The organism is Lonsdalea britannica (assembly GCF_002111595.1).
Taxonomy (GTDB): Bacteria; Pseudomonadota; Gammaproteobacteria; order Enterobacterales; family Enterobacteriaceae; genus Lonsdalea; species Lonsdalea britannica.
In genome coordinates this window covers 1-57,671 of the sequence record NZ_LUTN01000007.1, presented here as the reverse complement: position 1 = coordinate 57,671, position 57,671 = coordinate 1, and the positions used below count along the sequence as shown (strand labels likewise).

Annotated in this window: 39 protein-coding genes, 1 tRNA gene and 8 pseudogenes (1 of these 48 running past the window's edge); 16 read left to right on the top strand and 32 right to left on the bottom strand. The window is 55.0% G+C overall.

Going from position 1 to position 57,671, the window contains the following annotated elements:
* The 4 genes and pseudogenes from fbaA to tkt all read right to left on the bottom strand — a co-directional run.
* A protein-coding gene (gene fbaA / locus AU509_RS07735) for a class II fructose-bisphosphate aldolase (RefSeq protein ID WP_085651274.1) crosses the window boundary here: on the bottom strand, positions 1-547 show its 5' portion. 533 nt of this gene lie to the left of the window's left edge; 547 of the gene's 1,080 nt are visible here — the first part of the coding sequence; it begins with the start codon at positions 545-547; its stop codon lies beyond the left edge, outside the window.
* Positions 548-656: 109 nt separating this feature from the next.
* Positions 657-1,820 (bottom strand): phosphoglycerate kinase, encoded by a 1,164-nt coding sequence (pgk, locus tag AU509_RS07730; RefSeq protein ID WP_085651273.1) that lies wholly within the window; start codon positions 1,818-1,820, stop codon positions 657-659.
* A gap of 68 nt (positions 1,821-1,888) precedes the next feature.
* Positions 1,889-2,904: pseudogene (epd, locus tag AU509_RS07725) on the bottom strand (erythrose-4-phosphate dehydrogenase).
* A gap of 331 nt (positions 2,905-3,235) precedes the next feature.
* Positions 3,236-5,229: pseudogene (gene tkt / locus AU509_RS07720) on the bottom strand (transketolase).
* A gap of 357 nt (positions 5,230-5,586) precedes the next feature.
* On the opposite strand from tkt, the gene loiP reads away from it, so the two are divergent.
* Entirely contained in the window at positions 5,587-6,339 is a 753-nt protein-coding gene (gene loiP / locus AU509_RS07715; protein ID WP_085651270.1) for a metalloprotease LoiP, read from the top strand.
* 257 nt (positions 6,340-6,596) lie between these two features.
* Here the strand turns inward: loiP and speA are convergent, their stop codons facing one another.
* A complete protein-coding gene (gene speA, locus AU509_RS07710) occupies positions 6,597-8,576 on the bottom strand; it encodes a biosynthetic arginine decarboxylase (protein WP_085651269.1) in 1,980 nt (659 codons plus the stop codon).
* 707 nt (positions 8,577-9,283) lie between these two features.
* On the opposite strand from speA, the gene metK reads away from it, so the two are divergent.
* From metK to ruvX, 8 genes and pseudogenes are all read left to right on the top strand, one after another.
* Entirely contained in the window at positions 9,284-10,435 is a 1,152-nt protein-coding gene (gene metK, locus AU509_RS07700) for a methionine adenosyltransferase (protein ID WP_085651268.1), read from the top strand.
* A gap of 368 nt (positions 10,436-10,803) precedes the next feature.
* Positions 10,804-12,194, top strand: a pseudogene (locus AU509_RS07695) (sugar porter family MFS transporter).
* 57 nt (positions 12,195-12,251) lie between these two features.
* Complete coding sequence (locus AU509_RS07690) at positions 12,252-12,764, top strand: SprT family zinc-dependent metalloprotease (protein ID WP_094118114.1); 513 nt, start codon at positions 12,252-12,254, stop codon at positions 12,762-12,764.
* Positions 12,765-12,859: 95 nt separating this feature from the next.
* Positions 12,860-13,558 (top strand): deoxyribonuclease I, encoded by a 699-nt coding sequence (gene endA / locus AU509_RS07685; RefSeq protein WP_085651297.1) that lies wholly within the window; start codon positions 12,860-12,862, stop codon positions 13,556-13,558.
* Positions 13,559-13,671: 113 nt separating this feature from the next.
* Entirely contained in the window at positions 13,672-14,406 is a 735-nt protein-coding gene (rsmE, locus tag AU509_RS07680; protein ID WP_085651266.1) for a 16S rRNA (uracil(1498)-N(3))-methyltransferase, read from the top strand.
* A gap of 12 nt (positions 14,407-14,418) precedes the next feature.
* A complete protein-coding gene (gene gshB, locus AU509_RS07675; protein WP_085651265.1) occupies positions 14,419-15,372 on the top strand; it encodes a glutathione synthase in 954 nt (317 codons plus the stop codon).
* A gap of 108 nt (positions 15,373-15,480) precedes the next feature.
* Positions 15,481-16,044 (top strand): YqgE/AlgH family protein, encoded by a 564-nt coding sequence (locus AU509_RS07670; RefSeq protein ID WP_085651264.1) that lies wholly within the window; start codon positions 15,481-15,483, stop codon positions 16,042-16,044.
* The gene (ruvX, locus tag AU509_RS07665; RefSeq protein ID WP_085651263.1) at positions 16,044-16,460 is read left to right on the top strand and encodes a Holliday junction resolvase RuvX; all 417 of its coding nucleotides are present in this window, start codon (positions 16,044-16,046) and stop codon (positions 16,458-16,460) included. Before AU509_RS07670 ends, ruvX begins: the two co-directional genes overlap by 1 nt.
* Before the next feature lie 120 nt (positions 16,461-16,580).
* Here ruvX and fbp read toward each other — a convergent pair whose 3' ends face one another.
* Positions 16,581-17,585: a class 1 fructose-bisphosphatase gene (gene fbp, locus AU509_RS07660; RefSeq protein WP_094118061.1), complete on the bottom strand. Its 1,005-nt coding sequence runs from the start codon at positions 17,583-17,585 to the stop codon at positions 16,581-16,583.
* Between the two features lie 168 nt (positions 17,586-17,753).
* On the opposite strand from fbp, the gene mpl reads away from it, so the two are divergent.
* On the top strand, positions 17,754-19,127 hold the full coding sequence (mpl, locus tag AU509_RS07655; protein WP_094118060.1) for a UDP-N-acetylmuramate:L-alanyl-gamma-D-glutamyl-meso-diaminopimelate ligase: 1,374 nt from the start codon (positions 17,754-17,756) through the stop codon (positions 19,125-19,127).
* 111 nt (positions 19,128-19,238) lie between these two features.
* Here the strand turns inward: mpl and AU509_RS07650 are convergent.
* From AU509_RS07650 to nnr, 12 genes and pseudogenes are all read right to left on the bottom strand, one after another.
* Positions 19,239-20,536: pseudogene (locus AU509_RS07650) on the bottom strand (adenylosuccinate synthase).
* A 100-nt stretch (positions 20,537-20,636) separates the two neighbouring features.
* On the bottom strand, positions 20,637-20,837 hold the full coding sequence (locus AU509_RS07645; RefSeq protein WP_085651260.1) for a DUF2065 domain-containing protein: 201 nt from the start codon (positions 20,835-20,837) through the stop codon (positions 20,637-20,639).
* Between the two features lie 112 nt (positions 20,838-20,949).
* Positions 20,950-21,945 (bottom strand): protease modulator HflC, encoded by a 996-nt coding sequence (gene hflC / locus AU509_RS07640; protein ID WP_085651259.1) that lies wholly within the window; start codon positions 21,943-21,945, stop codon positions 20,950-20,952.
* 3 nt (positions 21,946-21,948) lie between these two features.
* Entirely contained in the window at positions 21,949-23,196 is a 1,248-nt protein-coding gene (gene hflK / locus AU509_RS07635; protein ID WP_085651258.1) for an FtsH protease activity modulator HflK, read from the bottom strand.
* Positions 23,197-23,257: 61 nt separating this feature from the next.
* Positions 23,258-24,544, bottom strand: a complete 1,287-nt coding sequence (gene hflX, locus AU509_RS07630; protein WP_085651257.1) for a ribosome rescue GTPase HflX — start codon at positions 24,542-24,544, stop codon at positions 23,258-23,260.
* An 89-nt stretch (positions 24,545-24,633) separates the two neighbouring features.
* On the bottom strand, positions 24,634-24,933 hold the full coding sequence (gene hfq, locus AU509_RS07625; protein ID WP_085651256.1) for an RNA chaperone Hfq: 300 nt from the start codon (positions 24,931-24,933) through the stop codon (positions 24,634-24,636).
* A 110-nt stretch (positions 24,934-25,043) separates the two neighbouring features.
* A complete protein-coding gene (gene miaA / locus AU509_RS07620) occupies positions 25,044-25,985 on the bottom strand; it encodes a tRNA (adenosine(37)-N6)-dimethylallyltransferase MiaA (protein WP_094118059.1) in 942 nt (313 codons plus the stop codon).
* Positions 25,978-26,547, bottom strand: a pseudogene (locus AU509_RS19050) (DNA mismatch repair endonuclease MutL); the annotation flags it as partial. The gene miaA and the pseudogene AU509_RS19050, both read right to left, overlap by 8 nt.
* The gene (gene mutL, locus AU509_RS07615) at positions 26,541-27,866 is read right to left on the bottom strand and encodes a DNA mismatch repair endonuclease MutL (protein ID WP_409359753.1); all 1,326 of its coding nucleotides are present in this window, start codon (positions 27,864-27,866) and stop codon (positions 26,541-26,543) included. The gene mutL and the pseudogene AU509_RS19050, both read right to left, overlap by 7 nt.
* A 31-nt stretch (positions 27,867-27,897) precedes the next feature.
* Complete coding sequence (gene amiB / locus AU509_RS07610) at positions 27,898-29,595, bottom strand: N-acetylmuramoyl-L-alanine amidase AmiB (protein WP_085651253.1); 1,698 nt, start codon at positions 29,593-29,595, stop codon at positions 27,898-27,900.
* A gap of 5 nt (positions 29,596-29,600) precedes the next feature.
* Positions 29,601-30,071 carry a tRNA (adenosine(37)-N6)-threonylcarbamoyltransferase complex ATPase subunit type 1 TsaE gene (gene tsaE / locus AU509_RS07605; protein WP_094118058.1) on the bottom strand — a complete coding sequence of 157 codons (471 nt, stop codon included), beginning with the start codon at positions 30,069-30,071 and terminating at the stop codon, positions 29,601-29,603.
* Positions 30,068-31,595, bottom strand: a pseudogene (nnr, locus tag AU509_RS07600) (bifunctional ADP-dependent NAD(P)H-hydrate dehydratase/NAD(P)H-hydrate epimerase). Before nnr ends, tsaE begins: the two are co-directional and overlap by 4 nt.
* Positions 31,596-32,495: 900 nt before the next feature.
* Here nnr and AU509_RS07595 point away from each other — a divergent pair.
* The gene (locus tag AU509_RS07595) at positions 32,496-33,128 is read left to right on the top strand and encodes a LysE family translocator (RefSeq protein ID WP_094118057.1); all 633 of its coding nucleotides are present in this window, start codon (positions 32,496-32,498) and stop codon (positions 33,126-33,128) included.
* A gap of 190 nt (positions 33,129-33,318) precedes the next feature.
* Here the strand turns inward: AU509_RS07595 and AU509_RS07590 are convergent, their stop codons facing one another.
* Positions 33,319-34,317: a TolB-like translocation protein gene (locus tag AU509_RS07590; protein WP_094118056.1), complete on the bottom strand. Its 999-nt coding sequence runs from the start codon at positions 34,315-34,317 to the stop codon at positions 33,319-33,321.
* Positions 34,318-35,624: 1,307 nt separating this feature from the next.
* On the opposite strand from AU509_RS07590, the gene AU509_RS07585 reads away from it, so the two are divergent.
* The 4 genes and pseudogenes from AU509_RS07585 to AU509_RS18580 all read left to right on the top strand — a co-directional run bounded on the left by AU509_RS07585 (position 35,625) and on the right by AU509_RS18580 (position 40,376).
* Positions 35,625-37,862, top strand: coding sequence for a hypothetical protein (locus tag AU509_RS07585; RefSeq protein WP_208640024.1), 2,238 nt, complete (start codon positions 35,625-35,627; stop codon positions 37,860-37,862).
* Complete coding sequence (locus AU509_RS18590) at positions 37,859-38,170, top strand: hypothetical protein (protein ID WP_254901542.1); 312 nt, start codon at positions 37,859-37,861, stop codon at positions 38,168-38,170. Before AU509_RS07585 ends, AU509_RS18590 begins: the two co-directional genes overlap by 4 nt.
* 101 nt (positions 38,171-38,271) lie before the next feature.
* A pseudogene (locus tag AU509_RS18585) lies at positions 38,272-39,720 on the top strand (aminotransferase class III-fold pyridoxal phosphate-dependent enzyme); the annotation flags it as partial.
* Positions 39,711-40,376, top strand: coding sequence for an aminotransferase class III-fold pyridoxal phosphate-dependent enzyme (locus tag AU509_RS18580; protein WP_322788435.1), 666 nt, complete (start codon positions 39,711-39,713; stop codon positions 40,374-40,376). The pseudogene AU509_RS18585 and the gene AU509_RS18580, both read left to right, overlap by 10 nt.
* Positions 40,377-40,703: 327 nt before the next feature.
* On the opposite strand, the gene AU509_RS07575 is transcribed toward AU509_RS18580, so the two are convergent.
* Positions 40,704-40,779, bottom strand: a tRNA-Gly gene (locus tag AU509_RS07575).
* Positions 40,780-41,404: 625 nt separating this feature from the next.
* Here AU509_RS07575 and AU509_RS07570 point away from each other — a divergent pair.
* The gene (locus AU509_RS07570) at positions 41,405-42,715 is read left to right on the top strand and encodes an MFS transporter (RefSeq protein WP_094118054.1); all 1,311 of its coding nucleotides are present in this window, start codon (positions 41,405-41,407) and stop codon (positions 42,713-42,715) included.
* Between the two features lie 204 nt (positions 42,716-42,919).
* Here the strand turns inward: AU509_RS07570 and AU509_RS07565 are convergent, their stop codons facing one another.
* From AU509_RS07565 to AU509_RS07505, 12 genes and pseudogenes are all read right to left on the bottom strand, one after another.
* Positions 42,920-44,080 (bottom strand): NAD-dependent formate dehydrogenase, encoded by a 1,161-nt coding sequence (locus AU509_RS07565; protein ID WP_094118053.1) that lies wholly within the window; start codon positions 44,078-44,080, stop codon positions 42,920-42,922.
* A 134-nt stretch (positions 44,081-44,214) separates the two neighbouring features.
* Positions 44,215-45,135, bottom strand: a complete 921-nt coding sequence (locus AU509_RS07560) for a LysR family transcriptional regulator (RefSeq protein ID WP_094118052.1) — start codon at positions 45,133-45,135, stop codon at positions 44,215-44,217.
* 654 nt (positions 45,136-45,789) lie between these two features.
* On the bottom strand, positions 45,790-46,281 hold the full coding sequence (locus AU509_RS07550; protein WP_094118050.1) for a hypothetical protein: 492 nt from the start codon (positions 46,279-46,281) through the stop codon (positions 45,790-45,792).
* Between the two features lie 151 nt (positions 46,282-46,432).
* Positions 46,433-46,636 carry a hypothetical protein gene (locus tag AU509_RS07545; RefSeq protein ID WP_094102298.1) on the bottom strand — a complete coding sequence of 68 codons (204 nt, stop codon included), beginning with the start codon at positions 46,634-46,636 and terminating at the stop codon, positions 46,433-46,435.
* Between the two features lie 338 nt (positions 46,637-46,974).
* Positions 46,975-47,352: a hypothetical protein gene (locus AU509_RS07535; RefSeq protein WP_094102297.1), complete on the bottom strand. Its 378-nt coding sequence runs from the start codon at positions 47,350-47,352 to the stop codon at positions 46,975-46,977.
* Between the two features lie 5 nt (positions 47,353-47,357).
* Positions 47,358-52,382, bottom strand: coding sequence for an RHS repeat-associated core domain-containing protein (locus AU509_RS07530; protein ID WP_094118049.1), 5,025 nt, complete (start codon positions 52,380-52,382; stop codon positions 47,358-47,360).
* 34 nt (positions 52,383-52,416) lie between these two features.
* Complete coding sequence (locus AU509_RS18575) at positions 52,417-52,791, bottom strand: hypothetical protein (RefSeq protein WP_254901540.1); 375 nt, start codon at positions 52,789-52,791, stop codon at positions 52,417-52,419.
* Complete coding sequence (locus AU509_RS18570; RefSeq protein ID WP_254901539.1) at positions 52,785-53,327, bottom strand: DUF4123 domain-containing protein; 543 nt, start codon at positions 53,325-53,327, stop codon at positions 52,785-52,787. The genes AU509_RS18575 and AU509_RS18570 overlap by 7 nt, the downstream gene beginning before the upstream one ends.
* Positions 53,324-54,271: a DUF4123 domain-containing protein gene (locus AU509_RS07520; RefSeq protein ID WP_094118048.1), complete on the bottom strand. Its 948-nt coding sequence runs from the start codon at positions 54,269-54,271 to the stop codon at positions 53,324-53,326. Before AU509_RS07520 ends, AU509_RS18570 begins: the two co-directional genes overlap by 4 nt.
* 178 nt (positions 54,272-54,449) lie before the next feature.
* Positions 54,450-55,229, bottom strand: a complete 780-nt coding sequence (locus tag AU509_RS07515; RefSeq protein WP_094118047.1) for an ankyrin repeat domain-containing protein — start codon at positions 55,227-55,229, stop codon at positions 54,450-54,452.
* Positions 55,229-56,622: pseudogene (locus AU509_RS07510) on the bottom strand (PAAR domain-containing protein). Before AU509_RS07510 ends, AU509_RS07515 begins: the two are co-directional and overlap by 1 nt.
* A gap of 9 nt (positions 56,623-56,631) precedes the next feature.
* The coding region (locus AU509_RS07505; RefSeq protein WP_139824031.1) for a type VI secretion system Vgr family protein at positions 56,632-57,671 on the bottom strand (1,040 nt) is incomplete at its 5' end.

Below are 57,671 nucleotides of genomic sequence, written 5' to 3'. Positions count from 1 at the left end.
CTTCACCGCCGGTGCAACCCAGTTCGATTTCCAGAGTCATACCCAGTTTCGCCATGCGAGTCAGGTATTTGCTGCAGATTTCGATGTTTTCTTCCAGAGACTCTTCAGACAGGTCGATCATGTGAGAAGAGAACAGCGGTTTGCCGTGAGCAGCGAAGAATTTTTCGCCAGCGTCCAGCAGTCCGTCCAGCCACGGCAGCAGTTTCTTAGCGCAGTGGTCAGTGTGCAGAATAACCGGAACACCATAGTATTCAGCCATCTGATGAACGTGATGCGCGCCAGAGATAGCACCCTGGATAGCCGCCTGCTGCGGAACATCGGATTTCAGGCCTTTACCTGCGATAAAGCCAGCACCGCCGTTGGAGAACTGTACAATGACAGGTGCGCGAACTTTTGCAGCAGTTTCCAGCACGGCGTTAATTGAGTCGGTACCGACACAGTTAACGGCGGGCAGAGCAAATTTGTTTTCTTTTGCGACTGCAAAAACTTTCTGTACGTCATCACCAGTGATGACACCAGGTTTTACGAAATCGAAGATTTTAGACATGTTACGTGTCCTGTTTCGTTGGCCGTGGGGGGTTAGAGATAGCAACGGTTGCCTCCACCTCAGCATAGAGACAACCGCAAACGGGAGATACCTCTCCCGTCGTTCGTCATTACTGCTTAGCGCGTTCTTCCAGCATCACTACGGCCGGCAGTTTTTTACCTTCAACGAACTCAAGGAAGGCGCCGCCGCCAGTAGAGATGTAAGAGATTTTGTCTTCAATACCGAACAGGTCGATAGCTGCCAGAGTATCGCCGCCGCCCGCGATGGAGAAAGCGTCGCTATCGGCAATCGCCTGTGCGATCACTTCGGTGCCTTTACGGAAGTTCGGGAATTCGAACACACCTACCGGACCGTTCCACAGGATAGTCTTGGCATTTTTCAGGATTTCAGCCAGGCGTTCTGCAGAAACGTCGCCCAGATCCAGAACCTGTTCGTCATCTTTGATTTCAGAGACGGATTTCATCGTGCAGCTGGCGGTTTCAGAGAACTCAGTCGCTACGCGCACATCGGTCGGTACCGGAATGTCGCAAGTTTCCAGCAGTTTTTTCGCTTCCGGAATCAGGTCCGCTTCATACAGGGATTTACCCACGTTGTGGCCCTGAGCCGCGATGAAGGTGTTGGCGATACCGCCACCGACGATCAGCTGGTCAGCGATTTTAGACAGAGAGTCCAGCACGGTCAGTTTGGTGGAAACTTTAGAACCACCGACAATAGCGACCATCGGACGAGCCGGTTTGCCCAGGGCTTTACCCAGCGCTTCCAGTTCAGCAGACAGCAGCGGACCTGCACAGGCGATCGGTGCGAATTTACCAACACCGTGAGTTGAAGCCTGAGCGCGGTGAGCCGTACCGAAGGCGTCCATGACGAACACGTCGCACAGCGCGGCGTATTTTTTAGCCAGCACTTCGTCGTCTTTCTTCTCGCCTTTGTTGAAGCGGACGTTTTCCAGAACAACCAGTTCGCCTTCCGCTACATCAACGCCTTCCAGGTAGTCTTTCGCCAGACGTACTGGTGAAGACAGTTTGTCTTTCAGGTAGTTAACAACCGGCAGCAGAGAAAATTCTTCGTTGTATTCGCCTTCGGTAGGACGACCCAGGTGAGAAGTCACCATCACGCGGGCACCCTGCTTCAGCGCTTTTTCGATTGTCGGCAGAGATGCGCGGATACGCGCATCGGACGTCACTTTGCCAGCTTTAACCGGTACATTCAGATCCGCACGGATCAGCACACGTTTGCCAGCCAGATCCAGATCGGTCATCTTAATTACAGCCATGGTGAATCCTCTTGGTTGATTCTCTTAAAGTTGCTTGAGCGAGGCGTCGGCAGAACCGCCGCCGCGTACTAGAATCCGCAGGCCGCCATTGCCCGAGTTGTATCCAACATACGGTTGGCGAAGCCCCATTCATTATCGCACCAGACCAGTGTTTTTATCAGATGATGTCCACTGACCCGGGTTTGTGTTCCGTCTACGATCGCGCTGTGCGGATCGTGATTAAAATCGGCCGAAACTAACGGTAATTCTGTGTAGTCAACTATACCACGAAATGCCCCTCGCGCTGAGCTTTGCAGCAGGCTATTGATTTCGCAGACGTTTACTTTACTTCTCACGCTAACACTTAGATCGATCGCCGTGACGTTCGTGGTGGGAACCCGCACGGAAATCGCTTCGAAACGATCCTGAAACTTCGGGAAAAAACGCGTAATTCCCGCCGCCAGCTTGGTGTCCACCGGAATGATTGACTGGCTGGCGCCCGCGTGCGGCGCAAATCATGATGATACGCGTCAATCACCGGCTGATCGTTCATTGAGGCATGAATGGTGGTTACCGTACCGCTTTCAATGCCAAAAGCGTCATCGAGCAGTTTTATCACGGGAATAATACAGTTGGTGGTGCAGGAAGCGTTCGACACCAGACGGTGGTCAGACCGCAAATCATCCTGGTTAACGCCGTACACCACGGTGGCGTCCAGATCTGGCGTACCGGGATGCGAAAACAGCACCTTGCGAGCGCCAGCGGCCAAATGCGCTTCACCGTCAGCCCGGCTGCCGTAGACGCCGCTGCAGTCCAGCACGATGTCCACGCCCAGTTCTTTCCAAGGCAGGTTTTGCAACTGAGGCTCGTGCAGCAGGCGAATGATGTCATCCCCCACGTACAGCTGGTCGCATTCCTGACCGACATCCCACGAAAAACGGCCATGGCTGCTGTCGTACTTGAGCAGGTGGGCGATCCCTTCGGCGTTCGCCAGCTCATTGATCGCGACAACGGAGATCTCGGCGCGCCGCCCGGACTCATAGAGAGCCCGCAATACGCTGCGTCCTATCCGACCAAAACCGTTTATCGCAATACGGATCGTCATGAAATTCCCTGTGTAATGATAAAACCGCTGGTCCTATAGAATAATCAGTACATCTTCAGGAATAAACCGTTGGTTATACCTTGCGTTTTCTTCGTCATCGGCCCGTAAAACCCGGCTGATTTAGCGGAATAAGGTGACTGCTCCGATGACTGAAACGCTTCAGCTAGCATAAACGAATTCATTGTCAAAAGGAATCGTCCCCACAGGCATGTGCCAGAAGAGTGATGTACGTCAAAAAAATGAATACAACTACTTGTCGCCTCGTAAAAGCAGGGATCGCAGATCAAAAAAGGCCGGGAGTTTCCCCGGCCTTTTTAGTGAAACGCAGCGCTTATTTCAGCAGGGCTTTTGCCTTAGCCACGACGTTTTCGGTCGTGAAGCCAAACTCTTTGAACAGCAGCTCGGCTGGCGCAGACTCACCGAAAGTGGTCATGCCAACAATCGCTCCGTTCAGGCCCACATACTTGTACCAGTAGTCGGCGATACCAGCTTCCACCGCCACGCGCGCGCTCACGGCGGCAGGCAGTACGGATTCACGGTACGCGGCATCCTGCTTATCGAACGCGTCAGTCGAAGGCATGGAAACCACACGCGCCTTCACGCCGTCGTTCGTCAGCTGCTGCCAGGCCGCTACGGCCAGTTCTACTTCAGAACCGGTCGCGATCAGGATCAGGTCAGGCTGACCGTCGCTGTCTTTCAGTACATAAGCGCCCTTGGCGATATTCGCCAGTTGCTCAGCGGTGCGTTCCTGCTGCGCCAGATTCTGACGAGACAGAATCAGCGCGGTAGGACCGTCTTGACGTTCAATCGCATATTTCCATGCCACGGCGGTCTCGACCTGGTCGGCCGGTCGCCATGTGCTCAGGTTCGGCGTTACGCGCAGGCTGGCCAGCTGTTCAACAGGCTGGTGAGTCGGGCCATCTTCACCCAGACCGATGGAATCATGGGTATAAACGTAGATACTGCGCAGTTTCATCAGCGCCGCCATACGTACCGCGTTACGCGCGTATTCCACGAACATCAGGAAGGTGGCGGTGTAAGGAATGAATCCGCTGTGCAGGCCAATCCCGTTAGCGATAGCGGTCATACCGAACTCGCGCACGCCGTAGTGGATGTAGTTGCCCACCGGATCTTCATTCAACGGCTTCGATCCAGACCACATAGTCAGGTTGCTTGGCGCCAAATCGGCTGAGCCGCCCAGGAATTCAGGAAGCAGTTTGCCGTAGCTCTCCAACGCATTCTGCGAACCTTACGGCTGGCGATGCTGGCTGGGTTAGCCTGCAGCTCTTCAACGTATTTAGCGGACTCCGCCTGCCAGTTTGCCGGCAGTTCGCCGTCGACGCGGCGACGGAATTCAGCGGCCAGATCCGGATAGGCACTCGCGTAAGCGTCGAATGCCTTGTTCCACAGCGACTCTTTGCGCTGTCCCGCATCGCGAGCATCCCACTCAGCGTAAATTTCCGCTGGGATTTCGAACGGACCGTAGTTCCAGCCGATGTTTTTACGAGTCGCGGCCACTTCGGCATCGCCCAGCGCCGCGCCGTGCACTTCATGCGTGCCCTGCTTGTTCGGAGAACCGAAGCCGATGACCGTTTTGCACATCAGCAGAGACGGTTTGTCGGTCACCAACTGTGCTTCGCCGATAGCGCGTTTGATCGCATCCGCATCGTGACCGTCGATACCGCGGATCACATGCCAGCCGTAGGCTTCGAAGCGCGCGGCCGTGTCATCGGTAAACCATCCGGTGATGTGACCGTCGATGGAAATACCGTTGTCATCGTAGAACGCCGTCAGTTTGCCGAGTTTCAGCGTCCCCGCCAGTGAACAGACCTCGTGAGAGATCCCTTCCATCATGCAGCCATCGCCCAGGAACGTGTAGGTGTGGTGGTCGACGATGTTATGTCCCGGACGGTTGAACTGCGCCGCCAGCGTACGCTCGGCGATCGCCATACCGACCGCGTTCGCGATCCCCTGACCCAGCGGCCCCGTGGTGGTTTCCACGCCCGGCGTATAGCCGACTTCCGGGTGACCCGGCGTTTTGGAGTGCAGTTGACGGAAGTTTTTCAGTTCTTCCAGCGGCAGGTCATAGCCGGTCAGGTGCAGCAGGCTGTACATCAGCATGGAGGCATGACCGTTGGACAGCACGAAGCGGTCGCGGTTGGCCCAGTGCGGGTTAGCAGGGTTATGATTAAGGTAGTCACGCCACAGGACTTCGGCGATATCGGCCATACCCATCGGTGCGCCCGGATGGCCAGATTTGGCCTTCTGCACACCATCCATGCTCAACGCACGGATAGCATTGGCAAGTTCTTTACGAGAGGACATGCTTTACTCCAGATCGGATTGAACAAGTGTCTTGCCGAACACACGATATATAAATCAAAACGTTAGCCCGAAAAGACCAAGAAGAGATAGTTCTAAATGTACATGAAAACCCGGCTGAATGCACTGGGAACCGTATGGGCCGAGCGCCTTAGGACGGGGGATTCACGCCATCGCAGCACCGTCAAACGTCGCGATTGCCCGCCCATTCAGGGATGCGGCGTACTATTTCCCGACGAATAGAATGTTCTGCATTTATTCCTATTAATACCATGTACATTCCCTTACATTATCCCTGCTTTTATTACGTCTTTAGTCGAAGACGCGTTGTTTTTATTTACAATCCTAGGGAGAACAGGGATGAAATTACGAGTTTCACTATTAGCTATCGTCATGGCAACGTCATTGAGCGGCTGTAAGAGCATGGACGCAGCGCAGATGCTGCAGTCCGGCACCCAGGCTTTCAAAGCGGCCTCTCTGAGTGATTCAGATGTGAAAACGCTCAGCGCGCAGTCTTGCCAGGAAATGGATAAAGAGGCGAGCATCGCACCCGCCAACAGCAAATACACCAAGCGTCTGAACAAAATCGCCAACGCACTCGGTCACGACATCAACGGCACCCCGGCTAACTACAAAGTTTACCTGACTAAAGACGTCAACGCCTGGGCGATGGCTAACGGTTGCATCCGCGTATACAGCGGCCTGATGGACATGATGAACGATAACGAAGTCGAAGGCGTTCTGGGTCATGAAATGGGTCACGTCGCGCTGGGTCATAGCCGTAAAGCTATGCAGGTCGCTTACGCGGCAGAAGCTGCACGTTCCGCGGCTGCATCTGCGGGCGGCGTTGCTGCTACGCTGTCCAAGTCTCAGTTGGCCGATCTGGGCGAAGCGCTGGTCAATGCACAGTTCTCTCAGGCTCAGGAATCTCAGGCTGATGACTACTCCTTCGATCTGCTGAAAAAACGTGGCGTAAACCGCGAAGGTCTGGCGACCAGCTTCGAGAAACTGGCGAAGATGGATGCCGGCCGCGACAGCAGCATGTTTGACTCCCACCCGGCGTCTAAAGAACGTGCTGAACATATCCGCAAGCGCATCACCGAAAACAAATAATCGCTGACGCTTTCAGATAACGACAAAGGGCGCCCCGGCGCCCTTTTCATTTCGACTTCCGCCCTCTCCGCTCACTTGGCCAGCCTGACATCTTGATCGCATTGCGATTGATCCAGCCTGAACGTCGTTCGGTTGCCCGCGTGGCACCCTGTCTTATGGGACAACGCGTTAACGTCAACGCGCGGTGTGGCAATGCCAGAAACAATAAAGGCTGAGTTCACACTCAGCCTTCTCGTATTGTGACGCCTCCGGACGCGTTACTCGTCTTCGAGGTAGGTGTAACCGTAAAGCCCGGTTTCGAACTCATGCAGGAACTGGGCACGCAGCTCTGGCTGCAACTGAGCCGCTTTCACCTGATCGCGGAAGCGAGACATCAGCACATCCGGATTCAGCTGCACGTACTCCAGCATATCCGCGACGGTATCGCCTTCGTCTGACTCCACCACATCGACCTTGCCGTCTTCACCGACAAAAACATCCACGGTGGCGGTATCGCCGAACAGGTTATGCATGTTGCCCAGGATTTCCTGGTAAGCGCCCACCATGAAGAAGCCCAGCAGCGGCGGATCTTCCGGATTGTACGGCGGCATCGGCATTGTCGTAGCGATACCGTCCCCATCGATATAATGATCGATCGCGCCATCGGAGTCGCAGGTGATATCCAGCAAGACCGCGCGACGCTCCGGCAGCTTATCCAGCCCTTCCAACGGCAAGACCGGGAACAGTTGGTCGATCCCCCACGCATCCGGCATGGACTGGAACAGCGAGAAGTTGACGTACAGCTTGTCCGCCATCCGCTCCTGCAGTTCGTCGATGATCGGTCGGTGCGCGCGATTGCTGGGATCAAGCTGCTGCTGGATACGTTGGCAGATGCTGAGATACAGCTGTTCCGCCCTCGCCCGCTGCGTCAGATCCAGCATGCCATGCGCATACTGCGTGTGGACGTCGTGCAGGTCCATCTGACTGTCGTGCAGCCATTCGCGCAAGGAGCGACGATTACCCGTTTGGGTAATCTCCTTCCAGGTCGACCACATACTTTCGAGCGCACGCGGCGCGTCTTCACCCGGCGCTTCCGGCTCGCTGAATTCGTTGCGCTCCACGCCGATGATGTTGGACACCAACACGGTGTGGTGCGCGGTCAGTGCGCGACCGGACTCGGTGATGACCATCGGATGCGGCAGGCCATGTTCGTTACAAGCGTCGCCGATACCCCAAATTACGTTGTTGGCGTATTCGTTCAGGCCATAGTTAACGGAGCAGTCCGACTGTGAGCGCGTCCCTTCATAGTCCACGCCCAAGCCACCGCCCACGTCGAAGCACTGAATATTCACGCCCAGCTTGTGCAGTTCGACATAGAAACGGGCCGATTCGCGTACGCCGGTCGCGATATCCCGGATATTCGCCAGCTGAGAGCCGAGGTGGAAATGCAGCAATTGCAGGCTTTCCAAACGGTTGGCCTCGCGCAGCATTTCGACCAGCTGTAGCACCTGCACCGCCGCCAGTCCGAATTTGGATTTTTCGCCGCCGCTGGACTCCCATTTGCCCGATCCCTGAGAGGCCAGTCGCGCGCGCACGCCCAAACGCGGCACCACGTTCAGGCGCTCCGCTTCTTCCAGCACCAGTCGGATTTCCGACATTTTCTCAATCACCAGGTACACTTTGTGCCCCAGTTTTTCGCCAATCAGCGCCAGACGAATATATTCGCGGTCTTTGTAGCCATTGCAGACGATGACGGTGCGGGTCATGCCGGCATGGCCGAGCACGGCCATCAGTTCCGCTTTGGAACCGGCTTCCAGTCCCAGCGGCTCGCCGGAATTCACCAGCGATTCGATCACCCTGCGGTGCTGGTTCACCTTAATCGGGTAAACCAAAAAGTAGCCGCCCTCGTAGCCGAAGGACTCGCGCGCACGCTGGAACGCGCCGTTGATGGAGCGCAGACGGTGCTTCAGGATCTGCGGGAAGCAGAACAGCGCGGGCAGACGACGATCGGCTTTGCCCTGCCGCTCTTTCACCAACTGCGCCAGATCGACGCGAGCTTCAGGCACATCCGGGTCGGGACAGACGGTGATATGCCCCAGCTCGTTGACGTCATAATAGTTATTGCCCCACCAGGCAATGTTGTAGGTGCGCAGCATTTCGCTGGCATCGCGATCATTCATGGCCACCTCCTGCATGGAGCGTACATTGTCGTGCTTACCCGCCGCTGACGAGCGTGAATGGATCATGTCGTCAGACATGGCAGTCCCCTTCTGTTATAGCAATATCGGCAATCATGGATGCTCCAGCGTAGACAACCTGAAACATGCGTTCTGTCCGCACCAGTAACGATGCAGAACCCGACAGACAATAGTCTGGCGTCGTTTTGTGACTCTTTTCAGTGTAAAGCACGATGTCAGGCTCCGAGATATGTTTCGGTAAAAATCCAGGGAAACCATCATCAGAAGAACGCGCGGCGTCCATCTGCACAGGAATGAAAGACGGGTCAGCCAGCGCGGGAATCCTGCGTTGCACTGCGGGACAGGCTAAGCTGGGCTGAAAGCGGAAAGAGGTGATACGAAGACGCCATAGCGGCGACGGCGCGGCGCGGCGAGCGCGGCTCACTGAACAAACAACGGGTCATTAATCCTATCACCTCCCAGCAGGCCGCAGGCTATGCAGTCTGGCCATTAACGGAAACGGCAAAAAGTAAGCATATCACGGGTATCAAAACCGAGCGCCGGTTATACCGATCCCACCGTCGAAAATCAAAATGAAATTCGTAACAATCCACGGAGTTGCGACAAACCACGCGAGAGACCACCCCACGGGATCCGGATCGGCGGGCAAAAACTGCTGGCAATGGGACTAAAAACCGACCTAAAATAGCCATCCAGATGTTAATCCGTCTATACCGATTAACCGATTCACTGCTTAACGGCTTTGCTTTTACAAGGTAAAGAAACTCATGGCTAGACACCTATTTACATCCGAGTCTGTTTCCGAAGGACATCCTGACAAAATTGCCGACCAGATCTCTGACGCGGTTCTTGATGCGATTCTGGAACAGGATCCCAAAGCACGCGTCGCTTGCGAAACTTACGTCAAAACCGGAATGGTGTTAGTCGGTGGAGAAATTACGACCAGCGCCTGGGTAGATATTGAAGAGATTACGCGTCGCACGGTTCGCGACATTGGCTACGTGAATTCCGATATGGGATTCGACGCCAACTCCTGCGCAGTGCTGAGCGCCATCGGCAAACAGTCTCCGGACATCAACCAGGGCGTTGACCGCACCGATCCGCTGGAGCAAGGCGCGGGCGACCAGGGCCTAATGTTTGGTTACGCGACCAACGAAACCGACGTGCTGATGCCCGCGCCGATCACCTTCGCCCACCGTCTGGTACAACGCCAGTCCGAAGTCCGTAAAAACGGCGCGCTGCCGTGGCTGCGTCCGGACGCGAAAAGCCAGGTCACCTTCGCTTACGATAACGGCAAAATCGCTGGTATCGATGCCGTAGTTCTGTCCACTCAGCACTCTGAAGACATCAAACTGAAGGATCTTCAGGAAGCGGTGATGGAAGAGATCATCAAACCTGTGCTGCCGGCCGAGTGGCTGACCGCAGGAACCAAATACTTCATCAACCCGACCGGCCGTTTCGTTATCGGCGGCCCAATGGGCGACTGCGGTCTGACTGGTCGTAAGATCATCGTCGATACCTACGGCGGCGCAGCGCGTCACGGCGGCGGCGCGTTCTCCGGTAAAGATCCGTCTAAAGTTGACCGTTCTGCCGCTTATGCCGCGCGTTATGTGGCGAAGAACATCGTGGCCGCAGGCCTGGCCGATCGTTGTGAAATTCAGGTGTCCTACGCCATTGGCGTGGCTGAGCCGACGTCTATCGCCGTTGAAACCTTCGGCACCGAGAAGATCTCCTCCGATCGACTGGCTGAACTGGTGCGCGAATACTTCGATCTGCGTCCGTACGGCCTGATCCAGATGCTGGATCTGCTGCACCCGATCTATCAGGAAACCGCTGCGTACGGCCACTTTGGTCGCGAGCATTTCCCGTGGGAGAAAACCGACGTCGCGCCTAAACTGCGCGACGCCGCTGGCCTGTAATCTCCGCATTTCCACCAAAGCCAGCTCGTCTGCTTTGGTGTTCTTCATACTCCGCGCTTTTCAGACACTTCCGCACTGACCTCTCGCCTCATTCTGGCTACATTGGCCTTCACGTAACACCTTGATAAACCTCGCTGATGCAATTTACCTCGTTCTTCTCGTCTTTTTTGTAATCGATTACAACTTATCCCCTTACGCTTTTCGGATTGCCTGAATACCGTTTTGTCATATATAGATAGCCAGCCAATATAAAGGTTTGGCAACAAAATTGTAACCGTTTACACCTATCGGGGACGGATCACACAACACGATGCCGTGGCGGCCTATGCTACGACATACCAGGGGTCAGGATTAACAAGTGAGGTTCTATGGTTGGGGCTAAAAATAACAACAGAGCATCCAATAAAACCATGACGTTTTTGGTCTGCTTTCTTGCCGCGCTGGCAGGGCTGCTGTTCGGTCTGGATATCGGGGTGATCGCCGGCGCGCTGCCGTTTATCACGCAAACGTTTCAAATGACAAGTCATCAGCAGGAGTGGGTTGTCAGCTCAATGATGTTCGGCGCGGCTATCGGCGCTATCGGCAGCGGCTGGCTTTCGTCTCATCTGGGCAGAAAAACCAGCCTGATGATAGCGTCCGTTCTGTTCGTCATCGGATCGCTAAGCTCGGCATTAGCGCCTAACGTTGATGTATTGATCATCTCCCGCGTCATCCTCGGTCTCGCCGTCGGCGTGGCGTCTTATACAGCACCGCTGTATCTGTCCGAGATCGCGCCCGAGAAAATTCGCGGCAGCATGATCTCCATGTATCAGCTGATGATTACCATTGGTATTCTCGGCGCTTATCTGTCCGACACGGCGTTCAGCTATACCGGCTCCTGGCGCTGGATGTTGGGGGTGATCACCTCCCCGCGGTGCTGCTGTTTATCGGGGTGTTCTTCCTACCGGGCAGCCCGCGCTGGCTGGCGGCCAAAGGACGCTTTAACGACGCCAGACGTGTCCTGGACAGGCTGCGCGACTCGACCGAACAGGCGAAAAAGGAGCTGGATGAGATCCGAGAAAGCCTGCAAATCAAGCAGAGCGGCTGGGCGCTGTTCACCAGTAATCCCAATTTCCGCCGCGCGGTTTACCTCGGCATTCTGCTGCAGGTGATGCAACAGTTCACCGGCATGAACGTGATCATGTACTACGCGCCGAAGATCTTCGACATCGCTGGCTTCACCAGTACCGGACAGCAGATGTGGGGAACGGTGATCGTCGGGGCCGTCAACGTGTTGGCCACCTTCATCGCCATCGGTCTGGTCGACCGCTGGGGACGCAAGCCGACGCTGATTCTGGGCTTCGTGGTCATGGCCTGCGGTATGGGCGTACTCGGAACGATGCTGCACATCGGCATTGCCTCCAGCGCCATGCAGTATGCCGCCATCATCATGCTGCTGATGTTTATTGTCGGATTCGCCATGAGCGCCGGTCCGTTAATCTGGGTTCTGTGCTCCGAGATCCAGCCGCTACGCGGCCGTGATTTCGGCATCACGGTCTCAACAACCACGAACTGGATCGCCAACATGATCGTTGGAGCCACCTTCCTGACCTTGTTGAACACCTTGGGCAACGCAAACACCTTCTGGGTCTACGGCGGCCTCAACGTCCTGTTCATCGTGCTGACGCTGCTGCTGATTCCGGAAACCAAAAATGTTTCGCTAGAGCACATCGAACATAACCTGATGTCCGGTAAGCGCCTGCGTAATATCGGCGAATAACCCCCCTACGCCGGGGCACGTTTACAACCGTGCCCCGGTCACCGTATGCTTGACGCCATGAAGACTGAACGCGTCCCTATCGCACTCCAACAGGCGGTGATGCGCTGCCTGCGGGAAAAGCTGGCGCTGGCCAATACCGCTCTCGACAGCGACTATCCCGAACCCGCCGTCACCTACACTCAGCGCGGCGCCACCGCCGGCAGCGCCTGGCTGCAGGAGTGGGAAATTCGCATCAACCCCGTGCTATTGCAGGAAAATCAGCAGGCCTTTATTGATGAAGTCGTGCCCCATGAGTTGGCGCATCTGTTGGTTTACGCGCGCTTTGGTAAAGCAACCCCGCACGGTAAAGCCTGGCGATGGATGATGGAGCACATTCTGGCGGTGCCGGCTCGGCGTACGCACACCTTTGCCGTGGCATCAGTGCGAGGAAAAACCTTCCTTTATCAGTGCGCCTGTCAGCAACACGAACTGACGGTGAGGCGCCATAACCGCATTCTTCGCGGTGAAACCGAGTACCGCTGCCGCCGCTGCGGAACCCCCCTCAGACGCGATGAAAAAGAAGCGAGTTGATCGCAGATTCCAGTTTTTTCCGACCGGGCGCGGCGTTGCCTCACCGGAGCGCTTCCGGTACTCTGCTCGCTTTTCTGCCTAAGGCGCTTTGGAACATGCTTCGCAAAATTCTTGTTATTGCTACCGTGGGCTGCGGCCTGATGACTTTTTCTGCGCTCAGCCAGGAAATCCATAGTTTCACTCAGGCAAAAGCCGCTGCGGTGAAAATCAACCAAGACGCGCCGGGCAGCTTCTATTGCGGCTGCCGCATTACCTGGCAGGGTAAAAAAGGTATCCCCGACCTGCAGTCCTGTGGTTATGAAGTCCGCAAGAACGCCAATCGCGCCAGCCGTATCGAATGGGAACACGTCGTTCCGGCATGGCAGTTCGGTCACCAGCGCCAGTGCTGGCAGAACGGCGGACGCAAGAACTGCGAGCGGGATGAGGTCTACCGCGAAATGGAAACCGATCTGCATAACCTGGAACCGGCTATCGGCGAGGTCAACGGCGACCGCGGCAATCTGATGTATAACCAATGGAACGGCGGCGAGAAGCAGTACGGTCAGTGCGAGATGAAAATCGACTTCAAAAACAAGATGGCTGAGCCCCCCGAACGCGCACGCGGCCCGATTGCCCGGACCTATTTTTACATGCGCGACCGCTATCATCTGACGCTCTCCCGCCAGCAGACCCAGCTGTTTGAAACCTGGAACCGGCAATATCCCGTGACGCAGTGGGAATGCACCCGCGACAATCGCATCGCCCAGGTACAAGGCAATCACAACCCCTACGTGCAACAAGCTTGCCAGCAGTGATCCGGCTACCTACTATAGCTTAAGTCCTAAACACCACCGTCCGTGGACGGTGGTGGGCTCCACCCGGGCGACCCGCCCATTCCGACAGACATGACGTAAAGGCCAGAACATCAATGCGAATACCGCGCATTTTCCATCCCGAAACGCTATCTCCCAACGGCGGCGAAACCGACCTGAGCGCAGATGCCGCTAACCATATCGGCCGCGTACTGCGCATGAACCGCGGTCAGGCGCTACAGTTATTTGACGGCAGCAACTGCATTTTCGATGCGGAAATTCTTCTGGCCGACAAAAAACGAGTACAGGTACGCTACGCCGCCGCACAGCAGGAAGACCGCGAGTCTCCGCTGCACCTGCATCTTGGGCAGGTGATTTCCCGCGGAGAGAAAATGGAATTCACTATCCAGAAATCCATTGAGCTGGGCGTGAATGAAATTACCCCACTGTTTTCAGAACGTTGCGGCGTCAAGCTGGACGGAGACCGTCTGGAGAAGAAGCTGTCTCAATGGCAAAAAATCGCCATTGGCGCCTGCGAACAGTGCGGTAGAAACCGTATTCCGCTCATTCGTCCTCCCCTGTCGCTGGAAAGCTGGTGCGCAGAGCCGGACAATGGGTTAAAACTAAACCTGCATCCGCGGGCGACACACAGCATCAATACGCTGCCCACGCCGGTGCAGCGCGTCCGTCTACTGATTGGCCCGGAAGGCGGCCTTTCGTCCGATGAAATTGCGATGACGGCAGAACACGGCTTTACCGATATTCTGCTGGGGCCTCGCGTTCTGCGTACAGAAACCACAGCGCTCACCGCAATCACCGCATTGCAGGTTCGATTCGGCGATCTGGGGTAAAGGAGTAAGAGAATGATCAAACTCGGCATCGTGATGGACCCGATTGCAGCCATCAACATCAAAAAAGACACCAGTTTCGCCATGCTGTTGGAAGCGCAGCGTCGGGGCTGGGAGCTGCATTATATGGAGATGGACGATCTCTATCTGAACGCGGGCGAAGCGCGCGCCACCACGCGTCAACTGAGCGTCGAGCACAACTACGACGGCTGGTATCAGTTCGGCGATGCGCAGGATATCGCCCTGCATGAGCTGGACGTGGTGCTGATGCGAAAAGATCCGCCGTTCGATACCGAGTTCATCTACGCCACCTATATCCTTGAGCGCGCGGAAGAAAAAGGCACGTTGATCGTCAACAAACCGCAAAGTCTGCGCGACTGCAATGAAAAGCTGTTCACCGCCTGGTTCTCCGAACTGACGCCGGCGACGCTGGTCACTCGCCGCGCCGACAAGCTGCGCGAGTTCCACCAGCAGCATAAAGACGTGATCCTCAAGCCGCTGGACGGCATGGGCGGCGCTTCCATCTTCCGTCTGAAACAGGATGACGCCAACGTGTCGGTCATCATCGAAACGCTCACCGAACACGGCAGCCGCTACTGCATGGCGCAGAATTATCTGCCCGCCATCAAAGACGGCGACAAACGCGTGCTCGTGGTGGATGGAGAACCGGTTCCTTACTGCCTGGCCCGCATCCCGCAAGGCGGAGAAACACGCGGTAATCTAGCCGCCGGCGGCCGAGGAGAAGCGCGTCCGCTGAGCGAGAGCGACTGGCGGATCGCCCGGACTATCGCCCCGATTTTGAAAGAGAAAGGACTGATTTTCGTCGGTCTGGATATCATCGGCGACCGTCTGACCGAGATTAACGTCACCAGCCCGACCTGCGTACGTGAAATTGAAGCTGCGTTCCCTGATGTCTCCATCACCGGCATGTTGATGGACGCCATCGAACGGCGGCTGTCCGCGCGCTAATCACTCTTCGACGGCCTGGAAGCGATCCCCGGTCGACCATGCACATCTGCCGGGTTCGTCGGCTGGCGGCGAACCGAAATAACGACAGAAAAACGATAAGAACAGACCATGAATTTACAGCATCACTTTCTTATCGCGATGCCTGCGCTGCAGGATCCGGTATTTAAACGGTCCGTGGTATATATCTGCGAACACGGCGAAGACGGTGCGATGGGGCTGATCATCAATAAACCGATGGAACAGTTCACCGTCGACGATATTCTGAAGAAACTGAAAATCACGCCGCCAGAGTCAAAATCCGATATCCGGCTGGATAAACCGGTCTTTTCCGGCGGTCCGCTAGCGGATGACCGTGGCTTCATTCTGCACACCCCGCAGGCGGGCTTCGCCTCCAGCATTTCCGTCTCGCCCGATACCATGATTACGACGTCCAAGGACGTGCTGGAGACAATGGGCACGGTCGACCAGCCCAACAACACGCTGGTCGCGCTCGGCTATACGGCCTGGGAAGGCGGGCAGCTTGAGAGCGAGCTTTTGGACAACGCCTGGCTGACCGTTAAAGCCGATCAGGACATCCTGTTCCATACGCCGATTGCGGACCGTTGGCGCGTCGCCGCGAAAAAACTCGGCGTGGATATCCACATGATCGCCAGCGATGCGGGACACGCCTGATGAGTCACCGCACCATCATGGCATTCGACTTCGGCACCCGTAGCATCGGCGTCGCTATCGGTCAGGATCTGACTCGCACCGCCCGCCCGCTTCAGGCATTTAAAGCGCAGGACGGCACGCCGGACTGGCAGAAGGTCGAAAAGTTATTACGGGAATGGCAGCCCGAGCTGGTGATCGTCGGCCTGCCGCTGAATATGGACGGCACAGAACAACCGCTGACGGCGCGGGCGAGGAAGTTCTCCCAGCGTCTCCACGGCCGCTTTGGCGTGGCGGTTGAGCTGCATGACGAACGTCTCAGCACGGTAGAGGCACGCTCCGGCCTGTTCGCTCAGGGCGGTTTTCGGGCTTTGGATAAAGGCAGCGTCGACTCCGCCTCGGCAGTCGTCATTCTTGAAAGCTGGTTCGAGCAACACTAGCGTTATCCTGCCGTCGGCGCTGGCGACGAGATAACGCCAGGTCGGGAGATATCGCTCAAAATAAATGTGGCGCGGTCGAAAGAGCGCGCCACATTTTTATGTATCTGAAGACGTCACTGGTTAATCGTCGGGGTATTCGCGCAGGAAGCGCTCAACGTCATTCACCATCGACTCCGTGCCGACAAAGAACGGCGCGCGTTCATGCAGTCTCTGCGGCTGAATATCCAGAATACGACGGTGTCCGTCGCTGGCTTTGCCGCCCGCCTGCTCCGCCAGCAGCGCCATCGGGTTGCATTCGTACAGCAGACGCAGCTTGCCCTGCGGATAACTGGCCGTACTCGGGTAGAGATAAATCCCCCCTTTCAGCAAGTTGCGATGGAAGTCCGCCACCAAAGAACCGATGTAGCGCGACGTATATGGCCGCATCGTGGCCTCGTCCTGCTCCTGACAGTACTTGATGTACTTTTTCACGCCCTGCGGGAACTTGATGTAGTTACCTTCGTTGATGGAGTAGGTATTTCCCGTTTCGGGGAAGCGAACTCTTTCATGCGACAGGCAAAAAACGCCCAGGGAAGGATCGTAGGTAAAGGCATGAACCCCGTGACCGGTGGAATAGACCAACATGGTCGAAGAGCCGTAAACAATGTAGCCAGCGGCGACCTGCTTGCTGCCGGGCTGCAGGAAATCGGCTTCGGTTACCGGAGATCCCAGCGGAGTAATGCGTCGGTAGATAGAAAAAATGGTGCCGACTGAAACGTTTACATCAATGTTGGAGGAGCCGTCCAGCGGATCCATCAACACCACATACTTTGCATTTTCGGACCGCTCCCCCTCGAAGATAACAATTTCGTCTTCTTCTTCGGAAGCAATACCGGCGACTTCACCACGCGCTTTGAGCGCCGCCTTCAACTTTTCATTGGCGTACAGATCCAACTTCATCTGTACTTCGCCCTGCACATTGGAAACTCCGCTGGTACCTAAAATATCCACCAGACCCGCTTTGTTGATGTCGCGGTGAATGATTTTCGCTCCCAGCTTGATTGCAGACAGCAACGCGGTGAGTTCACCCGTGGCATGTGAGAAATCGTGCTGTTTTTCGACGATAAATTCGCCTAACGTTTTCATAACACTATTCCATAGTCAGCAGATGAAAAGCGGTCTAATTATGTACCGCCAACGTTTGCGTTTGCAGTGTAGCCCAAAGAGAAAGCGAGCACATAGTCAAATCCATTTCTTGAGAACTATCCATAGCGTTAGAATAACGCCAGACTTTTGTAGACTGTTGGGAAACGTATGCGCATTCATATATTAGGTATCTGCGGCACCTTCATGGGAGGGCTCGCGCTGCTGGCCCGCTCGCTGGGACATCAGGTGACTGGCTCTGATGCCAACGTCTATCCCCCCATGAGCACACTACTGGAAGAACAAGGGATCACCCTGATTGAAGGATACGACCCTTCGCAGCTGGAGCCTCAGCCAGACCTGGTGATTATCGGTAACGCGATGTCCCGCGGCAACCCCTGCGTCGAAGCCGTCCTTGAGCGTAATATGCCTTATGCCTCCGGGCCGCAATGGCTGCACGACTACGTGCTGCGTGAACGCTGGGTCATCGCCGTCGCGGGAACGCACGGCAAGACCACGACCGCGGGAATGGTGACCTGGATATTGGAAGCCTGCGGCTACAATCCCGGCTTTGTCATCGGCGGCGTTCCCGGCAACTTCGACGTCTCGGCGAGATTGGGCGATAGCCCGTTCTTCGTCGTGGAAGCCGACGAATATGACTGCGCCTTCTTCGACAAACGCTCCAAGTTCGTTCATTACTGCCCCCGGACCCTGATTCTGAATAACCTCGAATTCGATCATGCCGATATCTTTGACGATCTGAAAGCGATCCAAAAACAGTTCCACCACCTGGTGCGACTGGTGCCGGGCACTGGGCGGATCCTCGTTCTCAGCAACGATCAACCGCTCAAGCAAGTGATGGCGATGGGATGCTGGAGCGAACAGGAGCTGGTCGGTGACGACGGCATCTGGAAAGCGAAAAAGAGCGTACCGGACTCCAGCATTTTTCAGGTTTATCTGAACGATGAATTGGTCGGTGAAGTCGAGTGGGGCCTGGTTGGTGAACACAACATGCATAACGGCCTGATGGCGATCGCCGCCGCTCGCCATGTCGGCGTTCCGCCTGCGGAAGCCTGCCGCGCGCTGGGCGGCTTCATCAATGCGCGTCGCCGCCTTGAACAGCGCGGTACGGCGAACGGTATCACCGTTTATGATGACTTCGCGCATCATCCGACGGCGATCCTGGCTACGCTGGCGGCTCTGCGCAGCAAAGTCGGCGGCACGGCCAGAATCCTGGCCGTCCTGGAGCCCCGCTCCAATACCATGAAGCTGGGACATTGCAAAACCGAGTTAGCTCCCTCGCTGGGACGCGCAGATGAAGTTTTCCTGTTCCAGCCACAGCATATCTCTTGGCAGGTCGCAGAAGTGGCGGAGGCTTGTGTGCAGCCAACGCACTGGAGTGCGGATATTGATACGCTGGTTGATATGGTCGCTAAAATCGCGCAGCCCGGCGATCACGTGCTGGTCATGAGCAACGGCGGCTTCGGCAATATTCATGAAAAACTGCTGGAAACGTTCCAGAAACAGGAACAGGCAAAAAGCTGATGGCCTGACCGGTCGACCCTTTTCTCGCTTTGAGTGAATGGTCTTCCGGTCAGCACAAAAGAAAAAGGACGGGAATATCCCGTCCTTTCGTCGTTCTGAACACCAGTTACATCAGGCGTCGAACGGGTCACGCAACACGATCGTCTCTTCGCGATCCGGACCCGTGGAGATGATGTCTACCGGCACGCCGGTCACTTCTTCTACACGTTGGATATAGTCCAGCGCCGCCTTAGGCAGGCCCGCACGATCTTTCACGCCGAAGGTAGACTCGGTCCAGCCCGGCAGCGATTCGTAAATCGGCTCAATGCCTTCCCAGTCTTCGGCCGCCAACGGCGTCACGTCAACTTCACGACCATCCGGCAGGCGGTAGCTACGCAGATCTTCACTTCTTTCAGACCGTCCAGCACGTCCAGTTTGGTCATGCAGAAACCGGACAGGGAGTTGATCTGCACCGCGCGACGCACGGCGACCGCATCCAGCCAGCCGGTGCGACGACGACGACCGGTGGTCGCACCGAATTCGTTGCCTTTCTCACACAGGAAATCACCAATGTCATCAAACAGTTCGGTCGGGAACGGGCCTGCGCCCACACGGGTAGAGTATGCCTTAACGATGCCGAGGACGTAGTCAACGTAGCGCGGACCCAAGCCTGAGCCGGTCGCCACGCCACCTGCGGTGGTATTGGAAGAGGTAACATACGGGTAGGTGCCGTGATCGATATCCAGCAGAGTCCCCTGCGCCCCTTCAAACATCACCAAATCGCCACGTCGGCGGGCTTTATCCAGCAGATCGGAAACGTCTACGACCAGAGAAGTCAGGATGTCGGCCATCGCCAGCACGTCGTCCAGCGTCTTCTGGTAGTCAACGGGATCGACTTTGTAGTAATGCACCAGCTGGAAATTGTGGTAATCGATAATTTCTTTCAGTTTGACGGCGAAGCTTTCTTTATCAAACAGGTCGCCGACGCGCAGACCACGACGGGCTACTTTGTCTTCGTAGGCAGGACCGATGCCGCGGCCGGTCGTACCGATAGCTTTGGCGCCGCGCGCTTTTTCGCGAGCGTTATCCAGAGCAACGTGATACGGCAGAATCAACGGGCATGCTTCAGACAGCAGCAAACGCTCACGTACTGGCACGCCGCGCGCTTCAAGTTCCGTCATTTCTTTCATGAAGGCATCAGGCGCCAGCACCACACCGTTACCGATGATGCTAACCACGTTTTCGCGGAGAATGCCTGAAGGAATCAAATGGAGGACGGTTTTTTCACCGTTAATAACCAGAGTATGGCCAGCATTGTGACCACCTTGATAGCGCACCACATATTTAGCGCGTTCAGTCAGCAGGTCGACGACCTTGCCTTTACCTTCGTCACCCCATTGGGTGCCCAGTACGACAACGTTCTTACCCATCTCACAATCACCAGTGTTGCTTAAAAAAGGATTCTAACATCTCATTTGTATGCTTTCAGTACTTTTTAGCACACGTTTGCGCAGAAATTTGTCGTCAATTTTAGCCATCCATGCGGCTACGCAACATGTAGTAGATCACCAGCCCCGCGACCACTATTCCGCCGCCAAAACGACGTAAAACCGTATCGGGTAATTGTGCAAGACCGAGGATCATCCGACGCCAAATGCGGGGAAACAACAGCGGCCCCAGCCCTTCAAAAATCAGCACCAACCCCAAGGCCAGCCAGACAGAGACACTCATAAAGAACTCCAGACATAAAAAAGCCCGCGTCGGGCGCTGAACGTGCGGCAGGTAACCTGCCGCAGACAACACATAACGCGGGCGTCGTATTCGCCAACGAGCGGAACGAAAATTAGCGCGCCGGCACCGTCTTCTCAGGTGACTTCATGTAGCGGAAGAAGTCGCTGTCCGGGCTTAACACCAGAACGTCCTGATTACCGCTGCTGAAGCTGTTTTCGTAGGCGCGCAGACTACGGATAAAGGCATAGAAATCCGGGTCCTGACTGAACGCGTTAGCAAACAGTTTCGCAGACTCGGCATCGCCTTCACCGCGCGTCATACGGCCTTCGCGCTCGGCTTCCGCCAATGTACGGGTCACTTCGTAATCCGCAGTGGCTTTCAGCTTCTCAGCCTGTTCCTGTCCCTGTGAACGATGACGACGGGCAACGGCTTCACGTTCGGCGCGCATACGTTGGTAGATCGCATCCGACACTTCCGTCGGCAGGTTGATCTGTTTTATACGCACGTCGATCACTTGGATCCCTAACGCAGCCATGCTGTTCGGATTCACCTCTGGCAATTTGCCGGTGGTTTCCTGTTCAACACGCGCGGCGGCGGAGGCGATGGCGTTATCGGCTTCGGTGGTCTCGCCGGTGCCGGTATTCAACGCATCACGCACGTCCATCATCAGTTGACCACGCGAGTCCGTCACGATGCCTTTTACATCCTGACGCCCGATTTCAGAACGCAGACGGTCGTTGAATTTACGTTTCAGCAGCACTTCGGCTTGGGAGATGTCGCCACCGCCGGTCGCCAGATAGTAACGGCTGAAATCGCTGATACGCCATTTGATGTAAGAGTCGACAATCAGGTCTTTCTGCTCTTTGGTGATGAAGCGATCGGCCTGGTTTTCCATCGTCTGAATACGGGCATCCAGCGTCTTCACCGACTCAAGGACCGGGATCTTAACGTGCAGACCCGGCGCATAGATGAGCGGTTTGTTCTCATTATCGCGCAGGACTTTGCCGAAGCGCATGACGATCCCGCGCTGACCTTCCTGTACAACGAACAGTGACGCGTAGATCACCAGAAGCACCAGGATCAGAATAAATAGTACTGACTTACGCATTGATTATTCTCTCCCTACTCGTGTGATCTCATCCCGCTGGGCGTTGGCCCGGCGCTGATCCATGATGTTACCGTTGATGCTGCTGCGCGAAGAATTGTAGGTGCTGCTCGAACCGTTATTAGACGAGGTCGAGGAGTTACGCAGCGGCGCAACCGTGTTGGTCGCGTTGCCGCCCGTGGTGTTCTGACCACGCAGCATCTGTTCCAACGGCAGCACCATCAGGTTGCCGCCCTTGTCGTTCACCAGCACTTTGCGGGTGCTGCTCAACACGCGTTCCATGGTTTCAATGTAGAGACGTTCACGAGTGATTTCCGGCGCTGCCTTATACTCCGGCAACACGCGAGCAAAACGAGCCACTTCACCTTGCGCTTCCAGGACGGTACGCGTTTTGTACGCGCGAGCCTCTTCCAGAATACGCTGAGCCTGACCGTTCGCACGCGGCTGAACTTCATTGGCATAGGCTTCGGCTTCTCGGATGTACTGCTGTTCGTTCTCACGCGCGGCAATGGCATCGTCGAAGGCGGCTTTCACTTCTTCCGGCGGACGGGCTGCCTGGAAGTTGACGTCCAGCAACGTGATACCCATGTTGTACGGACGAACGGTTTCTTCCAGTACGCGTTGGGTGTCGGTACGTACGATGGTACGACCTTCGGTCAGAATCTTGTCCATCGTGTATTTGCCGATGACGCCGCGCAGCGCACTGTCAGTCGCCTGACGCAGACTGTCGTCCGCATTGGTCACGCTAAACAGATACTGTTCCGGTTGTGTCACGCGATACTGAACGTTCATTTCAACGCGGATCACGTTCTCATCTGATGTCAGCATCACACCAGACGTCGCCAGTTCGCGCACGGATTCGACGTTGACCGCTCTGACGTCATCAATAAACGTGGGTTTCCAGTTCAGGCCAGGGCTGACCAGATGGCTGAACTTGCCGAAACGGGTCACAACGCCGCGCTCGGCCTCTTTGATGGTATAAAAACCGCTCGCCGCCCAGATCACAGCCGCGACCACCACTACTACGCCCAAAATACGTCCGCCGGAGCCGAAACCGCTGCCGCCGGAACCTGAGTTTTTTCCACCGCCCAGCTCACCGAGCTTTTTGCTCAGTTTGCGGAAGATGTCGTCAAGATCCGGTGGTCCCTGATCTCGGCCACCTTTGTTATTTCCGCCAGAGTTGCCGCTATTTTTATTGCTGCTCCCCCACGGGTCGCGGTCCTGTCCGTTATTACCGGGCTGATTCCACGCCATGTTTTAGCTCCATTCATTATGATAGGTGTTCTTCGGGGTCAATGTCCCAGAGTTCATCAGACTATACTTCAACGATATAATCTTCTAATTGCTGCTCCTGCTTACAGAGACGACGCCAGTCGACGATAGGCATTCTGATTACCAGACCAACGCTGCCATCTTCTTCTATCCATTCTTTTTCTATTGCCTGAAGCTGGTAAAAACGGCTGCGTAAGCGCCCCTCCTGCGGAGGCAACTGCAGGGAGAACTGCGCGATCTCCCCCGACAACCGTTCGGTCAATGCCTGGAACAGCAGAGGTATTCCTTCGCCGGTTTGCGCCGACAGCCAGACTCTGACCGGTTGGTGCTCTGCATTGCGATCGATGCGCGGGGCAAAATTGTCCAGCGCATCGATTTTATTCATGACGAGCAGCGTCGGAATTTCATCGGCTTCGATTTCCGTCAGCACCTCGTTAACCGCATCAATATTTTCGTCCATGCGGGGATCGGCCGCATCAACGATGTGAAGCAATAGCGACGCCTGACGGGTTTCCTGCAACGTGGCTTTAAACGCCGCGACCAGATCGTGAGGCAGTTCGCGAATAAACCCGACGGTGTCCGCCAGAACAGTATCGCCCACATCAGCCACGTCGATCCGACGAAGCGTGGGATCCAGCGTGGCGAAAAGCTGATCGGCAGCGTACACATCCGCGGCTGTCATTTGATTAAACAAAGTGGATTTACCCGCGTTGGTATACCCCACCAGCGATACCGTAGGCACATCCGCGCGCGTACGGGCGCGTCTTCCCTGCTCACGCTGTTTTTCCACGCGAACAAGGCGCGACAAAATCAGACTAATGCGGTTACGCAGCAGACGACGGTCGGTTTCAAGCTGTGTTTCACCGGGACCTCGCAGCCCTATCCCGCCCTTTTGGCGTTCAAGGTGAGTCCAGCCGCGCACCAGACGCGTAGCCAGATGGCGCAGCTGCGCCAGCTCGACCTGCAGTTTCCCTTCATGGGTGCGGGCGCGCTGGGCGAAAATATCAAGAATCAATCCGGTCCGGTCAATGACCCGGCATTCGCACAGACGCTCGAGATTGCGCTCCTGTGCGGGTGATAAAGCGTGATTGAACAACACGACGAAAGCGTCGGTTTCTTTAACCGCCTTGGCGATCTCTTCTGCTTTACCCTCGCCGACAAAATACTTGGGATGAGGCGCTTTGCGACTACCGGTGATCACCTGTAGCGATTCGATTCCGGCAGAAGACACCAGAGATTCGAACTCCAGCAGATCTTCAGTATCTTTCTCTTGGGAAAAGTGAATATGAACTAGTATGGCCCGTTCACCGGCTTCATAACGGTCAAACAACCGAACAACCTCTCAAACAAACAAATGCAGCCACAAACGGGGAAACGACGTGATGCCCTTTCCCCGCTGAGGTAAATCGGTAATAGCCCTTATTCAGCGTCATCGCTTTCCTGAGGCTGCGACTGCTGACTCGTCGTGTTATTACCATGATAGTTATTCGCGCCAGGATTATTGCTGTGATGAGACACCGGGCGAGACGGAACCACCGTAGAAATCGCGTGCTTATACACCATCTGGCTAACCGTGTTTTTCAGCAAAATCACAAACTGATCAAAAGACTCAATCTGGCCCTGCAACTTGATGCCATTTACCAGATAAATAGAAACTGGAACACGTTCACGACGCAAAGCATTCAAGAACGGATCTTGCAAAGATTGCCCCTTAGCCATTCTATATTTTCCTTATTTGCTTGTTGTTTGTAACAAAGAACCCTGTGGCTCTAAAATAGCGGTATAAAAATTTGTGCCGAGAATCAGCCAATTGTACACAATCGTCCAACCTATGCACTAACAACCTGCATGACCTTACCCAACGCATCCTGCGGCTCATCGCTATCAAGCCAGCACACATTGTCCCACCCGCGTAACCAGGTTATTTGCCGTTTGGCTAACTGTCGGGTAGCGCAGATCCCACGATAAACCATCTCGTCGTAATCTATTTCACCGGACAAGTAGGACCACATCTGGCGGTAACCGACGCAGCGGATGGAAGGCAAACCTGGATGCAGATCGGCACGAGCGAACAGCGCGCGTGCTTCCGTCTCAAAACCTGCCTGCAACATCTGTTGAAACCGTAGTGCAATACGCTCGTGCAATAATTCGCGCGACGCGGGAGCGATGGCGAACTGGTGCACCCGGTAAGGCAGCGCTTCACCCGATGTTTTTGTCAGTTCGGTTAAAGTGTTACCTGAAACAGAGAAAACTTCCAGTGCCCGCGACAGTCTCTGCGGATCATTTGGATGAATCCGAGTGGCAGCAATAGGATCTATCTCTCGCAGCTCATTATGCAAAGCTTCCCAGCCTTCCCGCTGCGCCCGCGCTTCAATTTCCCGCCGTATTTCCGGATCCGCTGGCGGCAAGGGCGAAAGCCCCTCGAGCAGCGCCTTGAAGTACAACATCGTCCCCCCTACTAACAGAGGGATCCGACCGGCGGCGGTGATCTCCGCCATTTGTTGCAGCGCATCGCGGCGGAAGTCGGCAGCCGAGTATGCGTCAGCCGGGTCGAGGATATCGATCAATCTGTGCGGTGCCTGCGACAATTCTTCGGCGGTAGGCTTGGCGGTACCGATATCCATTCCTCGATAGATCAGCGCGGAATCCACGCTGATCAGCTCAACCGGGAGGGATTTCCGTAATGCCATGGCTAACGCCGTCTTTCCGGAAGCCGTCGGTCCCATAATGAAAATGGCCGGCGGGTACTGCGTTGTTTCACGTTCAGTCATGCTTTAAAGCCTTGATGGCGGACTCAATATCCATCACATAAAGAAACTCTGATGGCGGAACTTTGACCCGCTCGGGACAGAGACGTTCAATATCCGCTAACAGTTGTACCGCTTGAGCCTGAGTCCAGTTCTCGTGCTCGCTGTACAACCGCCGCGCTATCCACGCCGCCACCTCATCAGAATCTGACTGAGGGCAATCAGCGAGATAGCCTAACAGGTCAGAAATCAAGTTTTGTAAATTTTGTTGTCTTAATGGTAAAGGTACCGCGCGCAGCGTGACGCGCTGCTGCTCAACCACGATATCGATACCAAAATGCGCCAACCGTTTTTGATTCTCCGTCACCGCCGCGCGCTCTCGACTTCCCAACGTGAGACGCTGAGGGATCAGCAATGGCTGAGGCCGTAACCCCTCCTCGCCGGGCGTCATCTGCGCCTGACGGACATAACGTTCAGCGACCGGCAGAGACAGCAGGGCTAATCCCTGCTGATATTCCACTAGCGCATAGCAAGGCGGATAAACGCTTAATACACGTCCTAAGCCTTCCGACCGACTGGCTAACGGCGGTTCGCCTGAGTGGTCCGCGCTACGTGGGTGTGGGAAGCGGCAGCCGAAGCCGTCGCCTCATCGCCTGAAGGTATCGACCGCTCAGAGGCAGGCTGTAACAGTTTTTGATACAGATCCCCCTGCTTACGCTGATACCCCGCGCCATGAGGATACGAGGCGGGCGGGCGCTCCTGAACTTTGCCACCGGAGGTCTGAATTCTCGGCGGCTCGGGTTGCGCAGGCCGCGCGAAGTGGTTCTCCCCCGCAGCGGTACGGTTTTCCTGCTGCCAAACCGGCGCTGGCGTCTCGCCCGGAGGGGTCACCGCCAATGCGGGCGCCGCCGCCTGTTGAAGCACCGTCATCACCGCCTGATAGATGAAGTCATGCACCAGGCGCGCCTGATGAAATCTCACCTCGTGCTTGGCCGGATGCACATTGACATCCACATGGTGCGGATCGACTTCCAGATAGAGGACATACGCAGGCTGTTGATCGCTTCGCAACTGATCCTGGTAGGCCTGACGGATGGCGTGGTTAATCAACCGGTCGCGCATCATCCGCTGGTTTACGTAGCAATACTGTAGTTCCGGCAACTGTTGAGAGCCAGTGGGATCGGCCACCCAGCCGCGGATCTTCAGATCGCCATGTTCCCAGGAGACGGCCAGCGCATGCTGAATAAACGCCGTGCCGCAGATGCTACCCAGACGCCGCTCATGCTGCGTTGGATCGGTCACCGCCCGGTATTGCCGCACCAGCTTGCCATTGTGGTGAAGATTGAATGCCACATCGAAGCGAGCCAGCGCGATACGGCGAACCACCTCGTCGATGTGCATAAATTCGGTTTTTTCAGTACGCAGGAATTTGCGGCGCGCGGGCGTGTTGTAGAACAAGTCCAGGACTTCCAGCGTGGTGCCGACCGGATGCGCGGCCGGTTTCACCGTGACCGCCATATCCCGTCCTTCGGCGTACGCCTGCCAGGCTTCGTTTTGGTCGCTCGTGCGGGACGTCAGCGTCAGGCGCGAAACAGAGCTGATACTGGCCAGCGCTTCGCCGCGAAAGCCCAGACTCATGATGGCTTCCAGATCGTCAAGCGTCGCGATTTTACTGGTGGCATGACGCGCCAGCGCCAACGTCAAATCCGTTTTGCCGATCCCGCTGCCGTTATCGCGGATACGGATGAGCCGGCTACCGCCGCGTTCAATGTCGATATCAATGCGCGTCGCTCCGGCGTCCAGGCTGTTTTCCACCAGCTCCTTAACCACGGACGCGGGCCGTTCCACTACCTCGCCAGCGGCGATTTGGTTAGCCAGTTGGGGGGGTAGAACCAGAATCGGCATCTTATCTCCTTGGTTGACTGCAATGTCGGCCTCAGGTGGCGGGGATAACCAGCGTTTGTCCGAGTTGTACCGTCTGCGATGGCAGCTTGTTGGCCTGCTGGATTGCTTTCATGCTGACATCGTAATGGTCCGCAATCGAACTCAGACTATCACCGCGCACTACCTTATGCGTCACCTTCTTCGCCGTCGTGGCTCTCTGTGTCGCCGGGGCAGCTCTCGTCTGTGCGATAGTCGATTCCGCGCCGCCCGGTATCCTCAACCGTTGCCCGACCCACACCACGTCTTTTTTCAGGTGATTCGCGTCGCGTATCGTCGACGGACTGACGCCGTAGCGCGACGCAATCCCCGACAACGTTTCGCCTTTTCCGACGGTATGCCGCGCAGCAGGGCCAGCAGGCGTCGTACTGTTGGAAACCACCGGTTTGGAGACTGGCAAAATGGCAGGCCGTTTGTCATGTTTGGGCGCATTCTGCAAAGGATGCGTTTCGAAATAGCCGCGCAACCCCAGATAGATCGCTTTTGCGACGCGTTCCTGATAATCGCTGCTGCCTAAAAGACGTTCTTCGCCAGGATTGGAGATAAACCCGGTTTCGACCAGTAACGACGGAATATCCGGCGAGCGCAGCACGCCGAGGCTGGCATGTTCGGGGCGGACTTTGTGCAAGCTGCCGACGCGCTGCAATTCACGTAACACCTTCACCGCCACATCATAGCCGACACGCTGTGAGTGCCCGAACTGGAGATCCAGCACCGCCTGACTCAGATAAGGATCGGCGTTGTTATTCGCCAGCAGGTCGCCCGCGCCGCCCAGCAGCTCAGACTGCTTCTCATGCTGTTCAAGCCAGGTCGCCATTTCGCTGTTGGCCCGGCGGTTAGACAGCACCCACACCGATGCGCCCGTCGCGCCGCGGTTAGGGGCGGCGTCCGCGTGGAGTGATACCAGCAGGTTGGCCCCCTGCTTACGCGCCACGTCGGAACGGCCCATCACGGAAATAAAGTAGTCGCCGTCCCGCGTCAGCACCGGTTTGAATACCGGGTCTTTGTTCAGCAGCTCGCGCAGCTTGCGCGCAATGCCGATAGTCACGTTTTTTTCCTGCAGGCCGCCGGGGCCGATAGCTCCGGGATCCTGACCGCCATGCCCAGCGTCAATCGCGACCACAATTTCATCGCCAGTCGACGTCGGACGGCGCGCAGACGCACGCGTCGGGGTCGCTGAAGCGCTACTGGTCACCACCGTCGGCTTATTATTGAACGGACTTTGCGGCGGCTCGGCAGGCTTAACGGGTTTCGAGGCCGCTCGGGCTTCCGTTGGCGAGGTTCGGTCGGCTGCGCGCGGCGACTGCTCGGCGCTCACCGTGAAAACAACGGTGTAGTTATCGCCGTGCTTCGTCGTCGTCGCACGCGTTTTGGCAGGCTTCGTCAGTTCGAAGACCAAACGCAGGCTTTGCGCGTCCTTCGCTTCGCTGGTACGAATGCGATCGATCAGGTTGCTACCGCTAAAGGCGAGCGGCAACCCTTTGATCACGCCGGTTTGCCGGATGTCGATCACAACCCGGTCGGGATTGCTGAGCGGGAAAAACGCATAGATCGGCTGCCCGCTGAAACTGAGGGTGACCTTTGCCAGCCCGGAAGCGTTATCGACCTGAATATCTGAAAGATTCGCAGCCCAAAGCGGCCATGACAGGAAGAGAACAACGCCAAATAAAGCCTTCATCAACCGCACGATCATCACGTCTACTCCGACTGACCTATCCAACGCGCCGCAATGTGTTCGCCTGTGTCCGACAACACCTGAATCTCCGCCTGACGGCCCGCATCCTGATAGCTCAGGCGCAATTCCAAATCAGCAGGAGGCAATATTCCCGCGCCCTGCTGAGGCCATTCGATCAGGCAGATGGCATCCTCTGACAAATAGTCGCGAATGCCCATGAACTCGAGCTCTTCGGGGTCCGCCAGTCGGTACAGATCGAAATGGTAAACCGGACGCGGCGATAGCATGTAAGGCTCCACCAGCGTGTAAGTGGGACTTTTGACATTGCCTGTGTGTCCGAGCGCCTGTAAGAACCCTCGGCTCAGCGTGGTCTTGCCCGCGCCCAAATCGCCATAAAGATAGATAATCACGGTGCGGTCGCAGGCTTGAGCCAGTGTCGCACCAAGTGCAATAGTTGCCGCTTCGTCAGGCAGAGGTAGAGAAAATGTCTTCATTCTGTCTTTTCTAAGGATATCCACTCAGGGTTTACATACTGCGCCAGTACAGGCATCAAATCCGTCGCCAGCATGCCGCGGGGGCCACGCTGTTTCGCCAGCCAGTCGGCGGCGGCGCCATGAACCACACATCCGGCTCTGGCCGCGTCATACAACGAAAGTTTCTGCGCCGCCAGCGCACCGATAATGCCGGAAAGCACATCGCCCATCCCCCCCGTGGCCATGCCCGGGTTACCGACGTCGGCGATAGCAGCGCGCCTTGCTCATTGGCGATCACCGTTCCCGCACCTTTCAGTACCACGACGCCGCCGTAGCGTTTCACGAGCTTTTCCGCTGAAAGTAAGCGGTCACTTTCAATATCGGCAACGCGACAGTTCAGCAGCCGTGCCGCCTCGCCGGGATGGGGCGTCAGGATGCGATTCTGACGTTTATGCGGGCTGATTGCCAGCAGGTTGAGCGCATCCGCATCCCATAACATGGATTTGTTACAATTTTCTGCGATCCGAAGGGCATTTCTCCCCCATTCTCCCTGGCCCAGACCAGGGCCGATCACCACCACATCAGCCCACTCCAGTCCTTGTCGCAACGTCGCCGTATTGAGCTCCTGAACCATCAGTTCAGGACGAGACACCAACAGCGCAGCGAGGTATTCACGGTGAGTGAGTACTCGCACTAAACCAGCACCCGCGCGCAGAGCCGACTCACCAGCCATGAAAATCGCACCGCCTGTGCCCGCGTCGCCGCCGACAATCAGCAGACGGCCGTTATCTCCTTTGTGCGCTCCCGGCCGACGCGGCTTAAGCCACTGAGAAAGATGGCGCGGCGTGAGACGCTGGATAGCGCGTCCTGAGACTTCACCCACGCTGACAGCGCCAGATCGTCGATGCGCAGCCGCCCAACATGGTCGCGGGCCTGACCGGTTAGCAGACCGGGCTTCAGGGTAATGAACGTGATCGTATGTGCGGCGTCGATCACCGCGCCTGCGGCATGGCCGGTTTCGGCATTGAGTCCTGAGGGAATATCCAACGCTACCGTGGGTGCCGCGTGCGCATTGGCCGATTCGATCAATCGGTCGTAAGGGGCTCTCGGCGCGGCGGAAAGACCGGTGCCCAGCAGACCGTCGATAATGAGATCGACATCATCAGGCCAGACGGATTCCGGCGTCAGCGCAGTGCCGCCATCGGCGATCCACTGCGCTCTGGCCTGTTCGGCTTCGGACGGCAGCGGACGCTCTCCGGGACAGGCTATCACCGAAATGCTTAGGCCAGCGGCTTTCGCCAGGGTTGCAACTACATACCCATCGCCGCCGTTGTTGCCGTGTCCGGCAAGAACCAGCCAGTGCTGGGCCGACGGGTACTGCAAGCGCGCCAACGCAAATGCGGCGGAGCCTGCTCTTTGCATCAGCGTATAGAGCGACACGCCAACCGACTGCGCCGCCCCCGCCTCCTCCCGCCTCAGCCAGTCGGCCCGAAAGACCGTATCAGGTAATGCTTCGGATACAGAATTGATGCTGCAATCGATCATGACATGCCCCTTCTCATTTCTGTAGATGCGCCCTCACACCGGCACCGGGCGTGAACGCGATAACGCGGCCCCTCAGCAATCACTCTTCACTTCAGGCGTCACCCACGCTGACTGAAAATGCCTCATTCTTCCGAAAAGGCAGCGCAAACCGCTATCAGTTTACTCCGCCACACGGCGTTGGCGAATGACAGGGCCAGATAAGCGAGAGAAACGCGCGGTGAAGGGTCAATCAGGAGGGGATGACGATGAGGGTGAAAATACACCGATTTTGCACCGGTCTCGCCTGTGGATAAATTTAAAAACTCTTTGCCAATCAAGCGTGACAAAAAGTACAAGTGATCAAAGTGGCGTTTTTTATCTAAAATTTATCTTTTGAATTCATGGAGATAAAAAACACCGTTCCCTGGACCCTCGGTGTGTCATCAAACACCGTCGTCAAGAAATCTGTGGATAAGTCTGTTTAAAAACTTATGAGATTTACTTTTGCGGAAAGCAGGAATGCTCTTGGAGAGATAAAACCGATAGCGCTATTAGCAATAGGGAATCAATTTATGCCCCGGGTTTTGTAACACACTGATTTATAAGGATTTTAAAATACAGCATGCTTAGGGGACGGCATTATGGCTCAGTGAATCCGAATTGGCAAGCGTTTTGACTCTTCACTCCTCGACGCGCAGTAAGACCGCGATATTCCGTCTATCGCCGTTCCCTGTCGGCAGGCGACTCTGTCCATGCCCGTCAAAAACGACTCAATTAGGTTAGTTCAATAATCAGACAATAAATAAAAAAGATGGAAATTTTTTTCGGTTTGACGGGCAGAATGGGATACCCAAAAGCAGCCGACCCGCAGAGGCTCTCTCCTGCGGCCGTTCGTGCCATCGCCTTCATATAGAGGGGCCTATGCCTGAATTCTCGAATCTCATCACTTTTGCTTTGATCTCGCTGGGGCTGGTACTAACGCCCGGCCCAAACATGATTTATCTGGTTTCCCGCTCGTTGTGTCAGGGACCCAAAGCAGGGCTGATTTCGCTGGGCGGCGTTGCGCTGGGATTTGTGTTTTACATGCTATGTGCGGCGGCGGGGATTACCGCGCTGGTCATGGCGATCCCTTATGCCTACGACGTTTTACGCTTTGGCGGGGCGCTTTATCTGCTGTATCTCGCCTGGCAGGCCGTCAGACCCGGTGGGCGTTCGCCGTTTGAAGTACGGGAACTGCGTCCGGACACGCCGTCCAGACTGTTTTTCATGGGCTTCGTCACCAACTTGCTCAACCCCAAAATCGCGGTGATGTATCTCTCGCTACTCCCTCAATTCATCACCCCGGAGCAGGGCCATGTACTGACGCAGTCTTTGATGCTCGGCATGGTGCAAATCGCCATTAGCGTCAGCATTAACGCACTGATTGCCGTCATGGCCGGCTCTATCGCCGTCTTCCTGACGAGACGTCCTTTGTGGAGCGTGATCCAACGTTGGCTGATGGGAACCGTTTTGGCCGGGCTGGCCATACGGATGGTAATGGAAGGGCGCCGCTAGCGAAGAATACCATCAGTAAGGCATGCATCTCGATGATGGCAAGCGTCACTGTGCCTATGGCAAAAGGCCCTCAACGTTTGCAAGTGCTTACTTTTTTTATTAGGAAAGGGAAAAAACACGTCAGAAGCCGCCCTCCTTTCTTCTCCAGAACGGACGCCTGATTGACGTCCGTCGTCATGCAAAATGACGTTTATCTGCTGAAGTAGTTAGCCCCAAGCGTCTCTTTATCTGTGTCGTCATTGACGTGGAACGAGGAGAGGCTCCAGCGTTTACCCGTGCTGACCTCGCCGAGATACAGCTGGTATTGACCTTCAGAGGTAGACGAAAAGAAGACATAGTCTGTGCCATTCACAGGGAAGGCATCAGAGTTATTACTGTCGCAATCGTTAATCGACAGTTGTTCAGCCTTGTCGCTGGGATTCACCTTGGTGTACAGCTGGTCGGTTCCGCTCGAATCCTTCCAGCGAGAGTAAAAAACTCGTCCATCCTGACGAACCGTCGGGTAGTAGGCTTCCAGACCATTCGGCTTGTCGAAGACCACCTTTTTGCCGGTAGCGAGCGTCAGTCTGTATACGCCTGTGACGCCCGACTCCTCTCCTGCCGCGTAATACACCTGCTTGCCATCCGCAGACGGATACGGCATCGAGCTTTCGATGGTTGATGAGGAGTTGGTCAGATTGGTCTGCGAGCCGAACACTGGCGCCCCGTTGTCGAAACTCAACGTCGCCTTCATCACATCGCCGTCCTGCTTGAAAAACAGCGCGCTGCCATCGGCGCTAAACTTGGGATCCTCGTTGCGGGTATCTCCCGTGCTGTTGGTCAGGTTAACCGGCAGGTCGGCCGAGTCCACTCGCCACATAAAGATATTCCAGGCATCGTCCTTGATACCCATAAAGGCCAGCCATTGACCGTCGGGACTGAATACCGCGTTCATAGGGTCCTGAATCCCCCACGATGATGAAGACACCTGCGTCACTTTTTTAGCCGCAAAATCATAAATAAAGATCTGGCTGGTGCCATCTTCGTAGCTGACGTAGGTGTGGTAGGCGAGCTTGCCTTTCAGCGTGGAGGGAAACGTTGAGTCACTTTCCGTGGTGTGGTCGGAAATACATTTGGCTTGAGAGTCCGCGGTGAAACCCGCCAAAAGCGCGCCGCACATCAGCGCGGTTGCCCATAATTTGGGTTGCATAGTTAAAGCATCCTTACCTTATATGAATGTGTCCTGGCCGCGACCTCTCGGCGATAACCCCATCATCATTGACATAAAAAGGCTTATCACTTTGAGTGTTAACGACCAGTCATACCTATGATTACGCCCGTAATCCCGATGTTTTTAGGGTTTCCGTCGTGACATAGTCAAATATATCTTAAGTATCATCATGTGGCGGGTAAACCGGATTGACGGATTAATCAACACTTTAGGAAAGATGAACGGGATCGGGTAAGCCTCTCGCACGCGGTATGCTTACCGTATTCACCCGCATGCTGACTGACGCTCAATATCTTGATTCATCTTGGACTAAAGAAAGGTACTAGAAATACCTAAGCCTGCCTCTCAGGCAAAAAAACTCAATGCTTTCAATATAGGAATAAAAAACCAGGTTTATTGAGAAGAGATGATGACGTTAATATTTAATACATAACCTTGCTGTTTGACTCCGTCATAAAACAGAGATTTATTGGATTTGTTTTTATCAACACTAGCAATCCAGCAAATGCTGGTCGATGATAATCGATATTGCAATGACTAAAATGCATCATTATTTACCGTGTAGGGAACTTTTTAAGAACTTTTAAATAACCTTCTACGTATAAAATAAAAATATAGCTCAATCGATAAGCTTTACGCCTATTTTATATTCATCTCATTATGTCATTAATCCCCTCCACCAGTCGCCAGCCGACTCCGTTAATTAATTTATAAAAAATACAGACCAAATGAATACCAGTACGTGAGTCATGAAATATTCATAATCAGATGTTTATATTTAAAATATATCGGTTAACATTGGCGCCCACCGGACGGAACCGGGTGCTTAAATAGCACACCCAGCAATATCATCATCAATAATATTGATAGCCACAGGAGCGCCGTTTATAAGATTGAATCAACCGCAGAATTACGCCTAAAAATCATTATTGATCATACGGACAAGCCGTTAATTAACGACCTTCACAGACGTTTTTATCTTTCCTGATTCATTCGAATTACAGGAAGGCGGTTCTTTGCACTTATGGCCGTATATGGATATGCCCTTCGCGAGAGGGCTGTGCCGTAAAGCAGGCTGTTTATCCAAGTCAGATTTATGTTTTATAAATTATCCATGAGGGGAACCAATGCTGACACAGCCAAACACTCGAAACATTCTTGTTTGCCTCATCAGCCAGGATGAAAAACTTATTCTGGATGTAAACCTGGTCCTAGATAATATCAACTCATTATTGAATGAGCATAACGGCACGTCACCTTGTCAATCGCCCCCTGCTGGCGATGATATGTTTTATCACCAGATGCTCGAACAGGCTCGTCACTATTTTTCACAGCATCAGGCTAAGAATATCAGTCTGACACTCACCTGTTTCAACACCGTCGCCACGGCCCTTGAATCGCAGGCCGCGAACCCGCAACCGCAGAGCCCGATCGAATGTGTTTTGTTAGACGCCAGAGACAAAGAGCCTGAAGAGGAAGATCCCTTTCTGCCGTTCATCAACAGCCAGCCCGACGCGCTTTTTTCTCCCTATTCAACGATGCTGTTATGCCGCGAAGATGCGCTGGGGAAGTGGATGAACCGATCGGGAAGCCGCAAGCAGGTGCGCGTCCTGCATTCCCATCCCTGGCATCGTCGCGCCGATATTTTGCGATTGATTCTGGACCATCTGGAACACGCCTATTTCAGCCGGATTCTTATGCGCACCTACCAAAATGGGAACGAGCCCGGGACGCTGGCGAAAACGATACATCGCCACATGACCGCGCGTTGGGGCGATCGGTGGGATTTCCACTATTTCACGGGATCGATGGTCGGCCGGTTCATCAACTCAATGAAGGCGTTGATGGACGGTTCAGACCCACGTTGTCTCACCGGCAACAATGAACATTCTCTTGCCGTTAGCGCGCTGGCAGGCTGGCAGCTGTATGGCCGCGCTTATGTGATAGCGATGACCTCCGGCATGATAGACGAAATGCGCGGCACTCTGGCAAACCTCAAACACGCGGGCGCGCCGGGCATGATTGTTTGCGCGGAATCCCTGCCCACCGTCTGGTATCCGTTTCAGGGAACGCTGGACGCCGCTAATGACGGCCATGCGGTGATCGCCGCCCGGGGCCTATGGCACTGTTTCATCAGCACCCCTGAGAATTTAGTCACCGGCATTCAGGGCGCCTTCCAGTCTCTTGATCGTCAACCGGCGCCCACCTTTGTCCTGGCGACGCAAACCCTGCTGGAGTCGCAGTTGGATGAACCCGAGATCCCGCCGCCACCTGCGCGTATCGGGACAACGCTTTCCGCCGATCAGCGCGAGCGCCTGAATCAGGCGATCGCGGCGATCAATCACGATCGCGCCCGGATACTGTGGCACTGCGACCTGATCACCGAAGAAGAACGAACACGCGTACTGCGTTTAACAGCGAAAGCCGGCATCGGGTTGGTCGACAGCATTATTCATCCCGGTAGCGTACCGGCTTACCGGAAAGGCGAACCCGTACAGAACTACCTGGGAACGCTATCCATGTACGGCTTTAACCGTGCAACCTACGAGTTTCTGGAAACGCCGCCTCAGCAGGGAGAAGGCAAGCCCTGGCTCTTTTTCCTTAACAGCAGGATTGAGCAATCGGCCACGCCCTATTCCGCCATCAAGCTCAAACGCAATTTCAACGTTGTGCAGGTGACCCGTGATGCGTCGCATCTGTCTCCGTTCACCCATCTGGCCCTCGATATGGGGTTGACGGATTTTCTGGACTATTTAGAACCCCGTCTGGAGGTCGATCCCGAGGTGCTGACCACTCGTCTCGCCTTGCTGGAGCGTTTGCGGAGCCTACCGGCCGCCCTGCCCAGCGAGAGCATCGAAACGATGCCGATGACGCCAAATTACTTCTTTACTCAGCTGAGTCTGCTGCTGACCGACCTGATCCAACAGCAAGGGTATCGCTATACCGGCGTATACGATGTGGGCCGTTGCAGCCTGTCGGCGATCCGCAATGTAGTGCGCACCGACCACGGTTTCTCCGGTTGGTATGGTCGCGCCCTGATGGGGGATGGCCTGATGTCCCTGCCCTATATCGCGCTGAACAACGAACACAACCTGTTGGCCTTTATCGGCGATGGCGCGCGCGCGCTGGTCCCGGACATCGAACAGCGGTTGATCATGTCGTCGGCGAAAGGGCTGCTCAAGCGCGGCGGCAACGTCACCATTTTCTATCTGACCAATGGCGGGCTTTCCATGATCCAAAGCTATCTGGACAAGCGCTATATGCCGAGCCGGTATCAGCAGGTCGATATTCCTATGGCCGAGACAAAAGACATCCCCGATGACAGCACGATTCATGGCGTCAACGTTCACCGCCGAACACTGCGCCAATTTTGCCCCACCACGTTGCGTGAAGCGTTAACCGCGCCGGGTCGCATCAACGTCTTTGATGTCTGGCTTGGACACAACTCCGAAGGGGATGGCCTGAGCCTGACCTCAGAAGACTTTTGGAGCCGTCGACCTATCGCCAATGGAGAAATACAATGAAATTCGGTTTTATCGCTCACCCTACGTCTAAAGAACTGCTGCATCAGGTCAAAATGCTCGATATGACGGGCCGTATGCTGGAAGAGCAGGCTAACGGCTACGACCCGGCGCTTTGGCGTCAGCGCAATCTGGTTCCTTTCGTCGAATTCACCCGCATCGTCAGCGCCTGCGGTGCGCAGTGCGAAGGTATCTTGCAGTTCATGCCGTTAACAGCCGAACAGATGCTGAGTCAGCGAGGCGCATCGCCGAGCGGGTGGTGGAAGGCGTCAACGCGCTTAAAAACGAAGGGGCTGAACTGGTCGGTCTAGGGGGCTTTACCTCCATCGTCGGCAACCGCGGCCAACAGACGTTGGAACGCACGCAGGTTCCGGTGACAACCGGTAACTCACTCACGGCCTACGCGACCTATATGAATCTGCTAGAGGTGCTGTCCGCCCTCAATATTTCTCCTGAGCAGGCGGAAGTCGCCATTTTGGGCTATCCCGGTTCGATCGGTTTGGCCGTCGCCCGACTGCTGGCGCCAAAGGGATGCCGATTACATCTGGTACATCGGGACGAAAGGCAGCAGCCGGCCGTTCTGCTAGATTACTTACCGGCGTCGTTTCACCGGCAAGTCACGCTGTACCCCAGCGTGGAAGCCTGTTACGACAAAATCAAACTGTTCGTAGCCGCGACCTCCAGCGGAAATGTGATTGATCCGCAGCGACTGATGCCGGGCAGCGTGATTATCGATGCTGCGCTGCCTAAAGATACGCAGCCCGGCTGGGAGAAACGGGACGATATTTTGGTGATTGACGGCGGTCTGGTCTCCGCGAGCGACGCCGTCAGTTTTGGCGCGATGGCGTTAGGGCTCGACCCGAAACGCAACCTCAACGGCTGCCTCGCCGAAACCATCCTTCTTTCTCTGGAAAAACGCGCGGAGCCCTTTTCGCTCGGCCGTGAATTGCCCGTCGAACGGGTTCTGGAGATCGGCCGTATTGCGGAGCGGCATGGCTTCTTTCCCCGTCCGCTGACCAGCCTGGGCGAAACGGTCAGTGAAGCGACCTTCCATACATTACGGCGATTCCACGGAGGTCAGCCGCTTGCCGCCGTCGGCAGCGGAGAAGAGGACGCTCAACACCTTCGCGCAGAAGTCCTGCGTTGCTTCGGTGAACACATCAATCCGGTGTTGCGAGAGTTCTATGAGTTTAATCACGTCGAACGGGTGTTCAATCACGGCGAAGGATGCTGGCTCACCGACTTGGACGGCCGCCGCTATCTGGACTTTCTGGCGGGATACGGTTGCCTGAATACCGGACACAACCATCCAGGCGTGACCGCCAAACTCCAGGAGTACCTTACGCAGCAACACCCCACCTTCGTGCAATATTTGTCCGCGCCGTTGCATGCCAGCCTCCTGGCTAAAAGGCTGTCTCAAATCACGCCGGGAGAACTGGAGCGCGTGTTCCTCAGCAACTCGGGAACCGAAGCCGTCGAGGCGGCGTTAAAGCTGGCGATGGCCGCCAGCGATAAGCCCACGCTGCTGTATTGCGCCAACGGTTATCACGGCAAGACGCTGGGGGCGCTGTCGGTTACCGGCCGTGAGAAACATCGTACGGTATTCAAACCGCTGTTGTCCCGCTGCGAGGAAATTCCGTTCGGCGATATCGACGCGCTGCAAGCCCGATTGCAAAAAGGCGATGTGATGGGCTTCATCATGGAGCCGATTCAGGGCGAAGGCGGCGTCATTATGCCGCCGGAAGGCTATCTTTCCGCCGTAAGGGCGCTGTGTTCAGAGCATGAATGCTTGTGGATTCTCGATGAAATTCAGACCGGCCTTGGCCGAACCGGCAAGATGTTCGCCTGTCAGTGGGAGGAGGTATCGCCGGATATCATGGTGCTGTCCAAATCGCTTTCCGGAGGATCGTGCCTATCGGCGCGACGTTATCATCGAAAGCGGTCTGGCAGCGAGCCTACGGCAATATCGATCGCTTTGCGCTGCACACTTCGACATTCGGCGGCGGCAATTTCGCGGCGGCGGCGGCACTGGCTTCGCTGGATGTCATTGAACAAGAGGACCTCCCCGGCAATGCCCGTCAGGTCGGCGCTTATTTGCGGCAGGGGCTGGATGATCTGGCTCGCAAGCACTACTTCATCAAAGAAGTCCGCGGACGAGGCATGATGCTGGCCGTTGAATTCCAGAATGATGTTTCAGGCGGGATTGAGGCGTTCGTTCGGGAAATGACCAGCCGACTCCCGGCCAAAGCCGCAGCCACCTACCGGATGATGCCCATGAAAGCCCGCGAACATCTGGAAGCGGCGATGGAGGAGATGGAATCCACGATGGCGGATATGTTCGTGCTGCGCATCATGACCAAACTCTCACAGGAACATCATATCCTGACCTTCGTGACGGCCAACAACAACCGGGTCATGCGCATTCAGCCTCCGCTGATTTTGTCGCTGGATCAGGCCGAACGGTTCATCAACGCGCTGGGTCAGGTCTGTGAAGACCTCTCGACTTTTGAAGCCTAACGCACTCATTCGATAGGGTTCTGTCCCAACTAGGCTAGCCTCTCCGCACTGGCGCATCCCGCGCTGGTGCGGCGTTTGTACGTTACGGGCAGCGGTGTAAGCGTATATCTGGAGGTGTTTGCGGAAAAAACAGGATGGGCGTTATCAATCGAGGAGGCTTAGCCAATCATTCGGATCGTTTATAACACTGGAGTCTTACGCATGTTGAAACACGACGGTGGAATTGTTGAGAATATTTGGTGTGGTTTTTTGAATATCAACAGAGCAGTGCTGCTTGTTGTATGAGACATCTACAGAGCTGGATAGCTGCCTATAGATTAAAGAAATTGGAGCGGGAAACGAGACTCGAACTCGCGACCCCGACCTTGGCAAGGTCGTGCTCTACCAACTGAGCTATTCCCGCGTCGCAACTGACTTTCACTGGGGGTAAAATGTGAAGTCATTCGATAAATAAAACTCTCAATCCGTTGATTAATCAGCGTTTTATCTATGTCTTCCGAAGAAGTGGGCGCATTATGTCGCTCTTTGCGGATGATGGCAAGCCCTTTTTTAACAGAACAGACGAGAATCGGTTTATCTGCTCATTAGAGCATCAAGTTGCCCCTTTTGGCGGCTATTCCCAGCGGAGACGAGGGATCACCCCACGCGTGACGAAAGACGATCGTGACGGCATCCTCTTGCCTTTGGGCTTTCCTTCCCATACCTCAACGCCCACTCAGCATCTCATGATCGGGAGCCCCCACCGAGCCGGGTTTTGCATAATGAAGGACATTAGAATCAGAGAATCGATTGCTCTCTGCCTATCGCCGCTTTTTTACTCAATTGCGCTAGCCAGACTTTGGGCATCTCAGTAGACTGACTTTCCACCGCGCTATCGAATGCCAAGCGACCGTGGCGCATCACACTGAGGCTTTGTTTACGTTTTAGTTTACGCTTCCGCCTACCGCTTTTCTTACCGTCACGCGACACGCTGCGGAACAAAGCCTATAGCCGACAGTCATCAATGGGATGGATGAGGAATATCTGACATGACTCACGCGTCTGCTGCCGGGACGACCCCGGTAAAAGAAGATGAACCTGCGCTTTATCGAAAAATCATTTGGAAACTCATCCCTTTTCTTTGTTTCTGCTATTTGACCGCCTATCTGGACCGTATTAACGTCGGCTTCGCCAAGCTGCAAATGGTGGAAGATTTACACTTCAGCGAAACTGCCTTCGGGCTCGGTGCCGGACTGTTTTTCGTCGGCTATATCCTGTTTGAGGTTCCCAGCAACCTGATGCTGGAGAAGATCGGCGCCAGGATCTGGATCGCCCGCATCATGATCTCGTGGGGCCTGTTATCGACCTGCACACTGCTGGTGACTACGCCGGAGCAGTTCTACATCCTGCGTTTTCTCCTCGGTGCCGCCGAGGCCGGCTTCCTGCCGGGCGTGCTTTATTATCTGACCCAGTGGTTTCCTTCCCAGCGCCGCGGCCGGGTCATTGCCTTGTTTATGATCGGGCTGCCCCTGTCGAGCATCGTCGGCGGACCGCTGTCCGGCTGGATCATGATCCATTTCGATCAGCTCCACGGTCTGCGTGGGTGGCAATGGCTGTTCTTGCTGGAAGGGCTGCCCACTATTCTGCTGGGCATCCTGACGCTGCGGGTGCTACCCAGCAGCTATCGGCAGGCCAACTGGCTCAATGAGCAAGAGAAAACGCAGATTGCGCTCGCGCTTAAACAAGACGAGGCCGAGAGTGGCCATTCTCATCACCGTTTCCGGGAAGGCTTTTTCAATCTGAAGGTATGGATGCTGGGCGGCATCGATTTTTCGATTTTGCTAAGCGCCTACGCCCTGGGATTCTGGATGCCGACGCTCATCAGGCAAGCGGGCGTCGCCGATCCCTTCCATATCGGACTGTTGACCGCGCTCCCCAGTCTGGCTGCGCTGTTGGGAATGCTGGTGATTGGCGCGAGTTCAGATCGCCGACGTGAACGCCGCTGGCACATCATCGTCCCTTTTGTCATCGGCGCCATCGCCATGGCGTCCAGTACGTTCTTCGCCGACAACGTCATTGCCACGGTCCTACTTTTTGCCATCGCACAGGCCACCATTATCGGTGCGGTGCCGGTCTTTTTCAGCCTGCCCGCCACCTTCCTCACTGGCACCGCCGCGGCTACGGGGTTCGCCCTCGCCTGCTCTCTGGCGAACATTGCCGGTTTGGTGAGTAACTCGCTGATGGGATTTGCTCTGGATCTGACCGGAAGCAGCGCGGGTGCGCTGTGGTTTTTCGCCGCTTGCCTGCTGGCAAGTTCTCTGCTGGTGATTGCCCTGCCCGCCAAAATAGTTAACCGATAAGATTGTGACAAAAAGGCCGCATCAAGCGGCCTTTCTCTTTGACGATCTCACGACGAATCGGACTCTTTGTATTACGAACGCACGACACAATTTGCCGGGCGGGCCGATATGGATTGGATGCTCAGTCCTGACGACAGAGGAGCATACCGGCCCTCACCTTGGCGTGCGACGGCCGCTGACCGCCGCCGTGACCGACCTTTTTCGTCAGGCCAACTTGTAAGAGTTGGCGCCAGTGCCGGCCAGATTGCCGCCGTCGACAATCAGATACTCCTGACGGATCGGCTTCCCTTCGAGGAAGTTTTGCAGAATTTCCAGCGTCCCTGCCGCATAGCGCGCCTGCGCGGACAGCGAGGTTCCGGAAATATGCGGCGTCATTCCTTGATGCGGCATGCGGCGCCATGGGTGGTCGACCGGCGCAGGTTGCGGGAACCAGACGTCGCCGCCGTAGCCTGCCAGCTGGCCCGACTCCAACGCGCGCGCAATCGCATCGCGATCGCAGAGCGCACCACGAGCGGTGTTGATCAAATAGGCCCCGCGTTTGAACTGAGACAGGAAGGCTTCGTTGACGAATCCCTGCGTCGAGGGATACAGCGGGGTTTGCAGGTTAACCACATCACAGACTTTAACCAGCGATTCCGGGGTTTCGTGGTAGGTTAAGCCAAGCTCATGTTCGACCTCTTGCGACAGACGATGAGGATCGTAGTAGTGCAGCTTCATATCGAAAGGTTTCAGACGGCGCAGCGCCGCCAGACCGATACGCCCGGCGCCCAGCGTCCCGAACTGCATTCCCTCGACATCATAGCTGCGCGCCACGCAGTCCGCGATATTCCAACCGCCGTTGTTGGCGATTTGGTGCGAAGGCAGGTAGTTGCGAACCAGGGCCAGCACCGTCATCACCACGTGCTCCGCCACGCTGATGGAGTTGGAGAAGGTCACTTCTGCCACGGTGATGCCGCGTTCGGCGGCGGCTTTGAGATCGACATGGTCGGAGCCGATACCCGCCGTCAACGCCAGTTTCAGTTTTTTCGCTTTGGCAATACGTTCAGCCGTCAGGTAAGCGGGCCAGAACGGTTGGGAAATGACGACATCGGCATCCGGTAAATGACGATCAAACACGGAGTCAGCGCCTTCCTTATCGCTGGTCACAATCAGCTCATGCCCCTGACTTTCCAGATAGCGACGCAACCCGAGTTCACCCGAGACGCTGCCTACCAGCTCTCCGGGGGTAAAACCTAGTTCACCTGACGGCGTGGGCGCAGTCTGGCCATTCGGGTAGGTCAGAATTTCTGGGATATCGTCGCGGGCATAGACGGGGGGAAAACCGGTTACAGGATCGGGATACAATACGCACAAAATCTTGGACATAGTTATCTCCATAAACCTAAGCAAGTTAATTATATAGCCTTGATTTTAGGCTATAATTTTTGTGACTCGGCCCAGTCTGGGCGCTTAATAATCACGCGTCCAATTGTTTGAAAATATCTCTAAATAGCTCAGCTCTATTTACTGGCTCGATAGATGGATTGGTCGATTTTGCTCTGTAGATCGAACTGCGTGGTCATCCCCCACACCGCATCTAGCAGCGCAGGCGGGTTGTCCTTACGTAGTCGTAGCAGGCTCATTTCCGGTAACGGAGGTGATTCGATGGGATGCGCGACAATACCGTTGGCGATCAGATATTCAGGGATCGCGCTGATGGGAGCAATGCTGCAGGCTTGTCCACTACTCACCATTTCATATAACACGCTCAGCGCGTTGGTTTCGATAATCACTTGAGGCGTCACCCCTGCCTCGCGAAAAGCCTCTTCGATGACCCGCCGGTTTTGCATCTCGTGATTAAACAAACATAGCGGCAACTCACCCACATCGCGCCAACTGAAAGCCTCTCCAGCCGGTGGAACGACTTCGTTGTTGGACAGTAGAAAAAACCGCTCTGCGTAAAGAGACAAAGACTCGTAAATCTCTCCGGCGCTGACATCGGAATACGCGATACCCAAATGCAGATCCTGATTTTTCAACCGATTCAGAATATCGCGCGTACTCAGGGAAAAGACTTTCAAATTCAGCCGGGGAATGACGCGGCGATACTCCTTAATCAGCGTAGAAACCGCCCTCATCGCGGAGGGTACGGCGCCGATAACCAAATTCCCCCCGGCCACGGCTTGCGCCAGAGCGGCCTCCTGCTTCAAACCGTCCAGGGAGGACAGCGTTTTTCTCGCCCAGTCCAGCACGCGCTCCCCTTCCGGCGTAAAACCCTGAAAACGCCGTTCGCGCCGAATAATGGTAATGCCCAACTCGCGTTCCATTTGCTGAAGGGCAACGGACAGAGAGGGTTGCGAGACCCAGCAGCTCTCCGCGGCCTGTGCAAAGTGCCGATGTTCAGCCAATGCCACCAGATAATGAAGTTGTCGCAGAAACAAGGTTAACTCCTTTTAGACTAGTGCCTTTCCATAGAAAAAAAGCTTGAGATCAATGAAAACTCTGTGCGCCGACATGCTCCTTTAGCGATTTCATCCAATATCATCGCTAACACTTCACCGCGTCCATCTTTCCTGTATTGATAAGCAAACAAAAAACTCAGCACTGCGCGCCTGTCGGCAACGCGCTTGCCGCCTTGGTTCATCCACCGTGGATCTCTCGTCATCTACGCCGCGGTTTTCTTCCTTTCTCGCGACAAACATAGTCCAGGTTGAAGAAATAGCAGGACAGACCAGCCAAATTGTACAATAGATAGACAACAAGGGGGCAATTCAGCGCAGTGATTGAGCAAATAGTGTCTCGAATGTGGAGAAGGTTTTCGCTTCATCGATAAGTATCAGCGGTGACCGCAGAGGGATAAGGTACGAAAAAGGAATGAGAAGAAAAGGCAGGAGAGCAGATAGGAAGAATGAATCGTTTAGATGAGATAGTTAGCCCTATCTAAAAGGGAAAATGCGTTGTACCAAGAGGTGGTGATGAAAATAAAAATTGTGAGGCCGGTAGAAGACAGATGCAGTTTGCGGAACGATGCGGAGTCGTCTTCTCCGGCCACGGGAAGATAGAGGTTAAATGCACAACGTGATGTAATAGGTCATTCACTGATATTTGTGTAGCAAATACCTTTTTATTGATGCGGCGTTTTTATATTTGAAATTAAACGTATCACCATTAAACTCGCCATCATCTCCCATCAACATTGAATCTTTGCTAATCTCTTCATTGGGAACTAACCTTCCATTGTTAAATGTATACCCATATACCTTATATTGCGTTCCATTAATACTCTCCGCGCGATGAATTTGATGCCACGAAACTAACACAATAACATTTTTTATTCCTTTTAATGTTACAAAAAAGACAGTTTCAATATTAGGTGTATCACCTTCGGTTTCATATCGATCAATTTTGTTGCTTACCCCATTATTATCAAGATATAGACCGAGTGGGTAATCTACACTATATTCTTTTTTGATATAAATATTATAATCTTGGGATATTTGGAATGGTCCCTGAACAAAACCCTGTTCCCCAAACGTATACCCTGGCAACAATAGAATGAATAATAATACGACAACACGCTTTAACATTAGGTCAATCCTCATCTAATTTAAGAAGTCGGGCAACGCTGTTATACCTTTTTCGCCGATTATCATAACCATTTGCCCCCCATTCACAAATTGAGTAACCCCTTAACACAGAATTTCTTTCCCTGCGGAACGCCGTCTTTCATCTTCTGACTTAACCTGCCGCAGACGTCATACTCATAGCGCACATCGCCGCGCTCGACGATACGATCGGCACCATCTTAGCGACCCTGACCTGCCGATACGCCTCAGATACCGACAGCGGTACGCCCGAGGCGGCGATAATTTCCGAGACTTCACACAGGTTCTGTTCGCTGTCATAACCGAACAGTTTCGCCTGACGCCAGCGTCCGCCCACAGCCCGACCTCCTGTGCGCGGTACCCGCTCGCATCGTAGTCGCTGAATATTTCCTGCCCGTTAACACGCTCAGTAAAAAGAGAAGAGACTGAAAACAGGGCGTCACTACACCGAGGGATACGCCCCGCATAACGGCAAGCCCAATCAGCCCTCCGCCATCAACCTTAAAGTCCGCCGGCTATAAAAGTACTGATTTATCAAATGGATATCAGTTACAATCACAGTGGAAAGAGGGAGAATTATTATTGAGATGCAGATCAATTTATAGCAGTTGACCAGACCATAAAACAAAAAACCGGAAAGATCACATAACCACTACCGATTTTTTTCAAAAAACATTACAGATTAAATGGTGTCAACACTGTTTTATCCGGGGACGAATAAAACATTACGAAGCACCCAACACTAATTCCTTCGACACCCAACACTTCAATAAATACGACATTATTATCTAGCTGTATAGTAATTACATCTTCTTCAATGGCAATAACTCTAGAGAAAATCTTATTCATCCCATTTTCAAAGATAATCTTATGGCACGAAAAATCAGAGGGGTAAATATCTTTACCCCATACATACTCAGCATCGAAATCTATTTCAACATCATAACACTCTGATATACAAAACTTATCCCCATTCCATTTAGCAACGCCGCTACCCAATGAAGAGGAAAAAAAAACCTTATCAATGAGTTCTTTTATCAATTTAATTTTCATAGAGTTTATTTCTTAAACGGCACCCGAACTACAAGATTATCAACATTCATAACATTATTCTCAGTATCATGAGTCCATGTCTCTTCATGATAATGATGCTTCGTGGGTTTACTTCCCATCTCATGATTTCCATATCTTATACTCCGTTTCCCATCCGCCGAAACTATTCTATCCGAATCTATTTCACCAGTACGAGGATGTGTATTTGTATGTGGCCCGGGGCCTAAAAACTCATCCCATTTATCAACAGCATCTTCGGGTTTAACCGGTTTCGGTGCATAGGTTTCATTATGATAACCACGCTCTGGAACTTCTTTTCCAGCTTTTTTATCCAACCCAAACGGATCAACCCACTCCAACGGGTTATGCACATACCCCTGCGGCCTCAATCCACCCGCCAGCCCTATCGGGTCCGGCGAGATGTACTGCCCGCTGTCCGCATCATAGTAACGATGCCGGTTGTAGTAAAGTCCCGTTTCCGCGTCGTAGATTTGCCCCTGGTAACGCAGCTCGCAGTACACTTCTTCGTTTGCCGCGTCGCCCAGATAGCGCTTCAGCCCCACCGGTAGCCGGTCTTCACGGTGTCCGTTCCACAGCCCCTGCTCACCGCGCCAGTGGACTTCCCCCGTCTCGCTGCACAGCTCCCGCGCCGTGCCCGCCACGTCCGTCACCACATAGTGCAGTCGGGTCTCTTCTCCCTTGCGCTCCACCTGCGCCAGCGGCCGGAAGCTGCCCGGCTCATACACCCATTGCACTTCCCGCGCCGGGGTGCCATCGGCGTAGTATTGCACCTGTCCCACCAACTGGTCGCCGTCCCACTGGTACTGGACCTTCGACACCGACTGCAACGAGGCCACCTGACCTTCGCGCACCTTGCTGACCCGGCGTCCGAACGCATCGTAGCCATAGCGCCACCGCGCCCCGTCCGGCAGGCTCACCCGCCGCAACCGGTCCTGCGTATCCCACTCGTAGCGCGTTTCTTTCGGTCTGAATCCCGCGCGTACCTCTCGCTTGCGACTTAACCGGCCGCAGGCATCGTACTCATAGCGCACGTCGCCGCGCTCGACGATACGCCCTGCGCCGTCGTAGCGACGCTGGCCCTCCGACACCGCCTGAGATACCGACAGCGGCACGCCCGAGGCGGCGATAATCTCCGAGACTTCACACAGGTTCTGTTCGCTGTCGTAACCGAACAGTTTCGCCTGACGCCAGCGCCCATTGCGACGCTCCGCCGTCACCTGCCCGTTGCCGTTCAGGCGGAAATCCTGCTCGCCCCAGTGAGCGTCTTTTATTCCCACCAGACGGTCCAGCACGTCGTAACGATAGCGGCGCTCCAGATGGTGCGGCTCGCTGCCGCCGCCGTTGACCAGCGTCTGACGCTCCAGCAGCCCGGTCTCGCTCCAGCTCTGCGACAGTGCGAAGCCCGCGCCGTTGCTGCGCAGGCTTTCCTGACCCGCGTCCGTATGGCTGAACGACAACGCCTGATGCGAACCTACGCCCAGCGCCGATAACCGCCCTGATTGCCACTGCTGTTGCAGCGGCGCCAACAACCCATTGACCTGCGCGCGGTAACCGCTCGCATCATAATCGCTGAGTATTTCCTGCCCGTTGACCCGCTCGGAGATGACCTGACCGGAGCGGTTATAAGCGTACTCCACGCAGGCATCGGCGTTGCTGGCGCGCAACAGGCGTCCCGCGATGTCGTAGTCCAGCGTGGTGACGCTTTCCGTCGCCCCTTCAGCGGTGAGGCACTGGACTTCCGTTACCCGTCCCAACGCGTCGTGCGTGTAGCCTTGCTGGCTGCCGTCGGGGGCGGTTCGACACGTTAATCGCCCCGCCACGTCGTAGGCATAGCGATACACGCGTCCGTCATAATGCCGCTCTTCGGAAAGCCGTCCGCACTCGTCAAAAGAGTAAGTCCAGGCGTCGCCGTGACTGTTGGTCACACCGGCGAATTCGGCTTCCGTGTTGTAGTGATAACGGACCGTTGCGCCGAGTGGGTCGGTCGACTCCAACAGATTGTCGAACGCGCCGTACCGGAACTGGTGCTGCTGCCCCAATGCGTCCAACACAGACGTCAGATTGCCTTCCACATCATAACCAAAGTGGGTAGCGCTACCGTCCTCATAGACGACGCGAACGGGTGCTTGCCGTGCGCCTTCATATTCCCAGCGGCGAATCTGAGTCCCTGACTCACGGGCAATATGCCGCTCGGTCAACCGGTCCTGCGCGTCATAGAAAAAACGCACCGCGGGCAGGTTGTCGGTTTCTATAGCGCTAACGAAGCCCTGTGGATTGTAATGATAGCGCTGCAAAACGCCGTCCGGCCCAATCACCGTGGCGAGTAGCCCTTGCTCTGTATAGCTTTGCAGCCACTCGCGGCCTTCTGGATCGTTAACCTCCACGACCTGTCCCTGAGCGTTGCGTTGATACTGCCAGACATGGCCCAGCGGATTGGTGTACGCCAGCAGTTGGCCGTCGTCATCGTAATCGTAGCGATGAACCGCCCCGTCCGGGAGCGTCACGGCCGTTATCTGCCCCCAATCGTTGTGTTCATATTCCGTGCGATTCCCCAGCGGGTCTGTTTCGGCAACCAATAGACTCTGTTGCCACTCGTAGTGAGTTTCACCCCCGTCCGCCGTCCGTTTGCAGAGAATGTAATTGCGTTCATTTCGCGTGTAGCTAACCACGCCGCCAAAGCCGCTGTGATAATGGCTGGTCAGATTCTCATCGTCATATTCGAAACGTCCGGGCCAGAATCCTTCCGACGACCGATCCTGGATTGAGCGACCTTTCTCATCGTAGGTATGTTCCACCCACGTGTGTGCCAGATCGTTCCAACGCAGTAGCCAGCCTTCGGGTGAGTAACGGTAGTCGAAATTACGCCCGTCACCCGCCCGCACGCTGAGCAAGAACCCGTGTTGATCCCAGGTATAACGCGCCAGCGTCTGTAGTGGCTGACGTTGTGCGTCACACAACGTCAGTTGGGTGATACGCCGTTTCTCTGTCTCGACGTGCACCAAACGACGATCGGGCAACTCGATCCAGCGTAATACTCCACGCTCCCATAACAGAGAGATCTCATGGCCGACACGGTCGGTGATCGATGTCAGCAGCAGCCGCTTGCCCATAGCATGTTCAAAGCGATAGCGCAGACCATCACAATGAATCAGAACCAATTGCCCTTGCTGGCGCGAAAGCCGCCATTCTGGATTGGCCTGAGAACGAAGGAATTCACCCTCATCCGGTAAGACAAAAGTGGACTGGTTGAACTCACCGTCCGTGAGCGTAACCACGCCTTGCTCCAGCTCCAGACACATATCCCAGTTGCTGCGCCACAACGCTCCGAGTAAACCCGGCTTACGCTCGCCGCCAGAACGGTAGTAGCGTTTCATGGTCAGAGGCAGTAGGCCGGAAACCTCAAAATCCGTGCGCCAATCCACCACGAAACCGGTCGCCATATCGACCGGTTCCCCCTCTTTGTGGCACTTATTACTATTGGCGTCACATTTCCCTTCTGCCTCGTCCGCTTTTTTCTTTTGAGATGTTTTATCGGGCTTAGGTTCTTTACTACTGCCCGCATTGATGGACTCACTACCTTCAGGAGTGGCATTCGCCTTTTTCTCTGCGGGAGCAGGCTCAGACTTGGCTCCCGAAGAAGCATCTTCGCCAGCGCCTTCAGATTTCTTGGATGTCGGCTTTTTCGATGATGGGACTGTCGAATCACCTGCGGCATTTTCGCTCGCGGGTTTATTCGGCGCGCTTTCTGCCCGAGCGGGCTCTCCGGCCCGGCTTTCAGCATGCGGCGCCGTTTTAGGAGCCTCCGCAGCTTCAGCAACGGAGCCCTTAGAACGTGCGCTTCCCGCTTTGCGGGTGACGACATGGGGAATGAACTCGTCAAATTTACGTTCAATGTAAGCAACCGTATCGCTGAACGTTTTGTATAACTTATCGAGGAAATCGACCATCTTATGAAAACGGTCTTTCATCAGGGCGACAATCCAGCCATCGTCCGCAGACGACTTCAACGCCTTCTGCAACGCCGCCTTCATATCCTCCAACAGTTTTAATGCCTTTTGACCATACACGCTCAACTCAGCACGCATTTTACTGATGCCTTTCACCAGGTTGCCATCCGACAATTTTCGAATGATCTTCATGGCGAACTGAATTTCTTCGGGAGCCACTTTTTTCAACGCTTTCAGAATGGCCTTGCCACTGACCTTCATGGCGTCGCCCAGTCCCGGCACCAGGCCGATCACATTGAGCACGCCTTCAGCCACGTGCAATTTGTCTTCCAGCAACACGGGCTCTTCGTACGTATCCCAGCACCACTCTCCGATAGAGTAGGCATCCATCGCCTGCCCGACAACGGGGATGCAGCCTAAAATAATCTGGCAAAACAGCATGATGGCAGCATTACCGCCTTCACCCTTATCCGCGACCTCTGCTGCCAGACTATGCTGGATTTTATTTACCGCCCGGCGGAGTTCCAGACTGCCCGCATTGATTTTCTCATCCAGCTCCCAAAAGCGATCGTAGGCTTTGCGGTACTCGGGAGGTATAGAGGTAAATAAACCCGCACCGTCCACATCCACGTATCTGTCGCTACTGCTGCTGGCGTCATATTCAACCAGCCCCTGCTTGTGCAAGAGAAGAAATAACGCGAAGTATTCGCCCGCTATCGCTGCATACGCCGGGTTGGACTGCATGACTGGGTTATTTTTGACGGTTTCTTTCGGTTCGAACGTGTCCGAGCCTTCATCCAGCAAAAGATCAAATGTCCCGCAGCCCATGTCATAGATCAGGCACAGGCCATTCTGGTCCGTTTTCCCCTCAATGACGTGCTGATTGCTGTCCGTCAATACAAAGGGCGCATTCGGTACCGGTTTACCCGTGTCATAGTGGTAATAAATGAGGACTTCGCAGCCGCATTTGACGCAGCCCCCAGAGATTTTATTGTCCGTAGAAAAATTCTGACTCGCGGCCTCTTCGCTGGAGAGCAGCGTCGCTGATTTCGTCTGTTCCATAGCACTACGTCCTTTTATGCTTCGCTCTGTTGGCTCACCGCGGCGGCGTAGAGGCGATCCATTTTGTTCTGGGTTCCGATAATTTCCGGTTCCGCCATGACCGTTTGCGCCCAAGCTCGCCGATAAAGTCGGGACTGAGCTCCGTCGCCAGCGCCAGATAGCGCACGATATCGCGGTCGTTGTTAAACCCTTGTAGCTCGGCCTGCTTCACCTGTTCTTGAGTAAATGCCAACAGCACGTCATCGCCTTCGGACTGCCAACGTGGATGGTAGGTGCGCAGGTGAGTCATGTAGGTTTCCAAAGCGTTCTGCGTGGACGGGCCAAGGAGCGCCTGCCATTGGGCGTCGCTGAGTTGGCGGGGCGAAGTATTGGGGATGTCGTGAGACTCACGGTGCGTGAGGGTCAGCACCTTCGACGCGCCACTCCCCGACGCCATGTCGTAGAATCGGGCAATAGGCCGAACAAGGCCGTCGCCTCCTGCGCCGTGCTGGCCGACAGAAGCTGCTTCACTATCAGCCAGTCGCTGATGCGCAAAATGGCATTCTCTCCGTCTGGCATCGCCACCAAACTCCAGTGCCGCAGATGATTGACCAGCTCGACCAGTTGTTGTCCCGGCGTATAGGCCTGCATGAACCACTCAAGCTGAATGCCAATGCCCCACCCATCTCGGGTGCAAAGATACTCTTCCAATTGAGGCCAGTTTTGTGCCGTGACCGGAATGCAATAGGGGGAGATGGACGCATGCTGGCGTCCGGCCTCGCCCCAATACAGCCGGGTGTGTTCCAGACTGCCGCCCCAGCGCTCAGCCAGCCACGGCGCCGCGTCGTTCAGGGCGGCTTCCGCCACGATGAAACACCCGCCTTCATCGATACGTGCCAGCCATCCGTCAGCGTCTTCTTGCGTTTTAGTCAGAAAAGGCGTGGTTAAAGGTGTCGTTGATGTCACTCGGTGACCTCCAATGTGTCAGGCGATAGTCCCCTCATCCAGTCAGGCCGGTGGTAGCGTGCTCGAACCTCTTCCAGATGGCGCGGTTGGGATTTGAATAGCTGAATACATTTTCCCAAAGCGTGGCGCGTGGTCAGATGAATAAAATGAGGATGGTGATAAAACTCGCTGCCGATAATCCAGCGATGCGCAGACCAGGCTTCGCATTCGGCGTCGGTGGCGCGCGGATATAATTTTTTAGCCAGCGCAATACCGCTAATAAAACGTTTTCTCAACAGTTCGATATCTAATAAAAAAAACGTTCTTTCGCTGACATACATAAAAAGCTGATTCGCCAGACAACGCAGCCGATTATCGTGTGTTAAGAGATCAAACTGGCTTTGATTCAGCGATATTTGATAATTGTTCGTTGCCGACATGGATATTTCTTCATCGAGCAAGGGAATATAATCCAAAAACTCGCGATTCTCGGCCGGTAGAAACAGCTGCCGGGCAGGCGCAAGGAAATCCGTTTGCTCCTGCGGGCTGATTGTCGCCCACCATAGCGCCAAGGCATCCGGGCCATAGCTGCGAAACAGCGTCTCCTGCCCGGTGGGTCCACGGCAAACCACGCGTCGTTGCCAATGCTGCACCATCTCATCAAGCGACATGTCGCCAGTCATCAGCAACGTTCCCTGATGGCCGTAGTCCTGGCCCTGGGTCCAATGCAGCAGCGTTTCTCCGCAGTTGCCTTCATCAAGTTCGATAATAAACGGCGCAACTAAGCGTAATGAATCTGGAAATATCGGGGAATCGAGCTGCCGCCATTGATCTTTCGCCGACTGATGAAAGGCTCGCCAATAAACCGGCAGCTCTGGATAACACATCACATCGATAATGGCATACAACGGCGAGGTTTTATTTCGAATAATCTCAAAGAGTCTCAGGCTGTTTTTTTCATTCATCTGATAAACCTGAATCGGAATTAAGGGATAACAATAAAGAATTAATGCTGCGAAATAACGGCGTTATTCCACGCGGTGGCATTTATATTTTTCGTTAGGGAATAAATGAGAATACGCAACTATGTCAGGAGAGGAAAATGTCAGGGAACGAATCTGCTCGTTCCCTGATAATGGTGAGCTATTTAGCCTTGTCCTTTTCCCACTGCGCTCTAACTTCTTTAGGAGAGGGAGGTGGGAACTTAACCCCTTTTTGCTCCAGCGCCTGCTTGACCTTTATCAGCCACGGACGTTGCGGCGCATCTTTGGACATCACCGACTCGCTAAAATGAACATTCCAAGCGAGATCAGCGCCGATATCATCGTAACCCTCAACCGCGGCTCCCTGTTCCATTAACCAGTAGACGATTTCATATTTGTTCAAATAAGCCGCATACAGTGCGCTGTTTCTTTTCTGCATATCTTGCGCATTAATATCTGCTCCGCGCGCCAGTAGAAGTTCTATATCCGCCCAACGCTCTTCACCGATCGCGCTGAATAAAGGAGGTTGTCCGTTACTGCCCAACGTATTCGGGTCGCCCCCAGCATCCAGCATCATCCGTAACCAATCGGGATCTTTAAATCCGGTTACCGTATTGACCGCCGTATCACCATCCCCATCTTTGAAGTTGGGATCGGCACCGAGGGTTAAACTCATCCCCACCGCTTTTTTGTCTCGCGTTTCAATAATAAGCCATTGCAAAGGAGTTATGCCTTCTTTGCCATGAATATTAAGCCTAACGCCCTGAGAAAGCATTTCTCTAGCTTTGCTCTCATCACCCGAGCGAATATTTTCCAATAGCGCAGCGGTAGCCGGGTCAAACAGCTCTTTGGCTTCCATACTCCGTCCTCCTATATTGCAGGCCGTTAACAGACTGGCGATAAAAAGACATCCCCATTTGATACGTTTCAACCAATGCATCACGTCTCCTTAAGCACACTATTGATTGCGCCGATATCCTCTTTCTTCTGCGTTTCAATCCCGGCAATCACCTGATCCATACCGTGACGGGCAATGGGCGATCCGCCCAGTGACGGTAGCGACGACATCTCACCGACGGCTTTCGGTAAAGCGCCTTTGTAAAGCTCCATCATGCCACATGCCGCTCCGACCATCGCTCCCATTGCTCCCCCCCCAAGCAAACCACCGATCAACGAGCCTCCTAACGCTAATAGACCCGGAACCGCCGCCTTGCCATAAGTCTGCGCCATGGTCAGTACTTCGCCATCGACGGCCTGAGTCTTGATCAGCGCGGCCGTCTCCTCCAAAGAGGCTCCCCCAGCGCGGGCGACCGTATTGGCATGTAGGCCCGCAGCATTAAAGGTATAGCCGGGAAGTTTGGTTGCACTAACGCCAGCAGAGGCTAATCCCCCCCCAGAGAGTGGCCCACGAGCTTTATGTTTTCATTTGCATATTCAAATGAGGTGCGTTTCGCTAAATCCATCGCTTGGTTATATGTGGCAGATTCCAAGCCTAAACCTTGTAAACCATTAGTTTTCCAATCCTTAGCACCGGTCACCGAGTTATCAGTACCCCGATAGGTGAGCATCGTTTCGCCATTGATCTCCGACTTAAATAACGCGGCCCCAAATCCGGACTTTTTATTGAAATAAGGGTTATCTTGATTTGACAACATCTGCTCAGGATCCACGATAGACAACCCCACCGGCGGGGCAGGAAGCTCCGTATACTTCCCGCGGCGAAATTCATCCACATCATAGACATACTTCGCCGCCTCTGCGCGCAAAATACTGTCGTTGTTGCCTGCAAGACGCTTGGCAGAGTCTTGCAGGCCCGGCACCGACGACGCCTGTTGCGCCAGCTGTTTACGTGCCGCGTAACGCGCTTTGCGCTGTTCCAGCGTCAACGCTTCCGTTGGCAGCGGTAGCTCAGGCGTCGGCATCCACGACATCAGGCCCTTCCACGGCAGCAGCATAGGCGACAACGCCAGCAGCGGCGATCGCTTGCTGGCCGACTGCTCCGCGCAGGATTTAACCGGGGACTGATGCGGCGTGTCGCCGATGATCACATCCCCGCTACCCGCGGCGACGGAACCACCGCAGCCGATGGCATCCCCCACCCGCGCCGCTGCTTTGCCGTTGATGATGACATTACTGGATCCTGCAGAGATCGACCGGGGATGTAAGGCATGCGGCATGGTGGGACAAGGGCAAGCGTGCAACAGCACCATATCGCCCTTACGGGCGGCAGGTTTGCCGTTGATGATCACATCGCTGCTTCCCTGAATAATCGGCGTGGCGGGGAAACAGCCATGCCCGGAGCAGCTGTCGCCTAAACGTGCGGCACTTGGCATGTTATCTCCTTATCGACGATCCGGCGCATCCGGCAGCGTGGGTTTATTCGGCGCATCCGGTTCGACAGAAGATGGCGCTACCCCGGTTCCTGGTGAGCCGCCGTCGTTGATCTTGACGATCGTTCCCGAGATGGTCACGCCAGCGCTGTCGATTTTGATAAAGCCGCCGGACGATTTGATCGTCAAGGCCTGACCCGCTTCCAGCACGATATCCGCCGCCTTGAGGTAGCTATCAGTGTTCACCACCGTGCGCTGGTGCGCGCCGATCAGCGTTTCTTCCGAACCGCCGATCGTTGACTGTCGGCTACCCGCGATCTTGGTGATCTCGCCGCCGCCGATCAGCCGTTTGAGGGACTGGCCGATCTGCTGTATGAAATTACGCCCGATCGCCTGATGATGATCTTGCCCGATCTGTTCAAAGTCATCCTGACCGATGGTTCGGTGACGGTGACGCTCAACCCGCTGGTATTGATCCTGCGCTACGCTCAGGTGCTGATCCAGCCCTACGCTTTGGCGATGAATGTGGTTGATCACCGTATCCGCATCCTTTTGCGCATGAACGTAAATTTGTTCACGCGACACTTCATCTTCGAAGCGCAACTCATTAAAACCGGTGCCTTTATGCGTATCGGTGCGCAGCGTGGTACGCGTTTTATGCTCCGGCAAAACGTAAGGCGTCGGGTTAGTCGCGTGAAAGGTTCTTCCCGTCACCAGCGGCTGGTCCGGGTCACCTTCCAGAAAACTCACCACCACTTCATGGCCGATGCGCGGAATGGCCACCATGCCGTACTGACCGCCCGCCCAGCCCTGACTCACCCGTACCCAGCAGGAGCTCTGGTCGTCGCTCGCGCCGTAACGGTCCCATGGGAACTGCAGCTTCACCCGACCGTATTCATCGCAATAAATCTCCTCGCCTGATGGGCCAACCACCGTCGCGATTTGCGGACCGTCTACCATCGGGCGGTGCGGCATCGCGGGTCGCCACGTGGTGCTGGCCTTGACCACGCCGAAGGTGTTACTGAGCGTGGTCGGCTCGCCGCCGCCTTCCT

What these genes read in the sequence shown, in the direction of transcription:
- AU509_RS07590 (WP_094118056.1), bottom strand. Translation starts at nt 34,317, where the DNA reads ATGCAACCCAAATTATGGGCAACCGCGCTGATGTGCGGCGCGCTTTTG.
- AU509_RS07670 (WP_085651264.1), top strand. Translation starts at nt 15,481, where the DNA reads ATGAATTTACAGCATCACTTTCTTATCGCGATGCCTGCGCTGCAGGAT.
- miaA (WP_094118059.1), bottom strand. Translation starts at nt 25,985, where the DNA reads ATGACTGAACGTGAAACAACGCAGTACCCGCCGGCCATTTTCATTATG.
- AU509_RS07515 (WP_094118047.1), bottom strand. Translation starts at nt 55,229, where the DNA reads ATGCATTGGTTGAAACGTATCAAATGGGGATGTCTTTTTATCGCCAGT.
- AU509_RS18590 (WP_254901542.1), top strand. Translation starts at nt 37,859, where the DNA reads ATGAAATTCGGTTTTATCGCTCACCCTACGTCTAAAGAACTGCTGCAT.
- hfq (WP_085651256.1), bottom strand. Translation starts at nt 24,933, where the DNA reads ATGGCTAAGGGGCAATCTTTGCAAGATCCGTTCTTGAATGCTTTGCGT.
- AU509_RS07595 (WP_094118057.1), top strand. Translation starts at nt 32,496, where the DNA reads ATGCCTGAATTCTCGAATCTCATCACTTTTGCTTTGATCTCGCTGGGG.
- fbp (WP_094118061.1), bottom strand. Translation starts at nt 17,585, where the DNA reads ATGAAAACGTTAGGCGAATTTATCGTCGAAAAACAGCACGATTTCTCA.
- pgk (WP_085651273.1), bottom strand. Translation starts at nt 1,820, where the DNA reads ATGGCTGTAATTAAGATGACCGATCTGGATCTGGCTGGCAAACGTGTG.
- AU509_RS07520 (WP_094118048.1), bottom strand. Translation starts at nt 54,271, where the DNA reads ATGAATGAAAAAAACAGCCTGAGACTCTTTGAGATTATTCGAAATAAA.
- mutL (WP_409359753.1), bottom strand. Translation starts at nt 27,866, where the DNA reads ATGCCGATTCTGGTTCTACCCCCCCAACTGGCTAACCAAATCGCCGCT.
- tsaE (WP_094118058.1), bottom strand. Translation starts at nt 30,071, where the DNA reads ATGAAGACATTTTCTCTACCTCTGCCTGACGAAGCGGCAACTATTGCA.
- AU509_RS07530 (WP_094118049.1), bottom strand. Translation starts at nt 52,382, where the DNA reads ATGGAACAGACGAAATCAGCGACGCTGCTCTCCAGCGAAGAGGCCGCG.
- endA (WP_085651297.1), top strand. Translation starts at nt 12,860, where the DNA reads ATGCTTCGCAAAATTCTTGTTATTGCTACCGTGGGCTGCGGCCTGATG.
- AU509_RS07645 (WP_085651260.1), bottom strand. Translation starts at nt 20,837, where the DNA reads ATGAGTGTCTCTGTCTGGCTGGCCTTGGGGTTGGTGCTGATTTTTGAA.
- mpl (WP_094118060.1), top strand. Translation starts at nt 17,754, where the DNA reads ATGCGCATTCATATATTAGGTATCTGCGGCACCTTCATGGGAGGGCTC.
- hflK (WP_085651258.1), bottom strand. Translation starts at nt 23,196, where the DNA reads ATGGCGTGGAATCAGCCCGGTAATAACGGACAGGACCGCGACCCGTGG.
- gshB (WP_085651265.1), top strand. Translation starts at nt 14,419, where the DNA reads ATGATCAAACTCGGCATCGTGATGGACCCGATTGCAGCCATCAACATC.
- loiP (WP_085651270.1), top strand. Translation starts at nt 5,587, where the DNA reads ATGAAATTACGAGTTTCACTATTAGCTATCGTCATGGCAACGTCATTG.
- AU509_RS07565 (WP_094118053.1), bottom strand. Translation starts at nt 44,080, where the DNA reads ATGTCCAAGATTTTGTGCGTATTGTATCCCGATCCTGTAACCGGTTTT.
- speA (WP_085651269.1), bottom strand. Translation starts at nt 8,576, where the DNA reads ATGTCTGACGACATGATCCATTCACGCTCGTCAGCGGCGGGTAAGCAC.
- AU509_RS07535 (WP_094102297.1), bottom strand. Translation starts at nt 47,352, where the DNA reads ATGAAAATTAAATTGATAAAAGAACTCATTGATAAGGTTTTTTTTTCC.
- AU509_RS07550 (WP_094118050.1), bottom strand. Translation starts at nt 46,281, where the DNA reads ATGTTAAAGCGTGTTGTCGTATTATTATTCATTCTATTGTTGCCAGGG.
- AU509_RS07570 (WP_094118054.1), top strand. Translation starts at nt 41,405, where the DNA reads ATGACTCACGCGTCTGCTGCCGGGACGACCCCGGTAAAAGAAGATGAA.
- amiB (WP_085651253.1), bottom strand. Translation starts at nt 29,595, where the DNA reads ATGATCGTGCGGTTGATGAAGGCTTTATTTGGCGTTGTTCTCTTCCTG.
- AU509_RS07585 (WP_208640024.1), top strand. Translation starts at nt 35,625, where the DNA reads ATGTTTTATCACCAGATGCTCGAACAGGCTCGTCACTATTTTTCACAG.
- rsmE (WP_085651266.1), top strand. Translation starts at nt 13,672, where the DNA reads ATGCGAATACCGCGCATTTTCCATCCCGAAACGCTATCTCCCAACGGC.
- AU509_RS07690 (WP_094118114.1), top strand. Translation starts at nt 12,252, where the DNA reads ATGAAGACTGAACGCGTCCCTATCGCACTCCAACAGGCGGTGATGCGC.
- hflC (WP_085651259.1), bottom strand. Translation starts at nt 21,945, where the DNA reads ATGCGTAAGTCAGTACTATTTATTCTGATCCTGGTGCTTCTGGTGATC.
- ruvX (WP_085651263.1), top strand. Translation starts at nt 16,044, where the DNA reads ATGAGTCACCGCACCATCATGGCATTCGACTTCGGCACCCGTAGCATC.
- metK (WP_085651268.1), top strand. Translation starts at nt 9,284, where the DNA reads ATGGCTAGACACCTATTTACATCCGAGTCTGTTTCCGAAGGACATCCT.